The organism is Streptomyces thioluteus (genome assembly GCF_039535865.1).
Genome location: NZ_BAAAXZ010000103.1, coordinates 1 through 45,166, shown reverse-complemented (window position 1 = coordinate 45,166; position 45,166 = coordinate 1). Strand labels below are relative to the sequence as shown.

37 protein-coding genes and 6 pseudogenes are annotated in these 45,166 nt (G+C 70.7%); 21 read left to right on the top strand and 22 right to left on the bottom strand.

What is annotated here, in order from left to right:
* Both ABD794_RS13520 and ABD794_RS13515 read right to left on the bottom strand, forming a co-directional pair.
* On the bottom strand, window positions 1-227 hold a 227-nt coding region (locus ABD794_RS13520; RefSeq protein ID WP_344963371.1), incomplete at its 3' end, for a hypothetical protein.
* A gap of 163 nt (window positions 228-390) precedes the next feature.
* Window positions 391-1,632 carry a helix-turn-helix domain-containing protein gene (locus ABD794_RS13515; RefSeq protein ID WP_344963369.1) on the bottom strand — a complete coding sequence of 414 codons (1,242 nt, stop codon included), beginning with the start codon at window positions 1,630-1,632 and terminating at the stop codon, window positions 391-393.
* Window positions 1,633-2,162: 530 nt separating this feature from the next.
* Between ABD794_RS13515 and uraD the strand changes: the two are divergent.
* The 9 genes and pseudogenes from uraD to ABD794_RS13470 all read left to right on the top strand — a co-directional run.
* A pseudogene (gene uraD / locus ABD794_RS13510) lies at window positions 2,163-2,670 on the top strand (2-oxo-4-hydroxy-4-carboxy-5-ureidoimidazoline decarboxylase); the annotation flags it as partial.
* The gene (gene uraH / locus ABD794_RS13505) at window positions 2,644-3,009 is read left to right on the top strand and encodes a hydroxyisourate hydrolase (protein WP_425586014.1); all 366 of its coding nucleotides are present in this window, start codon (window positions 2,644-2,646) and stop codon (window positions 3,007-3,009) included. The pseudogene uraD and the gene uraH, both read left to right, overlap by 27 nt.
* A 7-nt stretch (window positions 3,010-3,016) precedes the next feature.
* A complete protein-coding gene (gene pucL / locus ABD794_RS13500; protein WP_344963367.1) occupies window positions 3,017-3,919 on the top strand; it encodes a factor-independent urate hydroxylase in 903 nt (300 codons plus the stop codon).
* A 29-nt stretch (window positions 3,920-3,948) separates the two neighbouring features.
* Entirely contained in the window at window positions 3,949-5,328 is a 1,380-nt protein-coding gene (locus ABD794_RS13495; protein ID WP_344963365.1) for an 8-oxoguanine deaminase, read from the top strand.
* Window positions 5,329-5,476: 148 nt separating this feature from the next.
* The gene (locus ABD794_RS13490; protein WP_344963363.1) at window positions 5,477-6,865 is read left to right on the top strand and encodes a nucleobase:cation symporter-2 family protein; all 1,389 of its coding nucleotides are present in this window, start codon (window positions 5,477-5,479) and stop codon (window positions 6,863-6,865) included.
* 50 nt (window positions 6,866-6,915) lie between these two features.
* A complete protein-coding gene (locus ABD794_RS13485) occupies window positions 6,916-8,436 on the top strand; it encodes a YfcC family protein (RefSeq protein WP_344963362.1) in 1,521 nt (506 codons plus the stop codon).
* A gap of 555 nt (window positions 8,437-8,991) precedes the next feature.
* Window positions 8,992-9,648, top strand: a complete 657-nt coding sequence (locus tag ABD794_RS13480; RefSeq protein ID WP_344963361.1) for a sporulation delaying protein family toxin — start codon at window positions 8,992-8,994, stop codon at window positions 9,646-9,648.
* 16 nt (window positions 9,649-9,664) lie between these two features.
* Window positions 9,665-10,354, top strand: coding sequence for an SdpA family antimicrobial peptide system protein (locus tag ABD794_RS13475; RefSeq protein ID WP_344963360.1), 690 nt, complete (start codon window positions 9,665-9,667; stop codon window positions 10,352-10,354).
* Between the two features lie 11 nt (window positions 10,355-10,365).
* Window positions 10,366-11,340, top strand: a complete 975-nt coding sequence (locus ABD794_RS13470) for a sporulation-delaying protein SdpB family protein (protein ID WP_344963359.1) — start codon at window positions 10,366-10,368, stop codon at window positions 11,338-11,340.
* Between the two features lie 63 nt (window positions 11,341-11,403).
* Here ABD794_RS13470 and ABD794_RS13465 read toward each other — a convergent pair whose 3' ends face one another.
* From ABD794_RS13465 to ABD794_RS13455, 3 genes and pseudogenes are all read right to left on the bottom strand, one after another.
* On the bottom strand, window positions 11,404-11,730 hold the full coding sequence (locus tag ABD794_RS13465; protein ID WP_344963357.1) for a hypothetical protein: 327 nt from the start codon (window positions 11,728-11,730) through the stop codon (window positions 11,404-11,406).
* A gap of 38 nt (window positions 11,731-11,768) precedes the next feature.
* A complete protein-coding gene (gene aceB / locus ABD794_RS13460; RefSeq protein WP_344963356.1) occupies window positions 11,769-13,382 on the bottom strand; it encodes a malate synthase A in 1,614 nt (537 codons plus the stop codon).
* Between the two features lie 111 nt (window positions 13,383-13,493).
* A pseudogene (locus ABD794_RS13455) lies at window positions 13,494-14,181 on the bottom strand (nucleotidyltransferase family protein).
* Window positions 14,182-14,358: 177 nt separating this feature from the next.
* On the opposite strand from ABD794_RS13455, the gene ABD794_RS13450 reads away from it, so the two are divergent.
* Entirely contained in the window at window positions 14,359-14,718 is a 360-nt protein-coding gene (locus tag ABD794_RS13450) for a DUF5955 family protein (RefSeq protein ID WP_344963355.1), read from the top strand.
* A 12-nt stretch (window positions 14,719-14,730) separates the two neighbouring features.
* Here the strand turns inward: ABD794_RS13450 and ABD794_RS13445 are convergent.
* Window positions 14,731-15,517 (bottom strand): annotated as a pseudogene (locus ABD794_RS13445) (IclR family transcriptional regulator).
* A 246-nt stretch (window positions 15,518-15,763) separates the two neighbouring features.
* Here ABD794_RS13445 and allB point away from each other — a divergent pair.
* Both allB and alc read left to right on the top strand, forming a co-directional pair.
* Window positions 15,764-17,096, top strand: a pseudogene (gene allB / locus ABD794_RS13440) (allantoinase AllB).
* Window positions 17,093-18,214, top strand: coding sequence for an allantoicase (gene alc, locus ABD794_RS13435; protein ID WP_344963353.1), 1,122 nt, complete (start codon window positions 17,093-17,095; stop codon window positions 18,212-18,214). The pseudogene allB and the gene alc overlap by 4 nt, the downstream one beginning before the upstream one ends.
* A gap of 2 nt (window positions 18,215-18,216) precedes the next feature.
* Here alc and ABD794_RS13430 read toward each other — a convergent pair whose 3' ends face one another.
* From ABD794_RS13430 to ABD794_RS13420, 3 genes are read right to left on the bottom strand one after another with little or no spacing between them, the layout of a single operon-like run.
* Entirely contained in the window at window positions 18,217-18,891 is a 675-nt protein-coding gene (locus ABD794_RS13430; RefSeq protein WP_344963351.1) for a transcriptional regulator, read from the bottom strand.
* 40 nt (window positions 18,892-18,931) lie between these two features.
* Complete coding sequence (locus ABD794_RS13425; protein ID WP_344963349.1) at window positions 18,932-19,111, bottom strand: DUF6126 family protein; 180 nt, start codon at window positions 19,109-19,111, stop codon at window positions 18,932-18,934.
* The gene (locus ABD794_RS13420) at window positions 19,108-19,743 is read right to left on the bottom strand and encodes a helix-turn-helix domain-containing protein (protein WP_344963347.1); all 636 of its coding nucleotides are present in this window, start codon (window positions 19,741-19,743) and stop codon (window positions 19,108-19,110) included. Before ABD794_RS13420 ends, ABD794_RS13425 begins: the two co-directional genes overlap by 4 nt.
* Before the next feature lie 201 nt (window positions 19,744-19,944).
* On the opposite strand from ABD794_RS13420, the gene ABD794_RS13415 reads away from it, so the two are divergent.
* Together ABD794_RS13415 and ABD794_RS13410 are read left to right on the top strand one after the other, a co-directional pair.
* Window positions 19,945-20,358, top strand: coding sequence for a guanyl-specific ribonuclease (locus ABD794_RS13415; protein WP_344963345.1), 414 nt, complete (start codon window positions 19,945-19,947; stop codon window positions 20,356-20,358).
* A gap of 243 nt (window positions 20,359-20,601) precedes the next feature.
* Window positions 20,602-21,231 (top strand): bifunctional 4-hydroxy-2-oxoglutarate aldolase/2-dehydro-3-deoxy-phosphogluconate aldolase, encoded by a 630-nt coding sequence (locus ABD794_RS13410; protein WP_344963343.1) that lies wholly within the window; start codon window positions 20,602-20,604, stop codon window positions 21,229-21,231.
* A 14-nt stretch (window positions 21,232-21,245) separates the two neighbouring features.
* On the opposite strand, the gene ABD794_RS13405 is transcribed toward ABD794_RS13410, so the two are convergent.
* Window positions 21,246-21,872 carry a LysE family translocator gene (locus tag ABD794_RS13405; protein WP_344963341.1) on the bottom strand — a complete coding sequence of 209 codons (627 nt, stop codon included), beginning with the start codon at window positions 21,870-21,872 and terminating at the stop codon, window positions 21,246-21,248.
* Between the two features lie 280 nt (window positions 21,873-22,152).
* On the opposite strand from ABD794_RS13405, the gene ABD794_RS13400 reads away from it, so the two are divergent.
* The 5 genes and pseudogenes from ABD794_RS13400 to ABD794_RS13380 form a co-directional block, all read left to right on the top strand.
* Window positions 22,153-22,872: a GntR family transcriptional regulator gene (locus tag ABD794_RS13400; protein ID WP_344963375.1), complete on the top strand. Its 720-nt coding sequence runs from the start codon at window positions 22,153-22,155 to the stop codon at window positions 22,870-22,872.
* A gap of 168 nt (window positions 22,873-23,040) precedes the next feature.
* Window positions 23,041-24,051 carry a sugar ABC transporter substrate-binding protein gene (locus tag ABD794_RS13395; protein WP_344963339.1) on the top strand — a complete coding sequence of 337 codons (1,011 nt, stop codon included), beginning with the start codon at window positions 23,041-23,043 and terminating at the stop codon, window positions 24,049-24,051.
* Window positions 24,048-25,091 (top strand): ABC transporter permease, encoded by a 1,044-nt coding sequence (locus ABD794_RS13390; protein ID WP_344963337.1) that lies wholly within the window; start codon window positions 24,048-24,050, stop codon window positions 25,089-25,091. Before ABD794_RS13395 ends, ABD794_RS13390 begins: the two co-directional genes overlap by 4 nt.
* Entirely contained in the window at window positions 25,088-25,915 is an 828-nt protein-coding gene (locus ABD794_RS13385; RefSeq protein WP_344963334.1) for an ATP-binding cassette domain-containing protein, read from the top strand. Before ABD794_RS13390 ends, ABD794_RS13385 begins: the two co-directional genes overlap by 4 nt.
* Before the next feature lie 206 nt (window positions 25,916-26,121).
* Window positions 26,122-27,231 (top strand): annotated as a pseudogene (locus ABD794_RS13380) (ROK family glucokinase); the annotation flags it as partial.
* Window positions 27,232-27,476: 245 nt separating this feature from the next.
* Here the strand turns inward: ABD794_RS13380 and ABD794_RS13375 are convergent.
* The 12 genes and pseudogenes from ABD794_RS13375 to ABD794_RS13320 form a co-directional block, all read right to left on the bottom strand.
* Window positions 27,477-27,698: a hypothetical protein gene (locus tag ABD794_RS13375; protein ID WP_344963381.1), complete on the bottom strand. Its 222-nt coding sequence runs from the start codon at window positions 27,696-27,698 to the stop codon at window positions 27,477-27,479.
* A gap of 166 nt (window positions 27,699-27,864) precedes the next feature.
* On the bottom strand, window positions 27,865-28,026 hold the full coding sequence (locus tag ABD794_RS13370) for a hypothetical protein (protein ID WP_344963379.1): 162 nt from the start codon (window positions 28,024-28,026) through the stop codon (window positions 27,865-27,867).
* Entirely contained in the window at window positions 28,026-28,670 is a 645-nt protein-coding gene (locus tag ABD794_RS13365) for a glycine/sarcosine N-methyltransferase (protein WP_344963332.1), read from the bottom strand. The genes ABD794_RS13370 and ABD794_RS13365 overlap by 1 nt, the downstream gene beginning before the upstream one ends.
* Window positions 28,601-29,469: pseudogene (locus tag ABD794_RS18965) on the bottom strand (aldehyde dehydrogenase family protein). Before ABD794_RS18965 ends, ABD794_RS13365 begins: the two are co-directional and overlap by 70 nt.
* Entirely contained in the window at window positions 29,459-29,788 is a 330-nt protein-coding gene (locus tag ABD794_RS13355; protein ID WP_344963329.1) for an aldehyde dehydrogenase family protein, read from the bottom strand. The pseudogene ABD794_RS18965 and the gene ABD794_RS13355 overlap by 11 nt, the downstream one beginning before the upstream one ends.
* Window positions 29,789-29,868: 80 nt before the next feature.
* Window positions 29,869-30,177 (bottom strand): aldehyde dehydrogenase family protein, encoded by a 309-nt coding sequence (locus ABD794_RS13350; RefSeq protein ID WP_344963327.1) that lies wholly within the window; start codon window positions 30,175-30,177, stop codon window positions 29,869-29,871.
* Window positions 30,178-30,302: 125 nt separating this feature from the next.
* Window positions 30,303-30,461, bottom strand: coding sequence for a hypothetical protein (locus ABD794_RS13345; protein ID WP_344963325.1), 159 nt, complete (start codon window positions 30,459-30,461; stop codon window positions 30,303-30,305).
* A 25-nt stretch (window positions 30,462-30,486) separates the two neighbouring features.
* Complete coding sequence (locus tag ABD794_RS13340; RefSeq protein ID WP_344963322.1) at window positions 30,487-30,618, bottom strand: hypothetical protein; 132 nt, start codon at window positions 30,616-30,618, stop codon at window positions 30,487-30,489.
* 84 nt (window positions 30,619-30,702) lie between these two features.
* The gene (locus tag ABD794_RS13335; RefSeq protein WP_344963320.1) at window positions 30,703-31,110 is read right to left on the bottom strand and encodes a hypothetical protein; all 408 of its coding nucleotides are present in this window, start codon (window positions 31,108-31,110) and stop codon (window positions 30,703-30,705) included.
* Window positions 31,035-31,766 carry a hypothetical protein gene (locus ABD794_RS13330; RefSeq protein ID WP_344963316.1) on the bottom strand — a complete coding sequence of 244 codons (732 nt, stop codon included), beginning with the start codon at window positions 31,764-31,766 and terminating at the stop codon, window positions 31,035-31,037. Before ABD794_RS13330 ends, ABD794_RS13335 begins: the two co-directional genes overlap by 76 nt.
* A gap of 153 nt (window positions 31,767-31,919) precedes the next feature.
* A complete protein-coding gene (locus tag ABD794_RS13325; RefSeq protein WP_344963373.1) occupies window positions 31,920-32,573 on the bottom strand; it encodes an FAD-dependent monooxygenase in 654 nt (217 codons plus the stop codon).
* Between the two features lie 3,400 nt (window positions 32,574-35,973).
* A complete protein-coding gene (locus tag ABD794_RS13320) occupies window positions 35,974-36,195 on the bottom strand; it encodes a hypothetical protein (RefSeq protein WP_344963314.1) in 222 nt (73 codons plus the stop codon).
* Between the two features lie 3,371 nt (window positions 36,196-39,566).
* Between ABD794_RS13320 and ABD794_RS13315 the strand changes: the two genes are divergently transcribed.
* Both ABD794_RS13315 and ABD794_RS13310 read left to right on the top strand, forming a co-directional pair.
* Window positions 39,567-39,881, top strand: coding sequence for a hypothetical protein (locus tag ABD794_RS13315; protein WP_344963312.1), 315 nt, complete (start codon window positions 39,567-39,569; stop codon window positions 39,879-39,881).
* Window positions 39,882-43,617: 3,736 nt separating this feature from the next.
* Window positions 43,618-43,845, top strand: coding sequence for a hypothetical protein (locus ABD794_RS13310; protein ID WP_344963310.1), 228 nt, complete (start codon window positions 43,618-43,620; stop codon window positions 43,843-43,845).
* Window positions 43,846-45,166: the final 1,321 nt, after the last annotated feature.

Below are 45,166 nucleotides of genomic sequence, written 5' to 3'. Positions count from 1 at the left end.
GAGTGCCGCTCCGCCCGGGCGCTGGTCAGGCCCGCGATGTCGAAGAAGGCGCTGTGCACGACCCAATCGCGAGCCTCGGCGTGCCGACGCAGGCGGTCCAACACCATGTTGGGGCTACTGCCGCCATCGTGGATCAGGGCGTACAACACGACCTGCATCCGGTCGGGGTACCCGCTGGACGCATTCACGATGTTGCGACGACGAGCCGTGTAGGGCGACTGATTCATACGGCACACCATGCCCCGCCCTGGAGGGAGCTGGAAGAAACCAGGTGTACGACTCGGTGAAGTCGCCATCAGTCAACTCGTATGCTATGGGCGACCGTTGATCAATGAAACAAGCGGACTCGTACGCCGTGTACGAGTCCGCTTGCCGTCGATGACCTGCCCTCTACAGGGCGGTCCTGCTCGTTGCCGGAGCGAAGCCGGAATCCACACCGGGGCGTACACCGATCAGCGCCGACACCCGGCGGACTCTTGCCGTCGAAGCCCGTCCGACTTTTTGGACGATCACACCGGGCAGGGCCTGGTGCCGCGCCCACACCGGGGCCTCCACCAGCGCCTTCTCCAAGGTGTCGAGGGAGGCGTCCCACAGCCGTGCATCGGCCTGGGCCATGGCCTTGTCCATCGCGTAGCGGTTGCGGGCGGCTTCGGTAAGGGCGCTCAACCTATCCTCCGGGATGCCCCTGATCAGGTCCAGGGCCTTCCCCGTCTGTCCAAGGGCCACCGCGATCCCCACGGCCTGGGTGTCCGCTGTCATCGGCCCGAAAAGGGTCCCGCGTGCCCGGTGTTCGCCCCCCATGCGCGCGCCTGTTGCGTTCGACTGCGAGAGGTAGCTCTTGACCAGGTCCTTGTCTCCCCTGCGACTTGCCACGACCGCCGCGAAGTTGATGTGGGACCCGTAGACGGTGAGTTGTTCCATCGTCGCGCGGGAGAACCTCGGCTCGATATCCACTGCGGCCTTCTCCGCCAGCGAGAGGGCGTCGCCCAGTCGGGCGTCGCGGAGGTACACCCATGCCCGCCCGGAGGCGACGAGGGCCGGTTGCAACTCGTCGCCGGACCGGTCCGCCGCGGTTTGAGCGTGGCCGATCGCCGAGTAGGCCAGATCCCGCGCCCCCATGAGATTGGCGACGTACGCCGCCAATCGGTAAGCGTCGGCCATGAGTCCCCAGGCGCAGCTCTGTCCCCCCACGGGTTGCTCGCGCAGGTAGGCGGCGGCCTGCGGAAGGATTGGCACCACCAGCGCACCGGCCTCGGTGTAGTGGCCTTTCCAGTACAGGTTCCAGCACCTGTCGATTCCGTGCCGCACGGCAGCGGCCTCGTCCATGGCGATCGAGTCCGGAAGCAGGCCGGCCGCGGTGTCGTGCACGGTCTGCGAGAGGGTTCGCATCATCGTGCGGTCGGACTGGGCCATTGCCCGGCGGGGAGCCTGCTGGCCGACCATGACGGAGGTGTCCACGCCGAGCGCGTTCGCGATCTTCATCAGGGTGTTGAGGGACAGCTGCTTGTCCTGTTCGGCCTTCTGGATCGTGACGACGGACAGGCCCGTCATCTCCGCCAAGGCGGCCTGAGTGACGTCCTTGCCGCGAAGGATCTTGATGCGCTCGCCGTTGGTGTAGTCGCTCCACTGCATGGCTGATCACTCCGTTCCAGGGACTCTCAACCTCGAACGTACCCGCCACCGGGCATCAGGTCCCAGAGATCTGCCGAGGACCGAACTGTAGGGTCTGGTGTAGGGGTTGACGCCCGAGCCGCTGCGGCTGGTGGAGGACATGAGCGAGGTGCTGGGTTCCCCCGTCCCAATATGCAGGGCTCATGGTCATGGTGACCAACCCCGTGGACCTCATGGCCGCCTGTTCGCCGAGGTCTCCGGCTGCTCCGCGTCCACGGAGTCGGCTCGAACACCGACACCGCCCGCCCGGTCGGTCACAGTCGCCCCGAGCGCACCGAGACTGCCGCGACTTCACGTGCGGCTCGGGCCGCCCGGTCGGAGCCGGAACGGCGCCGGGAGTGGCCGGTGCGTGGGCTCCAACTTCCGGTTGCGCGAACGACAGTTCTGTCTTCGGCAAAGGGTTTTCAACAAACTGTTGACGTCCCGTTCGCGAGGGCGTTAGCTGTCCGCAGCTCGGTCGGAGTGCGGCGAGGAGCGCCACGGAGGTTCCCGTGACTGCGAGTTCGGCACCGGGGCTGGCCCGGTTCAACGCGATGGAGGGCGGCGCGGCCCGCGGCGCGCTGCTGGAGATCTGCGCGAGCACCGCCTGGGCCGGCGCGCTCCTGGCGCACCGCCCGTACCCCGACGTACGGACCCTGCTCGGGGCGTCCGACGCGGCGGTCGCGGCCCTGGACGCGGCGGACCTCGCGGAGGCGATGTCCGCACACCCCCCGATCGGCCGCCCGGCCGCCGGGGACGACCGCTCGGCCCGCGAACAGCGCGGCATGGCGGACGCCCCGGACGACCTGCGGGCCGAGATGCTCGGGCTGAACCTCGCCTACCAGGAGAAGTTCGGGCACGTCTTCCTCGTCTGCGCCGCCGGGCTCACCGCGGCCGAGCTGCGCGACGCCGTCCGACGCCGGATCACCAACCCGCCCGGGAAGGAAGGGGGGGATCGCCCGCGCGGAGCTGGCGAAGATCAACCGGCTGCGGCTGGCCGCCCTCGCCGGGGCGGACGCCGCCACCGTCTCCACCCATGTCCTGGACACCGCCGCCGGCCGGCCCGCCGCCGGAGTCCCCGTCGCGCTCGCCGCCCGTACCGGCTCCGGCCCCTGGCGGGAGGTCGGCAGCGCGGTCACGGACGCCGACGGACGCTGCGTCCGGCTGCCGCCGCTCCCGGCGGACGCCACCCACGCACGGCTGCAGTTCGAGACCGAGCCCCACCTGACCCGTGAACCCGCCGGAGGCGCGGCGTTCTTCCCGGAGGTGACGGCCGTCCTCTCCGTCACCCCCGGCGAACATCACCATCTGCCGCTGCTGCTCAGCCCCTTCGGCTACTCCGTCTACCGAGGGAGCTAGCACGGACATGACCACAGAACCCCGCCGGGCGGTGCTCGGCCAGAACCAGTACGGCAAGGCCGAGACCCGCGTCGTCAGGATCAGCCGGAACGGCACCACTCATCACCTCAAGGACCTCAACGTCTCCGTCTCGCTCTCCGGTGACATGGACGACGTCCATCTCACGGGTTCCAACGCCAACGTCCTGACCACCGACGCCACCAAGAACACGGTCTTCGCCTTCGCCAAGGAGCACGGGATCGCGTCCGCCGAGGAGTTCGGCATGCGGCTCGCCCGCCACTTCGTCTCCAGCCAGGAGTCGATCCGCTCGGCGCGGATCCGTGTCGAGGAGTACGCCTGGGACCGGATCGGGGCACCGGACGCCGACGGGGCCCGGCATTCGTTCGTCCGCGCCGGACGGGAGACCCGCACGGCGGAGATCCACCACGACGGCGAGGGGTGGGAGGTCGTCTCCGGGCTGGAGGGGCTCGTGGTGCTCAACTCCACCGACTCCGAGTTCCACGGCTACGTCAAGGACCGCTACACCACGCTGCCCGAGACGCGCGACCGCGTCCTCGCCACCGAGGTCAACGCCCGCTGGCGGTACGCGGGAACGGGCCTCGACTGGGACGCCTCGTACGCCCGCGCCCGCGAGCACCTGCTGCACGCCTTCGCCGCGACGTACTCGTACTCGCTCCAGCAGACGCTCTACGCGATGGGCGCCCGCGTCGTCGAACACCTCCCGGAGGTCGAGGAGATACGCCTCTCCCTCCCCAACAAGCACCACTTCCTCGTCGATCTGGGGCCGTTCGGCCTCAAGAACGACAACGAGGTCTACTACGCGGCCGACCGGCCCTACGGTCTCATCGAGGCAACCGTGCTGCGCGACGGAGCGGAGCAGCGCATACCGGTGCACCCGGCCCGTCCGTGACCCCCACCGTGCCGCCCGGAGGAACCACCGTGACAGCACCGCCCCCGCGCACCGTCATCGAGAACTGCGCCGTCGCCACCGTCGACGCCCACGACACCGAACACCCCTCGGGGCACATCGTCGTCGCGGGCAACAGGATCGAGGCCGTCGGACCCGGCCCCGCGCCGGAGTCGCCGGACGGCGTCGTCCGGCGCGTCGACGGCACCGGCCACCTCGCCACCCCCGGCCTGGTCAACACCCACCACCACTTCTACCAGTGGCTCACCCGCGGACTCGCCCAGAACTCCGGGCTGTTCGACTGGCTCACCGCCCTCTACCCGGTCTGGGCCCGCATCGACGGGCCGATGGTGTACGAGGCGGCCCGCGCCTCCCTCGCCATGATGGCGCGCGGCGGGGTCACCACGGCCATGGACCACCACTACGTCTTCCCGCGCGGCGCCGGGGACCTGCTCGGCGCCGAGATCCGCGCCGCCCGCGAGCTCGGCGTCCGCTTCCACCCCACCCGGGGGTCGATGGACCTCGGCGCGTCCGCCGGCGGGCTGCCGCCGGACTTCGCCGTCGAGACCACCGACGAGGCGCTCGCCGCCACCGAGGCGGCCATCGACGCCCACCACGACCCGTCCGCCGACTCCATGCTGCGCGTCGGCGTCGCGCCCTGCTCCCCGTTCTCCGTCTCCACCGAACTCCTGCGGGAGGCCGCCGTGCTGGCCCGCCGCAAGGGCGTGCGGCTGCACACCCACGGCTCGGAGACGGTCGAGGAGGAGCGCTTCTGCAAGGAGCGGTTCGGCATGGGCCCGACCGACTACCTCGACTCCACCGGCTGGCTCGGCGACGACGTGTGGATGGCCCACTGCATCCACATGAGCGACGCCGACATCGCCGCCTTCGCCCGCACCGGTACGGGCGTCGCCCACTGCCCCTCCTCCAACGCCCGCATCGCGGCCGGCACCGCTCCCGTCCCCGCCCTGCTCGCCGCGGGCGTCCCCGTCGGCCTGGGGGTGGACGGCACGGCCTCCAACGAGACCGGCGAGCTCCACACCGAACTGCGCAACGCCCTCCTCGTCCACCGACTCGCGGGCGGGTCGGGCGCGTTGACGGTACGGCAGTCACTGCGGCTGGGGACGCACGGCGGCGCGCGGGTCCTCGGCCGGGCGGACGACCTCGGCTCGCTGGAGCCGGGCAAGCTCGCCGACCTGGTGCTGTGGCGGCTCGACGGGCTGGGGCACTCCACCATCGCCGACCCGGTGGCCGCCCTCGTCCTCGGCCCGCCCGCGCCCGTCACCCTCTCCCTCGTCAACGGCCGGACGGTCGTCGAGGACGGCCGGCTCGTCACCGCCGACGAGGACGGCATCGCCCGCCGCGCCCGCGACGAGTCCCGGCGCCTCGCCCGGATCGCCGCCGGGGACTGAAGGGGACCGAAGGGGTGTCCGACGGACCGGCACGGATCCGCCGGACGCCGCAGACCGGCCGAGGGGGACGGCCCTCGGCCACGGCGGGGGCCGGGGCGCGGGCCCCGGTCCCGCACCCGTCGTCCTCACGACAGGAGGAACCCCCCTCGTGGCCACAGCCTCCCGACCCGCCGCCGTCCACCCGGTGGACGAACTGCCCCGCCCGGGCAAGCTCCTGGCGACCGGGCTCCAGCACGTCGCCGCCAGCTACGCGGGCGTCGTCGCCCCGCCGCTGGTCATCGGCTCCTCCATCGGGCTCTCCCCGGTGCAGGTCACCTTCCTCGTCGGCGCAGCCCTCTTCACCGCGGGCATCGCCACCCTCCTCCAGACGATCGGCTTCCGGAAGGTCGGCGCCCGGCTGCCGTTCGTCAACGGCGTCTCCTTCGCGGGCGTCGCCCCCGTCCTCGCCGTCGCCGACCAGCAGGCCGACAAGCGCGACGCGCTGCCCGTCGTCTACGGCGCGGTCATGGTCGCCGGGGTGCTCGGCTTCCTCCTCGCCCCGTACTTCGGGCGGCTCGTCCGCTTCTTCCCGCCCGTCGTCAGCGGCACGGTCATCACCCTCATCGGCCTCAGCCTGCTCCCCGTCGCCTTCGGCTGGATCCAGGGCGGCGACCCGAATCGGTCCGCCTCCGGCACCGCTCTGGGGCTGGCCGGGGCCACCCTGGCGATCGTGCTGCTCCTCCGCCGGCTGCTGCGCGGCTTCCCGCGGCAGATCGCGATCCTGCTCGGCCTCGTGGCCGGCACCCTGCTCGCGGTCCCGGCGGGCGCCGTGCACACCGGCGTCACCCGGCACGCGGCCCTCGTCGGCTTCCCCGAGCCCTTCCACTTCGGGGCGCCGCACCTCCAGCTCGCCGCGGTGGTCAGCATGTGCATCCTCATGCTGGTCTGCATGACCGAGAGCACCGCCGACATGCTGGCGCTCGGCGAGATCGTGGAGCGGCCGGCGGACGAGCGGACCATCGCCGGCGGGCTGCGCGCCGACACCCTCGGCAGCGCGCTGAGCCCGCTCTTCAACGGCTTCGCCAACAGCGCCTTCGCGCAGAACATCGGGCTGGTGGCGCTCACCGGGGTCCGCAGCCGCTTCACCGTCGCCGCCTGCGGGCTGATGTTCACCGTCCTCGGCCTGAGCCCGGCCTTCGCGTCGCTGATCGCGCTGGTTCCGCAGCCGGTGCTGGGCGGGGCGGGCCTCGTGCTCTTCGGGACGGTGGCGGCGAGCGGCATCGGGGTGCTCGTCAAGGCCGGGCTCGACCACGGTGACGACCTGCTGATCGCCGCCGTCTCGCTGGGCATGGGCCTGATCCCGGTGGTCTCCCGGAACTTCTACGGCCCGGCCGTCCCCGAGGCCCTGCGCACCGTCCTGAACTCGGGCGTCAGCGCCGGGTGTCTGACCGCCGTCCTGCTCAACCTGGCCTTCCACCACCTCGGCCGGGGGCGGGGCCGGGCGGCCGGGGAGGTGCCGCCGCCCCGCGTGGCGACCGAGGAGAAGCGGGCGATTTAGCGATAATTCGGGGCATTCTCACCGACCGCCTGTGCGGAGAGGGGCCCATCATGGAGCTGGAGCAGCGATCCGAGGAGGGGCGGAAGGGGGAGGGGCGGAAGTTCGTCTTCCCCAGCGCGCTCACCGTCCTGGCCGTCGTGACGATCGCCGTCTGGGCCCTCGCCTTCGTCATCCCCGCCGGCACCTACCGGCGGACCCCCGCCGGCGACCCGGTCCAGGGCACCTACCACCGCGCCGCCGCCCCGGGCGACTTCGTGCACCGCCTCGGCGAACTCTTCCTCGCCCCGGTCAACGGGCTCTACGGGGTGCGGGACGCCGCGACCGGGCAGGTCGCCCCCGACGCGGCGGGCACGCTCTACGGCAGCGCCGGCGTCTTCCTCTTCGTCCTGGCCATCGGCGCGTTCATCACCGTCGTCTTCGCCACCGGCGCCCTCGACCGCGGGATCGAGCGCCTCGCCCACCGGCTGCGCACCCGCGGCGCGCTGCTCATCGCCGGTGTCATGACCGTCTTCTCGCTGCTCGGCACGGTCGAGGGGTTCGCCGAGGAGACGCTCGGCTTCTACGGTCTGCTCGTGCCGCTGATGCTGGCCCTCGGCTACGACCGGATGGTCGCCACCGGCGCGATCATCCTCGGGGCGGGGGTCGGGGTGCTGGCCTCCACGGTCAACCCCTTCGCCACGGGAGTGGCCTCGTCCGCGGCGGGGGTCTCGCTCGGGGACGGGATCGCGCTGCGGTTCGCGATGTGGCTCGTCCTCACCGCGGTGACCATCGGCTACGTCGTCCGGTACGCGCACCGGGTCCGCACCCGTCCCGAGCGTTCCCTCGTCGGATTCCTGCCCGGCGACCGGGAGTTGGCCGCGGCGGCCGAGGAGCCTCCGTCGCTCACCGGCCTCCAGAGGGCCGTGCTCGTCCTGGTCGCCCTGGTCTTCCTCTTCATGATCTTCTCGGTGATCCCCTGGGCGGGGGCTCTCACCGGGCGGGCGGACGCCGCTCCCTACGGCTGGGAACTCGACTGGTCCTTCGCGCAGTTGGCGGCGCTCTTCCTGGTCGCCGCGGTCCTGGTCGGGCTGGTCGCCCGGCTCGGCGAGCAGCGGCTGAGCTCGCTGGTCGTCCAGGGGGCCGGGGACTTCGTCTCCCCGGCGCTGACGATCGTCCTCGCCCGGGGCATCACCGTCATCATGAACAACGCCCGGATCACGGACACCGTGCTCCACGCGGTCGAGAGCGCGGTCGCCGGCACCGCCGCGGCCGCCTTCGCCGTCATGGTCTTCATCGTCAATCTGCCGCTGGCCTTCCTCATCCCCTCCTCGTCCGGCCACGCGACCCTCGCCATGCCGATCCTGGCCCCTCTCGCGGACTTCGCGGGCGTCTCGCGCTCCGTGGTCGTCACCGCCTGGTCCGCGGCGAGCGGCTGGATGAACCTGTGGGTGCCGACGACGGCGGTGGTGGTGGGCGGGGTTTCGCTGGCGAAGGTGGGATACGACCGGTATCTGCGGTTCGTGTGGCCGCTGTTGGCGGTGCTGGCGGTGGTGATCTGCGCGTTCGTGGCATTCGGGGCGATGGCCACGTGATGTGCTCCGCGTGACGGCCTCCGCGCGATGGCGTGAAATCGCCGGTTTGCGGCTGAAGTTGATCTTAGATCAAGAGCATGTCAAGTCGTGGTGCGAGCTGTTGATCGCGGTGGGCCGTCGTGCCACGATGAATGGGCGACGGTGTGCTCGGGCCGTCGAATCTCAGGGGGGAGATGGATTTCGGTGTCAGGGTATTCGGCTCGTTTGAGGTGGTACCCATGAACTCCCGTCTCCATGCGGGCATTTCCCGCGGTGTCTGCCGTGTTGACACTCCCTTGACGGCCCCGGCCTTTTCCCGGGAATTCCGGTACGGAATTCACCGCGCCGTCTGAGCCACCCGTCGCACTTTTCGGCCGGTGACGGAGAGGATCTCCGCCACCGGTCCGGTACGCCGCCGGCCGCGGGCTCACCGAGCCCATGGCCCCGACCCCGCCGTACGGGACATTCGTGCACCCGACGCTCCGCGTTCCCGCCTGCCAGCGAGCGGAGTGCCGGTCACGCCTGCCCCCGACCGGCGGAGCGCTTTGACAACGACTATGTGAAGGTATCGCACACATGAATCTCAAGAAGACCGGTGCGCTCGTCTGCGCCGCCGCCGTGCTGACCCTCGGCGGCGCCTACGGGGCGCAGGCCGCCTCGTCCTCGTCCGCCCCGGCCAAGGTCGCCTCGGCGCCCGCCCAGCACCACGTCAAGTACTCCGACGAGGACATCGTCGGCCTCCTCGTCTTCGGCAAGGGCAAGGCCGCGGACGAGCACCAGGACCTGGCCAGGATGATCCGTTCGCACCGCGGTGCGGACAACGAGAAGGTGACGCTCGCGCAGATCGCGGACTTCACCAAGGAGCTCCGGAAGTCCGACGCGGACTTCCACGACAAGGTGACCGTCGCGGTCCAGATCAACGACCCGTTCCAGGCCAAGGCCGGCATGGAGCGGCTCGGTGACGACATCAAGGCCGTCATCGCCAAGAGCAGGATCACGGCCAAGAACCCGAGCGTCGCCAACGGCAAGATCTGGCACGACGCGAACTTCCTCATCGAGCTCAACGTCGTCGGCGCCATCAACGCCCTGGCCTACGCCAACGTGGCCGGCGCCACCGAGGTGGCCGTCGCCCTCGTCGTCGTCCCCTCGGCGGTGAGCTACGGCTTCGACCTGCAGAAGTCCAACGGTCTGGACGCCGACGCCATGGTGTCCGCGGTGACCGAGTCCCTGTAGCGGTGACGGTTCCGCCGTGCCGCCCCCTCCGGAGGGGGCGGCACGGCGGGCCCCGCGACCACCCCGACCGACAGCTCCCGCACCGCAGAGGGATCGCGCCGCATGGCCAGCACGTCCACCGACAACCAACCGAGAGCCGGGGGAGCCCGGGAAGGGCTCGGTCCGCCAACTCGCCCTGTTCAGCGTCGCCTGCCTCGCCGTCTTCGGCTATCTGGCCACGGCGCTCTTCTACACGCTGCCGACCAACGCGCTGAGCAGCCGCCACTCCAAGGGCGCGCGGACGGTGCTGAACACCGTGACGCCGGAGAACTGGGCGTTCTTCACCCGCAACCCGCAGAACGGGCAGAGCGGCATCTACGCCTACGGGCGGGACGGGTCCGTCCGCAGCCTGCTCGCCACCCCGCAGGGGGATCCCTCCAACCTCTTCGGGCTCTCGCGCACCCAGCGTGCGCAGGGCCCCGAGCTGGGCTTCCTGAACGCCGCCGCCACCACGCACTGGATCCCGTGCGCCGGGTTCCTGGAGCCCTGCATGAAGGAGGCGGCCGCCCGGCCGGCGCAGAAGGTGACCAACAGCAGCCCCGTGGCCACCGTGTGCGGTGACGCCTTCCTCACCGAGGAGAAGACGGTGCCGTGGAGCTTCCGCAACCAAGTCCCCTACACCAAGCGTGTGGTGCACATCGTTCACCTGGACGTGCGATGCCAGTGATGCCCGCAGTGATGCCCGCCGTACAGTCCCTGGCCGACCGGCTCGCCCGGCGCACCGCCCGGCACGACCTGCGCTCGCGCTGGTTCGGCACGGGCCGTACCGTCATGGCCCTCGCGCAGCTGAGCGTGCTGCTGTTCGCGCCGGTCAAATCGTTGCTCATCCCGGTCATCGGGATGGCGGACTACCCGAGTTGCGACCACGTCCGCGCGGCCTCGGCGCTCTGTCTCGGCGGTGACGCCGTGGGCATGGAGCCCCGCCGGTGGCTGCTGATCGTGATCCTGGCGGTGGTGGCCAGCGGTTACCGCCCGCGCTGGACGGCGATTCCGCACGCGTGGGCCACGTACTCGGTGGCCGTGAGCATCGCCGTGCCCGACGGCGGCGAGTCGGTGGGCATGATCATGGCGCTGCTGATGATCCCCGCCGGGCTGGCCGACGACCGCACCTGGCACTGGCAGCGGCCGGAGCGGGACGCCCGTCCCTCGTGGCGGACCCTGTCGTTCGTCGCCTTCCTGGCCATGCGGGTGCAGATCGCGTACCTCTATCTCGACTCCGCCATCGCCAAGTTCGGCGTGGCCGACTGGGCCAACGGGACGGCCGAGTACTACTTCCTGCGCGACAACATGTTCGGCGTCGCCCGGCCCTGGGACTCCTTCTTCCTGTGGCTGTCCAAAAACGCCGTGATCGTGGTCGCCCTGACCTGGGGCGCGCTCGTCATCGAGATCGCCATCGGGGTGTGCCTGCTGGCCTCGGAGCGCTGGCGCAAGGCGGGCATGGTGATGGACATCGTCCTGCACGGCTCGATCATCCTCACCATGGGGCTGTGGAGCTTCGCCCTGGTGATGATCGGCTCCGCGATCGTCTGCGCCTCGCCGGACCGACGGCGTCCGCCGGAGCGGGACACCGGTGACGCCCAAGGGCCCGTCTCCGAAAGCGGAGTTCACTGCGCGGAGTGCGGTGCGGCGGTACGGGCCGTCGCCACCGTCTGACGGACACGAAATTCTGACGGACACGAAATGAGGAAGGCCCGTCCTCCCGACGGGCCTTCCTCGTCACGCGTGCGCCACCGGATCGCCGATGCGGAACCGGCTGTGGTTGAGCGGACCCAGCCGGGCGGTGATGTGCACCCGCCGCACCCCCTGCTCCGCCGTGAATTCCCGGCTGCTCTCGGCCAGCCGGGCGCGGTGCTGTCCCCGGTAACGGAAGTACACGCTGATGCGGTGCGGGCCGGGGGTGACGGGAATTTCCCTGGTGCCCCAGGCGGATGCGTATTCCCGGCCGTCCACTTCGACGACGGGGTGCGTCAGCAGCCGGTGGAACCAGGCGGCGACGGGCGAGGGGCGGACCTTGACCGCGACAACGGCCGTTGTATCCAGCATGGGGTCATGCTAGCAATTCCCGGCGCCAATTCACGGTGTCAGTCGATCAGTTCGTATGCGGGGAGCGTGAGGAATTCCGCGTAGTTCTCGTCGAGCGCTACCTTGAGCAGCAGATCGTGGGCTTCCTGCCAGCGGCCGGCCGCGTACGCCTGCTCGCCCAGCTCCCGTCGCAATTCGGCCAGTTCGCGTGCGGCGAGCTCGCGGACGAGGGCGGAGGTGGCCTTCTCGCCCCCCTCGAAGACGACCCCCGCGTTGACCCACTGCCAGATCTGCGACCGCGAGATCTCCGCCGTCGCCGCGTCCTCCATGAGGTTGAAGATGGCCACGGCGCCGTGCCCGCGCAGCCATGCCTCGATGTAACGGAGGCCGACGCCCACGGCGTTGAGGAGGCCGTCCAAGGTCGGCCGCGCCTCGGTCCCGCCGATCGCGATCAGCTGCGCGGCGGTCACCCGGACGTCCTCGCGGAGGCGGTCCTTCTGGTGCGGCCGGCTGCCGAGGACGGCGTCGAAGGAGGCGCGGGCGACGGGGACGAGGTCGGGGTGGGCGACCCAGGAGCCGTCGAAGCCGTCCGCCGCCTCGCGGTCCTTGTCGGCCCGGACCTTCGCCAGCGCGGCCTCGTTGACGGCGGGATCCCGCCGGGAGGGGATGAAGGCCGCCATGCCGCCGATCGCGTGGGCACCGCGTTTGTGGCAGGTGCGCACCAGGAGTTCGGTGTAGGCGCGCATGAAGGGCACGGTCATCGTGACCGCGTTGCGGTCGGGGAGGACGAACCGCTCGCCCGCGTCACGGAAGTTCTTGATGAGGGAGAAGAGGTAGTCCCAGCGGCCGGCGTTGAGCCCGGAGGCGTGGTCGCGCAGCTCGTGGAGGATCTCCTCCATCTCGTAGGCGGCGGTGATCGTCTCGATGAGGACGGTGGCGCGGACGGTGCCGTGCGGCAGGCCCAGCCGCTCCTGGGCGAAGACGAACACGTCGTTCCACAGCCGCGCTTCGAGGTGCGACTCGGTCTTCGGCAGGTAGAAGAAGGGGCCCTTGCCGGACGCGGCGAGCCGGCGCGCGTTGTGGAAGAAGTAGAGGCCGAAGTCGACCAGGGCGCCGGGCACGGGGCGCCCGCCGGCGGTGAGGTGGCGCTCGTCGAGATGCCAGCCGCGGGGGCGGACGACGACGGTGGCGAGCTCGTGGTCGGGGCGCAGCGCGTACGTCTTGCCCTCGGGGCTGGTGAAGTCGATGCGCCGGGCGAAGGCGTCGATCAGGTTGAGCTGGCCGAGGACGACGTTCTCCCAGGTGGGGGCGGAGGCGTCCTCGAAGTCGGCGAGCCAGACACGGGCCCCGGAGTTGAGGGCGTTGACGGTCATCTTCCGGTCGGTGGGCCCGGTGATCTCGACGCGGCGGTCCTCCAGGGCGGCCGGCGCGGGAGCCACCCGCCAGTCGGGGTCCTCGCGGACGTGGGCCGTTTCGGCGAGGAAGTCCAGCGTGCCGGTCCGCGCGATCTCCGCGCGCCGCTCGGCCCGGCGGGCCAGCAGCGCGTCGCGGCGCGGGGTGAACCGTTCGTGCAGGGCGGCGACGAACTCCAGGGCCGGTGCGGTCAGTACCTCGTCCTGCCGTGCGACGGGGGCACCGAGGACGGTCAGCGGGGACGGCGCTGCTGCGGGCATGGGCTGGTCACTCCTCGTCGGGGACGACGGCGTGGCACGGGGTGCCACACGCGAATGCTCTGCGGAATATAGATTCCTCATCACGGAACATCAATGGGGCGAGGCGGAACATCAAGGGGCCGGGGGAGGTTTCCGGCCGGGCTGCGGCTGCGGCTGCGGCTTTGGTCGCGAACGCGGGCCGAGGAGCGCGAGGTCCGCGGGGGTGTCGATGTCGTCCGGTGCCCCGACGTCCGCGCACTCCACCAGCGTGAGTTCGTCCGCGTGCGCCGCCAGATAGGCCCGGGCGCCCCGGTCCCCGGTGGCCGCCCCGGCCGCGCCCGCCCAGTGCCGGCGGGCCAGCAGCACCGGGTGCCCGCGCCCGCCCCCGTACGCCGCCGCCACCAGCGACGCGCCCGCGCGGTGCGCGGCCAGCACCCGGGCCACCGCCGGGGCGCCCACCCACGGCTGGTCCACCAGCAGCACCACGACGGCGGAGGCCGCGGTGTCCGCGAGGGAGGCCAGTCCGGCGCGCAGCGAGGAGCCCATGCCCTCCGCCCAGCGGGGGTTGTCCACCACGGTGCACGGCACCCGGCCCAGGCGCGCGCGGACCTCCCGCGCGCCCGCCCCCAGCACCACGTGCAGCGGTCCGCAGCCCGCCTCGGCCAGCGCGGCCAGCGCGCGCCTCCGCCAGCGTGCGTCCGCCCTGCTCCAGGAGCGCCTTGGGCCGGCCGCCGAGGCGCCGGCCGCCGCCGGCCGCCAGCAGCAGCCCGGCGACGGGGAGTTCCGCGTCTGTCGCGTTCGTATCCGTCGTCACGGCCATGCCTCATTGCACCGCACGAGCGGGAGCCGTGTGTGCGGTGTGCGCGCGTTCGTCACCCGACCGTGAGGAGGCGGCCCTGAATTTCGCCTTCCGTGTGGCGCGGCGCACGGAAAGTGGCGTTAACTGATCCGGGCGGGCGCGTGGGGCAGGGCGAGCGCGTGGGGCAGGGGGAGAGTCGTGGCGGAAGGCGCCGTAGTGGTGGAACAGGAGCTGACGGGCCGTCCTGGCGAGCGGGATCCGAGAGCGGTCGAGCTGCGCGCGGCGGTGTCCCGGCTGCGCCGCGCCCTCGCCGCGCACCCCGCCCGGTTACCCGACCGGGACGCCGCCGAGGACGAGCTCGCCGCACTCGACGCGATGGCGGGCGCGGGCGAGCCGGAGCTCTCCCGGCTGCGCCGCTCCCTGCTGCTGGTCGCGGGCGCCGTCGGCTCGGTCAGCGCCCTGGCCCCGGCCCTCGGCGACGTACGGGCGGCGGTGGACCGCTTCGGCGGGGACGCCGAGGGGAAGCCGGACCCCGAAGGGCCCGAAGGGACGGCCTGATGGTCAGTGGGATCAGGCCGACGCCGTCGTCGCGAGCGCGGCCGAGAGCTCGGCGGCGATCTCCTTGAGCAGCGGCACGATCCGCTCCGTCGCCTCCTCCGTGACCCGCCCCGCCGGACCCGAGATGGAGATGGCCGCCGCGGTGGGGGAGTCGGGCACCGGGACCGCGAGGCAGCGGACGCCGATCTCCTGCTCGTTGTCGTCCACCGCGTAGCCGGAGTCGCGGACCCGGGCGAGGGCGTCGACGAAGTCCTCGGGCGTCGTGATCGTCTTCTCGGTCGCGGCCGGCATGCCCGTACGGGACAGGATCGCCCGCACCTCGTCGTCCGGCGCCTGCGCGAGCAGCGCCTTGCCGACGCCGGTGGTGTGCGGCAGTACGCGCCGGCCCACCTCGGTGAACATCCGCACGGAGTGCCGCGAGGGCACCTGTGCGACGTAGACGACCTCGTCGCCGTCGAGCAGCGCCATGTTCGCCGTCTCGCCGGTCTCCTCGACCAGGCGGGCGAGGTACGGCCGGGCCCAGTGGCCCAGCAGCCGGGCGGAGCTCTCGCCGAGCCGGATCAGGCGGGGGGCCGAGCGCGTACCGCCGGTTGGGCTGCTGGCGGACGTAGCCGCTGGCCACCAGGGTGCGCATCAGCCGGTGGATGGTGGGCAGCGGCAGCCCGCTGCTCGTGGCCAGCTCGCTCAGGCCCACCTCGCCGCCGGCGTCGGCCATCCGCTCGAGCAGGTCGAAGGCACGCTCCAGGGACTGGACGCCTCCGGTGGCGGAGGAGGTTCTGGGCTCGGCGGAGGAGGGCACGGCGCGGGTCCTTCCGGGGGTGGGGTGGTAGTGCAGCCTACCGGGCCGTGGCCGGTGGCTCACGCTCGGTTCGTTCGCATGAAACCACTCTCCCGATATCCGGAAAGCGCCGGGTGAGGCGGGTGGTGTCCCGCGAGGGGTTGACGGGTGCGCCCGGGCGGCCGGAGACTGCGGGGCATCGCGCTTCAACAAAACGTTGAATCGCGGCAGTTGGCCCGTCGGGGCCGGACGGCCGAGGGGGCTCCCGTGATCGGCGCGGAACTGGTGGTGCGCTCGACGAGGGTCGTGACGCCGGAGGGGACGCGCCCGGCCTCCGTCGCCGTCGCGGACGGCCGCATCGCCGCCGTCCTGCCGTATGCCGCCGCACCGCCCGGGGTCCCGGTCGAGGACCTGGGGGACGACGTGCTGCTGCCCGGCCTCGTCGACACCCACGTTCACGTCAACGACCCGGGGCGCACCGAGTGGGAGGGCTTCGCCACCGCCACCCGGGCGGCGGCCGCCGGGGGGCGTCACCACCCTCGTCGACATGCCGCTCAACAGCGTCCCGCCCACGACCACCGTGACCGGCCTGCGCGTCAAACGCGCCGCGGCCCGGCCGGCGGTCCACGTCGACGTCGGCTTCTGGGGCGGGGCGCTGCCCGGCAACCGGGCGGAGCTGCGCCCGCTGCACGACGCGGGGGTCTTCGGCTTCAAGGCGTTCCTCTCGCCGTCCGGCGTGGAGGAGTTCCCGCACCTGGGCGCGGACGACCTGGAGGCGGTGGCCCGGGAGGTCGCCGGGTTCGGCGGGCTGCTGATCGTGCACGCCGAGGACGCCGGGCGGCTCGACGCCGCGCCGCCGCCCGGGGGCCCGCGCTACGCGGACTTCCTGGCCTCGCGGCCGCACGCGGCGGAGGACGCGGCCGTGGCGCGGCTGGTCGCGGTGGCCGGACGCCACGGCACGCGGATCCACGTCCTGCACCTGTCGTCCGCCGACGCGCTGGGCACGATCGCCGGTGCCCGGGCCCGGGGGCTGCCGGTCACCGCGGAGACGTGCCCGCACTTCCTGACGCTGACGGCCGAGGAAGTCCCGGACGGGGCAACCGAGTTCAAGTGCTGCCCGCCCATCAGGGAGGCCGCCAACCGGGACGCGCTCTGGGACGCCCTCGCCGCCGGGGTCGTGCAGTGCGTGGTCTCCGACCACTCGCCCTGCACCGCGGACCTCAAGGTCCCCGACTTCGGGCGGGCCTGGGGCGGCGTCTCCTCGCTGCAACTCGGCCTCTCCGCCGTCTGGACCGAGGCGCGGCGGCGCGGGCACGCCCTGGACGACGTGGCCCGCTGGATGGCCACCGCCCCCGCCGCGCTGGCGGGCCTGGCCCGCAAGGGGGCCGTCGAGGCCGGGCGGGACGCGGACTTCGCGGTCCTCGCCCCCGACGAGACCTTCACGGTCGACCCGGCCGCCCTCCACCACCGCAACCCGGTCACCGCCTACGCGGGGCGGACGCTGTACGGCGTCGTGCGGTCCACCTGGCTGCGCGGCCGCAGGATCCACCACCGCGGTGTCCTCGGCGGACCCGCCGGACGACTTCTGGAGCGCGCGTGACCTCTGCCTTCACCGCTGTGACGTCCTTCACCGGAGCCGCGGAGCCGTACCGCGGCGGCGACCCGTACGCCGACCACCGCTCCGCCGCCGTCCCCTTCGCCGGTCTGCCCGACCTGGCCGACCGGCGGCTGGGCGGCGCGGTGGTCGCCGCCAACGACGAGTTCTTCGCCGAACGGGAGAACCTGATCGTCCCCGGGCCGGCCCGCTTCGACCCCGAACGGTTCGGCCACAAGGGCAAGATCATGGACGGCTGGGAGACGCGGCGGCGCCGCGGCGTCTCGGCCGGGACGCCGCACCCGGACGACGGGGACCACGACTGGGCGCTGATACGGCTCGGGGCGCCGGGAGTCGTCCGTGGCGTCGTCGTCGACACCGCGCACTTCCGAGGCAACCACCCGCAGGCGGTCAGCATCGAGGCCGCGACGGTGGACGGTACGCCGTCCGTGGCCGAACTGGCGGACGCCGACTGGGAGTTGCTGATGCCGCCCACCCCCGTCGGCGGCCACGCCGCCAACGCCTTCGCCGTCCATCGCGAACAGCGCTTCACCCACCTGCGGCTCAACCAGCATCCCGACGGGGGAGTCGCCCGGCTGCGGATCCACGGCGAGGCCGTGCCGGACCCGGCCTGGGTCAGGGCGCTGGGCGTCCTCGACGTCGCCGCCCTGGAGAACGGCGGCCTCGTCGAGGACGCCTCCGACCGCTTCTTCTCCGCCCCCCTCGGCACGATCCTCCCCGGACGCCCGCGCCGCATGGACGAGGGCTGGGAGACGCGCCGCCGCCGGGACGGCGGCCACGACTGGGTCCGCTACCGGCTCGCGGGGCGCGCCGGGCTGCGAGCGGTCGAGATCGACACGGGATGCCTGAAGGGCAACTCGGCCGGCTGGGCGCGGATTTCGGTCCGGGACGACGGCGCGGCGGGCGCGTGGTCGGAGATCCTTCCCCGGACGCGCCTGGAGCCGGACGCGGTGCACCGCTTCGCGCTGGGGGGCGGGGTCCTCGCCACGCATCTGCGGCTGGACGTCTATCCGGACGGCGGGATAGGCCGGTTGAAGGTGTACGGGGAGCTGACGGAGGGGGCGTTGCGGGGGCTGGAGGAGCGGTGGGGGCGGGTGGGGTAGCTCTACACGCCGACCCGCACGTCGCTCAACCCGCCCCAGAACATGGCCTCGTACCCCTGCAGCAACCGCCCGTACCGCCGGGCCAGCCGCTCCGTCAGCGCCCCGTCCCGCAGGCCCTCCTCCACGGCCGCCCGGGCCAGTGCCTCGCCCTCCGGGTCGGGCCGGGCGAAGAAGTCGAAGAAGCCGCACGCTTCGTCGGAGAAGCCGTACCGCGAGCGCAACGCCCGCGCCACCGTCCCGCAATAGCCGCCCCACGTGGCGAAGTTGACGCTCAGTGCCACGACCACGTCCACCGGCTCCGCCTGCAGCGCCAGCCAGGCCGTGCAGGCGGGGTACGCCTGGCAGGGGACCGTCGGCTCGTGGGCGCGGACGACAGCCTCGTCCAGGCCACAGGCCGTGGCGAGCGGGCCGAGCAGGGGCAGCGCGACGTCCTCGCCGTCCGCGAGGGCGGTGAAGAAGGCGGCCGCCGCCGGGCCGCGACCGGCCGAACGCGCGGCCAGATGGCGGTAACTGACCCGGTCGGCGGCGATGACGTGATGCTGCTCCAGCGCGAACGCGGCGAGCAGCGAGCGCGGCGCGCCGCCGTCGGCGATCAGGGGGACGACGGGGTTGTCACCGGCTCCGGGAGCGAGCTCCCGTGCCGCGTCCTCAAGGACGTCCTGGGCTGTACGCGCCATCCCGCCAGCATAGCGAGGGCGGCTCGGCGGACGCCCGGGCTCAGCCGCCGCCCAGATAGAAGAGGAGGAAGAAGAAGCCGGCGATGAAGTGGACCGCGACGAGGTAGACGAAGGCGCGGAAGACGATCCCCCGCGGGGTGCGGTCCTCGATGTCCGTCTTCTTGGCCGCCGCCGCGCTCCCGGTGTCGTGAGCGGCGATCGGCTCGACGGTGTCACTCATGAGTGTCCCCTCCGGTTCGTTCCGGCGTCCCCCAGGCACAGCCCGGCGGCGCCGCTCTGCATCAGCGTGTGCATGAACAGCAGGTCCGCCCCGCCCTCCGAGACGGCGGAGATGCGGTGCGGGGTGAGCGAGTCGAAGTGGGCCGCGTCGCCGGGCGCGAGCACGTGCGCCGTCCCGCCGAGGACCAGCCGGAGCCGGCCCCCGGTGACGTAGAGCCACTCCTCGCCGGGGTGCACCCGTACCAGGTCCCCCTGGCCTCCGGGGCCGTGCGGCACGTGCAGCCGCAGGGCCTGCATGGCCCGGCCCGCCCCGCCGGCCCGCCAGTACGTCCAGCCGCCGGCCCGCTGGGCCTCCATGCGGCCGGCGCGCACGATCGGGTCGGCGGCCTGCGGCACCTCGCCGAGGAGGTCGGATACCGTCGTCTCGTACGTCCGTGCGAGGGTGAGCAGCATCGGCAGCGACGGCGTGCGGCGCCCGGTCTCCAGCCGGGACAGATGGGCGGGCGACAGTCCGGCGCGCGCCGCGGCGGCCTCCAGGGTCAGCCCGCTGCGCATCCGCAGGGCGCGCAACTGCGGGGCGACGGCGGGCAGCTCGTCGGCCGTGGGTTCGGTGGGTCCGGGCTCCGGGCTCATGTCTCCGGTATAGCCCCGGCGTGCCTCCGGGGCAAAGTTCTTTGCCTCCGAGGCAAAGGCCCTGCGGGAGGCCCCGGCGGTCGCGGGGGAGACCTCGAAGTCGCGCGGAAGGCCACGGAAGATCAGGTTCCGGTGAACGATGCGGAAACTTCGGCTTTTTGGCATTGACATGACAGGTCGCCGCCCCGTCATCCTGGGCGCATGAACATCCCCCACCGCATCGCGAAGGCCGGCGTCCTCGCCGCCCTGGCCTCCTCCCTCCTCCTCGGCGGCACCGCCCTCGCCGCCCCCGCCCCCTCCGCCCCGCTCTCCGGAGCGACCCTGAAGGCCGTCGGCCACGTCTGTTACTCGGCGCTGCCGTCGCAGGCCCACGACACCCTCGACCTGATCGACGAGGGCGGCCCCTACCCGTACCCCAAGGACGGGACGGTCTTCAGCAACCGGGAGGGCCAGCTGCCCCAGCAGCGCACCGGCTACTACCACGAGTTCACCGTGGTCACCCCGGGTTCGCCGGACCGGGGCGCGCGCCGGATCATCACCGGTGCGCAGGCGCAGGAGGACTACTACACCGCGGATCACTACCGGTCGTTCTCCCGCGTCGACTTCGCCTGCTGAGCGCCGGCCGGCTCCTTGTGCCGGGTCCGGCCGCCGTTCCCGTCGGGAGCGGCGGCCGGGCCATTGGGCGCGCCTGACGGAGCGTCATCCCGCCTGCGCCACAGGGCCGGAGCCTTCACGCCCCCCGCGCGCGCCTTCGCGCGAAGGGCGCCCGTGAGCCGGGGCCGGATGTCAGTGCCTGCCGTTACCGTTTTTCTCGTCCCGCAACACGATCCGCGCGCACGAGAAAGGCGGCGAACTGCCGTGTACCGCTGGGAGATCACCCGGGCCGCGCTGGCCCAGCGCGTCATCGCCACGGTGCGGAGCGACAGCTACGACCGGGCGGCCGAGACCGCGGGGACGCTGCTCTCCGCCGGTTTCACCAGCCTGGAGATATCGCTCGCCACGCCGTTCGGGCTGGAAGCGGTCGCCACCCTCGTCCGGGAGGCCGGGGACGAGGCGGTCATCGGCGCGGGCACGGTGCTCGACGCGGCCTCCGCCCGGCTGGCCGTCGAGGCGGGCGCCCGCTTCCTGGCCTCACCGGTGCTCGACGCCGAGGTCGTGCGCACCGGCCACCGCTACGGCGTCCCCGTCCTCCCCGGCGTCGCCACGCCGGCCGAGATCGTCCGCGCGCTGGAACTGGGCGCCGACGCGCTCAAGTTCTTCCCCGCCACGGGCCACCGCCCCGGCGTGCTGCGGGACATCCGGGCCGAGCTGCCCCAGGCGGCCCTGGTGCCCTGCGGGGACCTGGACGTCGACGCCGTCCCCGAGTGGATCGCCGCGGGGGCCGTCGCCTGCGCCCCGGGCCCCGCCCTGGCGGAGGGCGACCGGGACGCGGTGGCCAAGCGGGCCGAGGAGCTCTTCGCCCGGCTCGCGGAAGGTGACGAGTGCTGACGGCCGCGCGGCGGTCACGCCGCCAGCTCCCGGCCGAACTCGGTCAGCAGCATCGCCGAGGCCCCCAGCAGCAGCACCGCCGCCCCGGCGAGCAGCAGCCGGTAGGCCCGGGCCGTCATCCGGTGCCGGGTGCGGGCCACGACCACCGCGAAGAGCGCCTTGCTGCCCACCAGCAGGGCGTAGAAGCCGAGGACGAAGCCGCCCGCGCCGCCCGGCCCGTCCCGCCAGGCGTCCACCAGCAGCGGCGCCCCGGTCGTCAGCCAGAAGAGCCAGGGGTGCGGGCTCAGCAGATTGACGAGCGCCGCCTGCCGGAGCGTCCGGCGGCCCTGGGCGTGCGCCTCGGCCGTGCCGGTGCGCGGCATCTCGGCGGTCCGGGCCTCCCGGAGCGTGGAGAGGGCCAGCCACAGCAGGAAGAGCCCGCCCGCCACCCCGCCGGCGGCGACGGCCCGGTCCGGCAGCGCGGAGAGCGCCGTCACGGACAGCAGGACCACCGGCAGGTCGGTGAGCAGCGGCACCGCGGCCACCCGCAGCCCCGTCGCCAGCCCGCCGCGCAGGGTGCCGGAGAGGACCAGGGCGAGGAGGGGGCCGGGGGTGATCCCCGCGCTGAAGCCCAGTGCCACTCCGAGAGCCGTGATCCTCACCGCGCCCGTCCCTCCCGTCGCGTACCGGCCGTTCCGGAGCCGTCCCGTCCGGAGCCGTCCCGCCTGTCGTCCCGTGCCGGGCCCGATCCTGCCCCGGCCGCGTACCGGGCACCTCCGGAGTGCGCGCATATGCCGTACGCGTCGTACGCACCGTGCGCACCCCCGGCGGTCCCCGGTTCCGAACCGGCCTTGTCCGTACATCCGGACCTCAGGACTTCCCGTCAACCGGCCCCGGGGCTACCCTCCCTGGGTGGCGAAGCACCGACCCCTCCAGTTCAGCGTGGACCGCAGCAGCCCCGTCCCCCTCTACTACCAGCTGGCACAGCAGCTCGAGGCGGCCATCGAGCAGGGCGGGCTCGCGCCCGGCAGCCTGCTGGGCAACGAGATCGAGCTCGCCGCCCGGCTGGGCCTGTCCCGGCCCACCGTCCGCCAGGCCATCCAGTCGCTCGTCGACAAGGGGCTGCTGGTGCGCCGCCGCGGGGTCGGCACGCAGGTGGTGCACAGCCAGGTCAGGCGCCCGCTGGAGCTGAGCAGCCTCTACGACGACCTGGAGACGGCGGGCCAGCGCCCGGCGACCCGGCTGCTCTCCCACGCCGTCGAGCCGGCGACGGCCGAGGTCGCGGCGGCCCTCGGGGTCCCCGAGGGGGCCGAGGTCGTCCACATCGAGCGGCTGCGTCTCGCGCACGGCGAGCCCGTGGCGCACCTGCGCAACCACCTCCCGGCCGGGCTCCTCGACCTCGACGGCGACGTCCTGGCGGAGACCGGCCTGTACCGGCTGATGCGTACCGCCGGTATCACCCTGCACAGCGCCCGGCAGACCATCGGGGCGCGCGCCGCCACGCCCGAGGAGGCGGAGCTGCTCGGCGAGCCGGCGGGCGCGCCGTTGCTGACGATGGAGCGGACGACCTTCGACGACACGGGCCGGGCGGTGGAGTTCGGCTCCCACCTGTACCGGGCGTCGCGCTACTCCTTCGACTTCCAGCTGCTCGCCCGGGGATGAGGACGCCGTAAGGATGTTCTGACAAAGTATTGACGCGGTGTGGCGTGCGCCACTAGAACTCAGTGACCCGGCCGACGGCCGTGACGGATGGTGACGGATACTGGGGCGTCGGTTCCGCGGAAGCGGGACCCGGCCGCACCGTGACAGACAGTGGAAGGGCAAGTCCTCGTGGCAAGGGTTCGGACAGGCGTACGTGCGGTGAGCGCCGTGCTTGCGGTGGCGCTGGCCACCGCGCTGGCGGGGTGCAGCAGCACGGGCGGCAAGCGTGCGGAGGAGCGGGCCGCCAAGGCCGCCCAGGGGCGCGCCGCGGTCGACACCCCGCGGTGGACCTTCGCGATGGTCACCCATTCGGGCGATGGCGACACCTTCTGGGACATCGTGCAGAACGGCGCCAAGCAGGCGGCGGTGAAGGACAACATCAAGTTCCTCTACGCCCATGACGTCGAGGGCAACAAGCAGGCCCAGAGCGTCCAGGCCATGATCGACCAGAAGGTCGACGGACTGATCGTCACCCTCGCCAAGCCGGATGCCATGAAGGACGTGGTGGCGAAGGCGAAGAAGGCCGGCATCCCGGTCATCACCGTGAACTCGGGCTCGGAGGAGTCCAGGAAGTTCGGCGCCCTCACCCACATCGGCCAGGACGAGACCATCGCCGGCGAGGCCGTCGGCGACGAGCTCAACCAGCGCGGGAAGAAGAAGGCCGTCTGCGTCCTGCACGAGCAGGGCAACGTCGGCCACGAACAGCGCTGCGCCGGGGTGAAGAAGACCTTCAAGGGCGACCTGGAGAACCTCTACGTCGAGGGCACCAACATGCCCGGCGTCCAGTCGTCCCTGGAGGCCAAGCTCCAGTCGGACAAGGACATCGACGCGGTCGTCACCCTCGGTGCCCCCTTCGCGCCGACCGCCGTCAAGGCCGCCGAACAGGCGGGCAGCAGGGCCGAGATCGACACCTTCGACCTCAACGAGAAGGTCGCCGCCGCCCTCCAGGACGGCTCGCTCGGCTTCGCGGTGGACCAGCAGCCCTACCTCCAGGGCTACGAGGCCGTCGACCTGCTGTGGCTGTACAAGTACAACGCCGACGTCCTCGGCGGCGGCCGCCCGGTCCTCACCGGCCCCCAGATCATCACCAAGGACGACGCCAAGGCCCTGGCCGACTACGCGAAGCGGGGCACGCGATGAGCGCCCCCGCAACCGCCGAGGCCGAGGTGAGCCCGGCGCCGGCCCGTTCGTACGCGCGCCGCCTCCTGGGCCGTCCCGAGCTGGGCGCGGTCGTCGGCGCCGCCGCCGTCTTCCTCTTCTTCTCGTTCGTCGCCGAAAGCTTCCTGCGCGCCTCCAGCCTCTCCACCGTGCTGTACGCGTCGTCGACGATCGGCATCATGGCCGTCCCGGTGGCGCTGCTGATGATCGGCGGCGAGTTCGACCTGTCCGCCGGCGTCATGGTGACCAGCTCCGCGCTGGTCTCCTCGATGTTCAGCTACCAGATGACCGCCAACGTCTGGGTGGGTGTGGGCGTTTCGCTGCTCGTCACCCTGGCGATCGGCTTCTTCAACGGCTTCGTGCTCACCCGCACCAAGCTGCCGAGCTTCATCATCACGCTCGGCACGTTCCTGATGCTGACCGGCCTCAACCTCGGCTTCACCAAGCTCATCAGCGGCACCGTCTCCACCAAGACCATCGGGGACATGGAGGGCTTCGACTCCGCCCGCGCGGTGTTCGCCTCGCACTTCACGATCGGCGGCGTCGACCTCCAGGTCACCGTCCTGTGGTGGCTCGGCCTGGTCGCGCTGGCCACCTGGGTGCTGCTGCGCACCCGCGCCGGCAACTGGGTCTTCGCCGTCGGCGGCGGACCGGACGCCGCCCGCGCGGTCGGCGTCCCCGTCGCGCGCACCAAGATCGGCCTCTACATGGCGGTCGCCTTCAGCGCCTGGATCTCCGGGCAGCACCTGCTGATGTCCTACGACGTGGTGCAGTCGGGCGAGGGCGTCGGCAACGAACTGCTCTACATCATCGCCGCGGTGATCGGCGGCTGCCTGATGACCGGCGGCTACGGCTCGGCCATCGGGTCCGCGGTCGGCGCCTTCATCTTCGGCATGACGAGCAAGGGCATCGTGTACGCGCAGTGGAACCCGGACTGGTTCAAGTTCTTCCTCGGCGCGATGCTGCTGCTGGCGACCCTGCTGAACGCCTGGGTCCGGAAGCGCGCGGAGGCCAGTAAATGAGTGCCCTGGTGAAGCTGGCCGACGTCAGCAAGTACTACGGCAACATCCGCGCCCTCGAAGGGGTCTCCCTGGAGGTCCACGCGGGCGAGATCACCTGTGTGCTGGGCGACAACGGCGCCGGCAAGTCCACCCTCATCAAGATCATCGCGGGGCTGCACCGGCACGATGCCGGCACCTTCGAGATCGAGGGCGAGGAGGTCCGCCTCGGCTCGCCCCGCGAGGCCCTGGACCGCGGCATCGCCACGGTCTACCAGGACCTCGCCGTGGTGCCGCTGATGCCGGTGTGGCGCAACTTCTTCCTCGGCTCGGAGCCGACGAAGGGGGCGGGCCCCTTCAGGCGGCTCGACGTGCAGCAGATGCGCGAGACCACCCGCACCGAGCTGCACCGCATGGGCATCGACCTGCACGACGTCGACCAGCCCATCGGCACCCTCTCCGGCGGCCAGCGCCAGTGCGTGGCCATCGCCCGCGCCGTGCACTTCGGCGCCAAGGTGCTGGTGCTGGACGAGCCGACGGCCGCGCTCGGCGTCAAGCAGTCGGGCGTCGTCCTCAAGTACGTCGCCGCCGCCCGCGACGCGGGCCTGGGCGTGGTGCTGATCACCCACAACCCGCACCACGCGTACCTGGTCGGCGACCGCTTCGTCCTGCTCAAGCGGGGCGCGATGGCCGGCAGCCACGCCAAGTCGGAGATCGCCCTCGACGAGCTCACCCGCCAGATGGCGGGCGGCAGCGAGCTGGAGCAGCTCAGCCACGAGCTGGAGCGGGCCCCGGTGCCGGACGTCATCGGGGGCAAGCACATCGAGACACCCGAAGAGAACGCCTGACCACCCGCGGGGCCTGTCACCGACAGGCCCCGCCGCCCGTTGTGCGGCGCACGCCCCCGGTGAGGCACAATCGGCGACGCGGGCCGTGCCCGCGCCGACCGCATCCGCGAGGCCCCGGCCTCCCGAGACCACCGCAGGGACGACGACCTCGTGCGAGCACGCCCCCGATCATCCGCCGCAGCCCGTCCCGTGACGGAGGTGTCGCGATGAGCATCTACCGCGAGCGGGTGTACCGGGGCACGGCCAGAGCGACCGTCCTGCGCACCGCGGGCACCCGGGAGCGCCGCTCCCACCTCACGGCGCCGCGCGTGCCCACCGTCGGCATCGACATCGGCGGCACCAAGGTGATGGCCGGGTCGTCGACGCCGACGGCGCCATCCTGGAGAAGGTCCGCACCGAGACCCCCGACAAGTCCAAGAGCCCCCAAGGTCGTCGAGGACACCATCGTCGAGCTGGTCCTGGACCTCTCCGACCGGCACGACGTGCCACGCCGTGGGCATCGGCGCCGCCGGCTGGGTGGACGCCGACCGCAACCGCGTCCTGTTCGCCCCCCACCTGTCCTGGCGGAACGAGCCGCTGCGCGACCGCCTCGCCAGCCGCCTGTCCGTAACGGTCCTCGTGGACAACGACGCCAACACCGCCGCCTGGGCCGAGTGGCGCTTCGGCGCCGGCCGGGGCGAGGACCACCTGGTGATGATCACGCTGGGTACCGCATCGGCGGTGCCATCCTGGAGGACGGCCAGGTCAAGCGGGGCAAGTACGGGGTCGCCGGCGAGTTCGGCCACATGCAGGTCGTCCCCGGCGGGCACCGCTGGCCGTGCGGCAACCGCGGCTGCTGGGAGCAGTACAGCTCCGGCAACGCGCTGGTGCGCGAGGCCCGGCGAGCTGGCCGCCGCCGAGTCCCCGGTCGCCTACGGGATCATCGACCGCGTCGGCGGCAAACATCCCCGAGATCACCGGCCCGCTCATCACCGAGCTGGCCCCGCGGCGGGCGACGCCATGTGCGTCGAGCTCCTCCAGGACATCGGCCAGTGGCTGGGCGTCGGCATCGCCAACCTCGCCGCCCGCCCTCGACCCGTCCTGCTTCGTCATCGGCGGGGCGTCAGCGCCGCCGACGACCTGCTGATCGGCCCCGCCCGGGACGCCTTCCGCCGCCATCTGACCGGCCGCGGCTACCGGCCCGAGCCGCATCGTGCAAGGCCCAGCTCGGCCCCGAGGCGGCATGGTCGGGCGCCGCGGACCTGGCCCGCCTGGTCGCCCGCCGCTTCCGCCGCGCCAACCGGCGGCGCGTCGAGCGCTACGAGCGTACGCGCAGGCCGGCCGCGGGTGATCACCATGGAGCACACCGAGCGCGAGACGGAACGACCCCGGGAGCCGGCCGGCGGAGCCCCGGCGGCACCGCTGGCTCAAGCCGTGTGATCGTCTTCCTGCTCATCGCGATCCCCGCCGGCTACCTCTACATCTCCGCCATGCAGAGCCGCGGCGGCAGCGGCACCAAGCAGGAACAGGCCGCCGCCACCGGCCTGGAGGAGGGCTGGCCCTCCCGGCTCCAGCGGCGCATCTACGAGGTGACCGTCGCACCGGACGCGAGGAGCGTGGCCCACTTCGAGACCAACTCCTGGAAGTCCAGCTCGCGCTGTACCTGCAGTTCACGACCACGCGTGAACGGCTCGGCCCGTGGCTGGACGAGCACGGCCTCTCGAAGTCCGACTTCGAGGACGACGACATCACCATCGACGAGGACGAGACCGCCCGCGTCGGCTGGAAGTTCGGCGAGGGCCACCACTGGACGGGCGCGGTCCGCGAGGAGGACAAGCCCAAGCCCAGCCTGGAGGTCGTCGTCAACCTCGACGACCGAACCGTCCGCGCGTGTTCGTCGTGTCGACGACTACGCCCTGAACCGACACAGCGGCACGTGGCGCCCGGCGCGGGCATCGGCGTCGGGCGAGTCAGTAGCCGCGGGTGGCGCTTACAGTGCCCGTGCACTGCCCCTCGCCCTCCGTCCGGTATTCCTTCTCCGCCACATGTACGAAGAAGTCCGGCTGTTCTCCCCGGTGGGTGTGCTGGAAGTCGCCATAGGTCTCGATGCGCTGGAAACCTACGTCGGACATCAGTCGCCGGGTGTAATCCTTCCGCAGCGGGAACATGTTGAGGTGGTACGTGAGTCGTCCGGGAAGCTGTACCGCATGCGGCACAGGCCCTCGTCGACGTGGTCCGGCTCTACAACGACGTCCTCACCGCAGTAGTAGTACCTCTGCTTGCTGGTGTACCTGTCGTCCAGCATCGCGTCGTAATTGCGCTGGTCGAGTACGAGGATTCCGTCGTGCTTGAGCATGGCGTAGAACTCGGCCAGGGCCTTGCGGCGGTCACGCTCCGAGAAGAGGTGTGTGAAGGAGTTGCCGAGGCAGACGATGGCGTCGTACTCCCCGTGGACGTCTCTGCTGAGCCACCGCCAGTCCGCCCGCACGACTCGCAGGATGTGCCCTCCGTACTGTGCGCCGTTCTTGAAGGCCCTCTCCAGCATGTCTGCGCTGCCGTCGGCGCTCACGGTCTCGAATCCGGCATCCAACAGTCGTACGGAGTGAAAGCCTGTGCCCGTCGCGACGTCGAGCACACTCCGCACCCCCCACATGCGCAGCAGGTCGATGAAGAAATTTCCTTCGCTCTCCGTCCTCTTCTCCCAATCTATGAGCGAGTCCCACTTCTCGACAAAGCTGGGGATGTATTCCTCCGTGTAGTGCCCGGTTTCGCGCACTTCGACAGGGTTGTCGCCGAACTCCTGGCCGGTTGCACCATGATGGGGAACCTTTCAGTCGTAAGGAATCTGTCCCGGCGCGGCACCCCGGGTGGTGGAGGGCGCGTCCGGTCGCTCCCGTCACTTGAGGTGGCGGATGCTGTGGTCTTCGACGTAGGCCGCCAGGCCACTGATGCCGAACTCCCGCCCGATCCGCTCTGTTTGATGCCACCGAAAGGCATGCGCAGGTCGAGGGATTCAGAGGCGTGGGTATTGATGAACGTGCAGCCGGCCTCGACGCGGCGGGCCAGCGCGATCCGCGGTCGGGGTTGCTGGTCCACACCGACGAACCCAGCCCGTACTCGCTGTCGTTGGCCCACTCCAGAGCCCCGACGTTCGTCGTCGTAGGCGATGAGGGGCACGACGGGCCGAACTGTTCCTGGCGGGAGACCGGGGCGGTGTGCTCAGCGTCCCGCACGACGTGCGGCAGGACGTAGTAGCCGTTGTCCCAGCCTTCCGGGTCGAGCTTGCGGCCGAGCCGGACCAGGTTCGCCGCGGAGTTGCGGGTGTGCTCCAGCAGGTTGAGGACCTTCTTGTACTGCGCTTCGTTTGTTCAGCGGCCCGAACGCGGCGTCCGGGTCGAGGCCGTGGCCGACCGCGTACTCGTCAACCCGCTCGCAGAAGGCGTCGGCGAAGCGCCGGTAGATACCACGCGGCAACATAGATGCGTTTGACCGCGAGAGCAGATCTGGCCGCTGCGTGTGTAGACACCCTTGAGCATCCGGTCGAGTGCGGCGTCGATGTCGACATCATCGAGCACGATCGCGGGTCGTTGCCGGCCGAGTTCGAGAGTGACGTTCTTGATGGTCCCCGCCGGCGGCGCCTAGGACCTTCCGCCCGGTCTCGGTCCCACCGGTGAAGCCGATCTTGCGCACCAGCGGATGGGGAGCACAGGGCGGCGCCGGTGTCGCCCCGCCCTGCACCACGTTAAGCACCCCGGGGGGCAGGAGCGCGGCCATCCGGCCCAGCGCGAGGGCGAGTGCCGCCGGGGCGGAAGGCGACGGTTTGAGCACCAGGGTGTTGCCGGTGGCTAGTGCCGGGGCCAGCTTCATCATGGCCAGTACGATCGCAGGTTCCACGGCACGATCGCCGCCGCCACGCCGCGCGGGACCTTCTCGAGGCTGATGAAAACTCTCCTCGTCGTCGAACTGGACGGGCCTCAGGAACTCCTCGGCCAGCGACCGCGGTGTGCCGCACGAATCCGGCGGCGAGCGCGAAGTCCATCTGCGCCTCCCGTACGACGCCCCCGTGCTCGCGGACGAGTTGCGGGGCCAGTTCGTCGGCTGATGCCGCTGAGGACGTCGGCTGCTGCCAGTAATTTCCGCGCCCGTTCGATCGCCGGGACGTCCCGCCAGGTGAGGAACGCCTCGTGCGCGCTGCGCACGGCGTGGTCCACATCGTCGGCTGTGCCGACCGTGACCTCGGCGACGACCTCGTCGAGCCGTCCGGGGTCGTGTACGGCCCTCATGTTCCCGGGCGTGTGTCATCTTGCCGCCACGATGAGATGGCCGACGCGCGGGATCGTCGTTGCCATGGTGAACTCCTCTGTTCGCGTAGCACGCCGGAATTCGCCGTGCCCGGCATCCCCGTGTGTCAGAAGGCCGTCAGGTAGTGATCGATTTCCCAGTTGCCGACCCCGGTGTGCCAGTCGAAGAACTCCTCGCGTTTGAGCGCGGCGAAATACTCGCTCACCCCGGCCCCGGCGGCGTCCAGCGCACCCGTGACAACCGGGTCCGCGCACATCGCGTCCACCGCGTGGAGCAGCGTCGGCGGCAGCTCAGGAGGTCTGTCCGGGCGGAGCCCCGCGTACGCCCGGCGCGCCCGGGTCGAGTTCGCGGTCCAGGCCGTCGAGTCCGGCGGCCAGCGACGCCGCCAGCGCCAGGTACGGGTTGGCCGCAACCGTCCGCACCGCGCAGCTCGATCCGGTCGGCCGTCGGGCACGCGGATGTAGTGGGTGCGGTCGTTGCCGCCATAAGTCGCCCGCCGCGGCGCCCTAGGTGGCTCCGACCGTGTGGAAGTCGCGCTCGTGCGCTTGTAGGAGTTGACGGTGGGCGCGCAGCACTGCTTGCAGCCCCGGGGGCGTGGGTGAGCACCCCGGCCAGGAAGCGGTAGGCCATGCTGGAGAGCCCAAGACCGTGCGCGTCGGAGCTGTCGCTGTCGGCCGGGAACAGCGGGACGATCGCCGTGTCCAAAGCGAAAGGTGCAGGTGCATCCCGGAGCCGGTGCGGTCGGCGAAGGGCTTGGGCATGAAAGTGGCGGTCATTCCACGGGCCTCGGCCAGTGTCGAGATCAGGTATCGGGCTGTGATGACCCGGTCGGCCGTGGTCAGCGCGTCGGCGAAGGCGAAGTTCTGCTCGAACTGCCCGTTGGCGTCCTCGTGGTCGTTGGCGTAGTTTGCCACCAGCCCAGTACGTTCATCGCCGCCGAGACCTCGGTGAGATGGTCGTACATTCGGGTCAGGCCGCGGGCGTCGTAGCAGGGGCGTAGGGCATCATCGCGGACGTCGGCGACGCGCAGTTGCCCACCGGTCTCCCTGGTGACCAAGAAGTATTCGATCTCAGCACCGGCCCGCAGTTCCAGCGAGTGCGAGGCGGCCCGGGCCAGCAGGGTCCGGAGCACGACCCGTGGGCGTACGGCCAGGGCCTTCCCTCCACCTGCGGGTCGCAGTGCACCAGCGCCAGTCCTTTGCGCACCGATGGCAACGGTGTGTACGAAGCCGGGGTCGGGCAGTACGATCACGTCCGGATCATGCGGCTGCTGCCCCAGCGCGCCTGCCGCATAGCCGGCGAAACCCACGCCATTGCGCTCGAATTCCTCGCACGCGGAGATCGGCACCAGCTTCGCGCACGGCTTGCCGGTGAGGTCGACGAACAGTGCCAGCAGGAATTCGACCCGTCGGCGCGCGCCCGTTCGGTCAGGGGCGATGCCGGTGCGGACTGCCGCGCCGGCAGAACGTCGAGCAACATGCGGTACCTCCTGGGCCCCTCCGGTGTCGCTGCCGGAGGGATCGAGTGGATGCGGAAACAGGTGCCACGTCTGCGACAAGGTCAGCCCCACGGGCACTGGCCGTTTTGTGACACGATATTCACACCCGGTGCGCTTGTCGTCGCCACACGAGTCCGGCACCGTGCTTCTCGACGAATTCGGCGATGATGGTGTCCTGTTCCTTTCTCAGGTCTCGGCCCCGGCACAATGAGTCGAGCGCCGAACTCAACCTGCGGTGCGTTTGCTGTGCGACGTCATAAGGCGTGCTGGTGAATGCCACCAACTGGTACAATGGGGTGTACAATCCGGATATTGCTCATGCAACCGCCGCTCCAGTGCGCGGCGTTCGTGAAATGACGGACTGGTGACGTGCGCGGAGAGTTCCTGAAGGTTTCGCAAGGACAGTTCCGCCAACGCGTGCCCCGCCGCAACCCGCGTTCCGCTGTATTTCTCCACGATGTTCTCCATCACGGCGCCGTCGCGTAACGGGCCCCCGATCGGGCGCTCTCCAGTAGCCCGGACAGCGGTGGCCGCGTCCTCGAAGCTGCAGTTGATGCCCTGCCCGAAGAACGGTACGACGGCGTGCGCGGCGTCCCCCACACAGCACCGTGCGCCCGTGATGGTAGGGGGCGCAACTGATGATGCGGAGCCTGCTGGGCGTGCGTGACATCGAGCTCCTGGCCGACCTCGGGCATCGGTCGAACACGTCGGGGAACTCGCTGGCGCAGTAGGCGTGGACCGCTTCGGGTGAGGACAGGCCCGAGAAACTGCCGCCGTGGAGCGCCGCGTTCCATCGGTTTGAACAGACTCGTGGTGAACGTCTGGTCCCGGTTCGGCTGGGCCTGGAGGAAAACGAGTCACCCGCAGGCCAAGGTGCATGCCGCGGTGGGGTCGGCGGTAGGCCGGTAACTCCATATCGTCGATCTCGGTATTACCCGTGGTCCCCCCCCCCCCCCCCGATGGTGTCGCGGGGGAAAAGTGAACCCACCATGTACATGCGGCTCGTCCTAATTGCAAACCGCCACAAGAGTACAGCAATCCGCAGAAGGGACACACCGCGCGGTCATTACCTCCCCAAGTACTGTGAAAGAGAACAGTTTGACGGAAATAACAACATACCGAGGGTCAGGCATACGCAGGGGAAGGTAGTTTGTTCACCGATAATCTATACAGCCGGAACCACTGAACAGGGATTAGAATAAGCGATGTGACCAGCCAGGGGCGCGAGCACCGGACGGTGCCAGGTTTGAGCGGGGCTCGTCCACACGAATTGATCATCGCAGACATTCTGGTCGAATCCCACATTGCGTGTACAGGATCCCAGAAGTAGGAAATGGCGTCAAAGGTACCACGCTAAACTGCCTACCCTGTCAGGGTCACACCTCTACGGCCCCGCTCTGACATAGCCACCCTGAAGGCGACAAAAATTCGGACAACAGCCTCCCCCCCCCGATAGGTATCGGGTCGTCTGTCGGGACCCCTGCTAGACCCACCGTTTTCCAGTCTCCCCGCCGCCGACCCGCCCTCCCAGAAAGCCCCTTGCTCGCCCACTGGGCCCCGCTTCACCGAGAGTCCCCCCCAGGTCATGATCCTGGCATCGTTCCACCATCCCCCATATACGCCACACCCCCAACCTGACGCCGGTCCGCGCTGCCACGCCCATCGCACCCCCCACTCGGCTCTCGAATCTCCTCCTTTTTTTCTCAACCACACACACCTACCGTACCCTCGATTTCGCCCCACGCTCCCCCTTTCTGCCCCCCCCCTTCTCTCCAGATCACGATTACCTAGGCCCCCCTGCCCCTCCCTGGTGCTTTTCACCTTAATCAGTCTCAAGTGTGCCCCCGGCACTCTGCCGTGCTTGTAGTCTGACCCCACCCCCGTCTTACGTGGTGTCCCCCGGCACAACTTTTTTCCGTCGGTCCCGCCGCTACCCTGTACTCTTCGGATCCACCACCCCCCCGCCTACTGGTCTATTTCCCTTGCCATTCGATAGCTACTCCGGCTTCTTCCACCCCGACAGTGCGCCCCCCTGGTACATTCGACAGCAGCCCCGACCCCCCTTTCGCTGTGCTACGGTATCCGGGACTCGGGAGTGGCGCTGCCCGTGTTACCTCCCTCGCGGACTCGTTCCTCCCCTTCCTCGACCATCGTTTTTTCCTCTTCTGCTCTCTTTCTTCTTTTCTTTTTCCTCCTTCCCCCCTTCCTGAGCCCAGCACCCGAGCTTCGCCTCCGTCACACCTCGTACGCCCCCGACACCCCGCCGGACGACGCCCTGCCGGCCCTGCCACCTTTTCTTTTTGACTACCGGCGGACGGCCTGCGCCGGCGACCTGGTCCGCTCACTGGCGGACCGGAGTGCTCGCGGGTCCTGGAAGCACTGGTCACCGACTCGGACCCCGTCCCCCGTGGCCCCACCTGGGACACCCTCGACCGCGCCGTACGGCGAGCGGGTCCTGGGGAGTGGAACGGGGCCCCGAAGAGCTTCCCGCGGACGCCGCTGCACGAACTAATCAGTGGGACAGGCCCGCTGACGCCGACGCCGTGTGCGGTGTGTGTGCGACGGCACTCATGACCTATCGCCGCGCTGACGGGCGCGCAACCCACTCGCCCGGCAACCTGCTCGAAGCAGGGTGCTCGGTGAGAGGACTTCGTCGCGATCGCGCTGACAAGTCGCTGGACGCGGTGATCAGCATCTGGCCGTGTCAAGCCTGCGCGGCCCTTACTCCTGCCCATTCGACCCGGGACTACCCGCCGAACGCATAACCTACATGCCTCGACGAACCGCCCGACCGCCCTGCACCCTGACCGAGACGGTACCCGTGGAGAGGTACACGGGGCACTCCGTCACGCAGTCACGGATGAGGAGCTCCGTAGCCCTGGTCGGCACGCCATGCCGCTAATGATCTACACCTCCGGCCGACCGGCCGCCCCCAAGGGCGTCGTATCGAGCACCACGCCTGGCACTACCCATCCACCGCGGCCCGCAACACGCTTCCGCATGACCGGCAGGACCGTTCCTGCACCCCGCTGGCCTTCGACCTCACCATCACCGCCCTGTGGGACCGCCATTGACAAGCGGCCGGCACGTCCACCTGACCAGCCCTGGAGGAGCTGCGGTCCAGCCAGGCCTGATCAAGGCCAAACCCGGCCACTCCCCTGCTCACCACACTCCCGAGACGGGCGTCCCCGTCCCACACCCTCATCTCGGCGGCGAAGCCCTCCACACCGACCACCTCGCCACCTGGAGGACCAGCTACCCGGCGTTAGATCATCAACGCCTACGGCCCCCGAATCCACCGTCAACATCCACCGTACCAACACGTAAGCGAAGACACCCGACGGTCCCGTCCCCATCGACGGAGCCCTTCGCCAACACCACAGGTCTACGTCTCGAACCTCGGCCCTGCGGCCCGTCGCCCCGCACCCCCCACCGGAGAGCTGTACCTCGCCGGAGAAGACAACTCGACCGCGCTACCTCGGCCGCCCGCCCTCACCCGCGAACGCTTCACCGCCAATCCCCACAGCAGCCACCCCGGCGCCCGCAGTACCGCACGGCGACCTCGCCCATGGAAAACCCACGACGGCCACCCTCACCTAGACGGACGCGCCGACCACCAGATCAAACTCCGCGGCCAGCCGCATCGAACCCGCGAAATCGAAACCACCCTCACCGCACAGACCGGCATCACCACAAGCCACCGTGTACAAAATCCGTGAGGACCAGCCGGCGACCAGCGCCTCGTCGCCTACTCTTCCGTCAACGACTCACCGGATACACGAGAAAACCGTGCGCGACGCCATCACGAGCGCACTGCCCGACTACATGGTCCCCAAGCGCACTCGTCACCTCGACGCCCTCCCCCTCAACCCCAACGGCAAACTCGACCGCACCGCCTCCCGCCCCGCCTATCGGCATCCACGCCGGACGAGCACCTCGCACCCCCCGCGGAAGAGTCTCTGCACACTCTTCGCCGAAGTCCTCCGGCGCGACTCGTCCCATCGACGACAACTTCTTCCGACCTCGCGGACACTCCCTCCTTCGCACCCGCCTCGTCTCCCGCCACCCGACACCGCCACTCGGCGTCAATGTCCACCGGCAGCTCTCGGAGACGCCGGACCGTGCGGGTCTCGCGAGGCCCTCGACGCGTCGGGCACCGTCCGGCCACCGCGCTCACCGCGAGGCCGCGCCCCGAGCGCATTCCCGCACTCTCCTACGCCCAGCAACGCCTCTGTTCCTACACCAGTCGAAGGACCATCGGCGACTACAAACACCGTGCTCACGCTGCGGGTTCGGCGGCGCGCTCGACGTGGACGCCCTGCGCGCGGCGACGGTGACGTCGGTCGCCCGGCACGAGAGGCCTGCTGCGGTCTTCACCGAAGGACGAGCAAGGCGCGTACCAGATCGTGCTGCCCGTGGAGGCGGCCTCGACGCCTTCACCGTCGTCGACTGGCCCGAGGGAGGGGAGATCGGCGACCAGCTCGACGAAGCCGTCGGCCACTGCTTAACCTCGCCCAGCGAACTCCCGCGCGCACCTCCTGTTCCGGGTGTCGGAGCGGGAGCACGTTACTGCTGCTCCTCATCCACCACATCGCCAGTGGACGCCTGGTCCGCGCCCCACTGGCCCAGACCTCACCGCCGCCTACGCGGCTCCGCGTCCCGCAAGCGAGGCGCCATGTGGGGCCCCGCTCACCGTCCTAGTACGCCGGACTACGCGCTTTCTGGCAGAGGAGATTCCTCGGCGACGACACCGATGCCGACAGCCTCGCGGGCGCCAGCTCGCTACTGGAAAGCCAGCTCGCCGGCCTGCCGAACAGCTCGACCTCCCCAACCGACCGGCCCCGACCGGCGGTCGCGGGGTACTAGGGGGGAAGCTGTTCCCGTTCACCGTGCCGACGGGAGACTGCCCACAACCGCGGCTGACGGAGCTGGCCCCCGAAGCGACCAAACACCAGGTGCCTTCATGGTGAACCAGGCTGCGGCGCCGTCCTGCCTCACCCGTCTGGGGCGCCGGTGAGGACATTCGATCGGCACCACCCGTCCCGGACGCACGGACGACGCCGCCCGACGACCTGACGGGCTCTTCATTCAACCACGCTGGCCTCCGCACCGCACACGTCCGGTGACCCCGACCTTCCGCCGGCTCCTCGACCGCGTGCGGGACACCGACCTGGCCGCCTACGGCACCAGGATCGTCCCCTTCGAGCGGCTGCGTCGAGCGCTGAAACGGCACGCACGCTGTCCCCTATCACCCGCTCTTCCAGGTCCTGCTGACGTTCAAACAAAACGGACCACGAAGGCGCGACTGAAGGAATCTCCGAGCTTAGCGGGGCTCACCGTCGCACTTGGGAAGTCCAGCGGACATCGTCGAAGTGCGACCTCTCCTTCGGCGTTCGCGGAGTCCTCGGACACGTCTTCGTGCAAACCAACGGCATCGACAGACGGCGAATGGACTCAGTACGAATCCTCGACCGCGGTCCGCCCAGACGCGCGACGCGGACCTGGTTCGCTGCGGGTTGCTCGGAAGACGTTCACCACAGCCGGACCGCGGCCGATCGGCGCCGTCGAGTGATGGACGCAGGCCCAGTAGCGGGAGCGGTTTGATTAGCTCTAGGTGGAGTGGAACGGGGCCCCGACCGAGCTTCGGGACACCGCTGAACTGAAATGATAAAGCGAAGCGGAGGCCCGGGTGACGCCGGACGCCGTGCGCGTGATGCTTCTGCACGGCACCACCTGACCTACGCCGAGCTGGACCGGCCCAGCACCCGCCCAACAGCTCGCGGCACATGCCGGGAGAAGGCTCGGTGCCGGAGGATTCGTCGCGATCGCCCTGGCCAATCGTTGGACGCGGTGCAGTCTATGTCATGTCTGGCCGTGATCAAGGACCGGCGCGGCACTCCCGTGCTCAAACTCGACCGGACTGAACCCCGCCGAACCGCATCACAGTACACTGCTCGATATATTCCCGGACGCCAGCGGCCCTGACCCTCACCGCGACCCCATACCGACCGCTTAGTAGACAAGCCGGTCCCACCACACAGGGCGAGACCCTCCCTCACCCGCATGTCGTTCAGATAAGCCGGCCAGCCCTACCGCCCCACTGCGTAACGGCAGCCATGCACGCCGCTACCTATGATCTACACACCTCCGGCTCGACCGGCCGCTCCCAAGGGCGTCGTCATCGAGCAACACGCCCTGGCCACCTACCTCCACCGCGCCCGCAACACTACACCGCCATGACCGCCGTGACCGTCTGCACTCACCCCTGGCCTTGACCTCACCATCACCGCCCTGTAGGACGCCTCTCCACCACCCCCCCCCCGCCGGCGGCACGTCCACCTGACCAGCCTGGAGGAGGCTGAGGTCAGCCCAGCCTGATTCAAGGCCACACCAGCCACCTCCCCCTGCCACCCACACTCCCCGAGGAACGGGTCCCCGTCCCACACCCTACATCCTCGCGGCGAAGCCTCCACAACGACCACCTCGGCCACCTGGGGCGGACCCAGACACCCCGGGTTCAGATCCAATCAACGCCTCAGGGGCCCACCGAATCACCACCCGTCAAACATCACCGACCACCACTTAAGCGCAAGCACCCCTGGACGGTCCCGTCACCATCCGGACGGCCCTTCGCCAACACCCAGGTTAGTCCTGGACTCGGCCCTGCGCCCCGGTCGCCACCGGCGTCCAACGGACGACGCACCCTCGTTGACCTCAGCCGGTGAAGAGCGCCCGCGGACTACCTCCGGACCGCCCCGCGCTGACCGCACGAACGCTTCACCGCCAACCCTCCAGCCGCGTTCCCGGCGCCCGCATGTACCGCACCGGCGACCTCGCCCACTGGTAACACCACGGCCACCTCACCTACGACGGACGCGCGACCACCAGATCAGCTGCGTGGGACACACCGCATCGACCTACACACGAGATGAGAGCATCACCGGTGAAGCCACACACACCCCCCACCACACTCTGCCACAGAGCCCTATCTCACACAGACGGCAATGCACGCCCCCACACGCACCATACACGGTGAACACCTTAACAACACGCGCACGAAAGACCAACCGCGGCGGACAACGCCCACTCGTCAGCCCCTATAGTCCCTAGGTTCGTCCAACGACTCCACCGAACTACGGCGAGCCACCCTTCGGGAACGCCCATGGCCTAGCGCACTCCCCGACAATGACTCCATGCTGCCCCTCCCTCTCGCCTACCGTCACCCTCGACGCACCTCAACCCCCAATCACCCCCAACGGCCAAGCTCGACCGCACCTCCCTACTCCCGCCACCGCCTACGTCGGCATCACAACCCAAAACATCCAAGACCTAGAAGGGACGCCAACCGAACCCCCCACCCCGCTTACCCACCCGCGACAGATGAGCTCCCGTATCACTGCACCCACCTCTCTTCGCGAAGTCCTCGGCGCCGACCCATCCGGCACCCCACCGACGACAACCATTCTTCGACCATCGGCGGACCACATCGCGATATCTCGCAACCGACTCGTCAGTCCGCGCCCGCCCACCGGCCACTCGGCGCCTACGTTGACACTGTCCGTGCGGCAGTTCTTCGAGACGCGACGATCCGCAGGGATCTCGGGGGCGTTTTTTCGACCGGGCCGGCCGTGCGCGTGGCGCGCTCACGGCAAGGCCGCGCCCGAGCGCCACCGATCCTCCTACCACGCCCAGCAGCGCCTCTGGTTCCTCCACCAGCTCGAGGACCATCGGCGGGACCTTACAAACATCCCCACACCCTCCGCCTCACCGGACCCCCGAACCGGCGCCCTGCACGGCCGCGCTCAACAGACCTCCTCGCTCGCCCGAAGCCTGCGCACACACCTTACACCGAGGACGACGAGGCCCCGTCAGGTGATCCACGCCTGGGAGCCGGAATGCTGCCGCTCGGCGTGGCGCACGACACCGGGGAGGCGAGCTGGACGCGATCGCCCTCACCGGGGGCTGCAATACACGCTGTGGAACCTCACGGACGGGCATCCCGGTGCGGGCCACGCTGTTACGGATCTCGGAGCAGGAGCACGTACTGCTGCTCCTCATCCACCACTCGCCACCGACGCCTGGTCCCGCACCCCGCTGGCTCACGACCTCGCCGCCGCCTTACCTTCGGGAGCGCTGGCGGCGACGCGCGGCGCCTGGGAGCCGCTGCCCGTGCAGTACGCCGACTAGCGCAGCTGGCCTCCACACCCCCCCCACACCCATACGGGAGGTTTCGGCGACCGAGGGCGACGCCGAGGACCCCCGCGTGGCAGGCAAAAGCCTACTGGACACGGCAGCTCGCCGACCTGCCCGAGCAGCTCACATCCCCACCGACCGGCCCGGGGGCCCCGGGGGGGGGGGGCCGTGGCGAGCAGGACGGGACCGCGTCGCCTTCTCGCTCGACGCGGACCTGTACGGCGGCTACCCGAGATTGGCCAGGGCACCCACTCGAGTACGTTCATGGTGGTGCAGGGCGGCGCTTCGCCGTACTGCTATCCCGCGGGCGCGGGGAGGACATCCGATCGGCACCCCGGTCGCCGGACGCACCGACGACCGCACGGAGGAACCTGGTCGGCTTCTCGTGAACACGCCTTCTGTCATGCGCAACGACACCATCGGACCAACCCCACCTTCCGGGCACTGCTGTCAGGTTGGTGGGGAAGGGAACGCGCCCGTACCGACCTGGCCGCCTACGCGCACCAGGAACACACCCTTCCCACACCTGAGAGGCGGCGGTGGAGCCGCCCGCTGAACCCGGCCCGTACTCTGGCGCACCATACGCTCTTCCAGGTGATGTGATCCTGAGCACGGCGGAAGACGGACCGGACGCCTCGTGGCGCTGCAGGGGCTGGGGTCGGCGCGGAGCGCAGCCGGCTAGGCGGCCAAGGTCGGACTTGCGTCGCGCTCGCCGAGGTCCGGCGGACGGTGAGGGCGGAGCACGGGTGACGGCGCGCTGGACTTCCGGACCGACCGTCGGACAGTTCCACGGCCCGGTCCATGGGTCGGACACGGTTCGTGGCGGACGCACTCTGCAGGAACAAGAGTAACCGATAGTCACAGCCAGATCCCCGAGTGTGCGGCCCTTGCGTCCCGGGTGCCGGTGCTGACGGGCTCGTAACGGCTGCTCGATGCATCGAACCGGGGGGAACGGCCCCTAGCTGGAGGGGCGGACGCCCCCCGACGCTGCCGGAACTGTTCCGCGGACAGCCAGGCGCTCGGAGACTGCCACAGGCGGTCACCGGCCGCTGGTGCCGGGGGCGGGACGACGGTGTCGTACGCCGAATCGTACCGCGCTAGCCAATGTCACGGCTGGCCCGGCTGCTGCGGCAGCAGCACCCGCGGGTGCGGCCGGGCACGCCGTAGTGAGTCCATGCTGTATGGAGCAACGGTCACGCCCGCCCAGTCGTGGCACCAGAACCATGCTAGGCCCCCATCACACACACGCCAAGGCGGCAGGTACGAGGCGCCTCAAACGGTGAAACCTGCAACGACACGTATCACCTCGGACCGGATTGCGGCAACTGGTAGTATGGTGGCAGCGACACACGCGCGTACGCCTGAAGGCCTCACCGACCGGGCCGAGGCGGCGCGCGCCGGGCAGCTGGGCGCCGCGGGGTGATGGTGGTTCGACGACGTTCGGCCGGCCGCTCCCCGTCCGGCTCGGAGGCCCGAGCCGGCCCCTGCACCGCACCAGCACCAGCACCAGCACCAGCACCAGCTCCAGCACAGATCTCCATCCGGATCCGGATCCGGATCCCGGCTCGCGCTACGGGTACGTCGACGATGGATCCGGAGGTGGGACTGCGCCAGCAGGATCTCGCGTACGTGATGTACCACTCCGGGTCCCCAACCCCCCCACACCGCTGGGGTTCGTGGACCTGGTCGCGAACACACAACGTAGCTGGCGGCCCACGGGCCCGAGTCTACAGCGAGCGGGAATGTTAAACGAACGCTGCCTGCACGCCCCGCACGCGTATGCGACGTGTCCTGCATTACGAGAGTGGCGTTGCCCCTGGTCTCGGCAGGACACGGTCGTCAGGCACCTCCCGCGAAACTGGACCCGGGCCGCGATCACCGACCTGATCACCGCTCACGACATCACGCGATTCCACCTCCACCGGACGGTCTTCCGGGTCGCGCGGAGGAGGCACCGGAGTGCTTCGCCGGTGTGCGGGAGGTGCCTGACCCCTTCCCCCCCTGGCGGATCGTGGTTCTCGCCCGCGCGGTGGCCGGGTCCTCGCCCACCACCCTGCGGATCGTGACTGACGTCACCTGTAGGTGCCGACCGAGACGACGCCTTGTCGCGTGACGCAGCACGAGGTAACCGCGCCGACGAGTCCCGCGGCAGCCTGCGGTCCAGGGGCGGGCGGACGAGGGAACACCCGGGCCCTACGTGCTCGACTCCACGCGTACCTCCAGCGGCTGCGGCCGGACTGCCGGCGAAGCATGCTTCACATCTCCGGCTCCGTCAATGAGGCGCGAGGCTATACGTATGGACCACGTCCCCAGATCTGACCTGTGAGCGGCGATTACGTCGGCCGATCCCCTCGGCGATGTACCGGCGAGCGGACTCTGACTACACGATCAACTGGCGAACCTGGTCCCGCCTACAACGCGGCGGCTGAACTGGAAGTACATGAGCCCGCGGCCCGAGACCAGGTCAAGTATCCGCGGCTTCCGGGTGGAAACTGGCGAGATCGAGGCGGTCATGGCCACGCAGCCCGGACCGGGGGCAACTATGGCACCGCCGTCGTCGTGCGCGGCACGAGGCACGGCACCGACCCCGCGCGCCTAGTCGGCTACGCTAGGTCCGGCCGCAGGCGGGCCGGGACGGGCGAGTCGACCCGGACGCGCTGAATCCGCCTTTCCTCCCGCCAGGCGCATAGGCCGGGGACACCTACATGGTGGTCGCCGTCGGCGTTCGTGGTCCTCGCATCCCTGCCGCTGACCGCCAACGCAAACTGGACCGCAAGGCGCTGTCAAACGCGACACAAGACTACGGGTGCGCGTCCACCGGGAGCGGCCGGGGCCGCCCGACCCAACCCTGCGACGGACGCGCTGTGCACGCTTCGCCGAGGTGCTCGGCACACGCCTAAGCGTCCGCGGTGGGCGTCGACCGACGCGGTTCTTCGATCTGGCGCGGACGGACCACACGCATCCTTCCATCAGCTCAGTCAGCCGGGGCCCGCACGCCGCCGTGTCGACTCGCCACACTCGCACGTCGCGTAAAACGGACGTCTTCGAGCACCAGTCGGACGGCCCGGCTGGCCGCCGTGCTGACGGACCGGGACGACGCGGCACTCCGTCCGGAGGCCGAAGCGGTGCCGCCGTACGGTCCCGCCCCGTGACCCCGTGATGGCCCGCATCGCGAACTGGGGACGGGCGGCGACGACTTCAACCCGTCAGGTCGTGGTGTCCCTGCGCCCGCTGGTGGACCGGCGACACGCCGTCTCCGGCCTGCAACGGTAGTGCTCGACCACCATGACGCGCTGCGACACCTGCGCGTACCTGGCCCGACGGGAGGCACGGAGGTACCGCGCCCCGGGACAAGTGTGCGGCCGCGGAACGTCTGAGCGTCGTCTAAACGCGGGCCCCCGGACAGCCCACCGGACGCACACACGGCAGAGCTGCGACGTCAAGCCCTACGTGGAGGGACTGGCCCGCGCCGCCGCACGGGACGGCTCGCAACGCCAGCCGCAGGGCCGCCATGCTCCAGGCGGTCCTGGCGACGGCACCGGACGACACGGGACGGCACGAGGCGGGACCGCCGGCGGCGGAACGGCGTGCTGATACTTGGTCGCCACCACACTGGTGGTCGGACTCGGTGACGGGAGCAATCGTGTAACGGAACCTGCCCGCGGCCTACCGGGCGAGGAGCCCGCCCCGGTGCGCACCTCGTGGCGGCAGTGGGCCACGTCCCTGCAGGATGGCCACCGACCCCCGCGTCGAGGCGGAGAGCCCGACACTCACTGGGGAGCACACGATCACCGGGGCGGGCACCCTGCGGCGGAAACACGTCGCACGACACGACTCCAGGGAGAAGCCGGAGCAGCAATCGGCCTCGATCCTGGCCCCGCACACGACCGAGGACCCTGCTCACGCGACCTGCCGGGGGCCGTCACAAACGGCGAGCGTGCACGACGTCCTGCCCTGACCCGCCTTCACGCGTTCGCCGTCGCCGCGGGTGGCGGCGCGGACGCGGCGGAGGACCGACGAGCCCGTCGTACTCGACCTGCGAGAGCCCAACACGGCCAGGCACGAGGAGGCACCGTGCGGGCGCAGAGGTGAAAGTTACTCCGGCAGCCAGCATAAACAGGCTTGCTGGTCACTAAACACGGCCATCCACCCGGTGCGGCTGGCTCCGGACGTCACTTACTGGCGCGGCTGCACACCAGGACGGCGACGCGCTCCGGGGACGGCTCAAGCACGGTGAAAGGAAGCAGTGCGGGCCGTACCGGGCGACGCCTCGGCTACGCCTGCTGCGCCACCTCAACCCCACCCGCGGGCCCCGCCTAGCCGCACGCCTTCCGAGCCCGACTCGCTTCAACTACCTGGGCCGCAGGGGTTACACCCCGCACCGGCACCCCGGAACGTGGACCGTCACGCGGCGGCGGCCTCGCCGCTCGCGGCCACAGCGCCGATGGCCCACGCGGTGGACTGAGCGCCGGTCGTCACGAGGGGCGGACGGCACCCACGACTGCGCTCGAGTGGACCTACGCCGCCGCTGGTCCGCGATCACGACGCCCGCCGCCTGGCGAGCAATGGTTCCGGCGCGCTGGAAGCCCTGTGGAGCAGGCCGACGAGGCGGCACCCGGTCGCGCTGCACACCCGTTCCGACGTGACCACTCGGCTCGCTCAGCCAGTCCGAGATCGAGGAATTCGAGTCCGACCTTTGAGTCCGAGTGGAGATCTGAGCAGGAGCCAGCAACCGACACCGTGGCGCGCTGAAGATCCCCTTTGAGGGGAAATCCTTCCGCTCTCCCACGCTGCAAGACGGGCTTCGGTTCCTCGGGTTGCTGGCACACCGAGGGGCCCGATCTAATCGGCCCAGGTCGCGCCTTAGACCTGGAGGGCCACTTCGACGGCGGCCCGGACGCGCGAGGCGGCCGGCCCCCCGCTCGCGCCGGCGCCGGCACGCGAACCAGACGCCGGGCGCGCGTTCCGGCACGCGCAGAGCAGACGCGGGCCTGGCCCAACTGGTCACTGCAGCGAGGTGCGACTGCAGTGGCAGGACCGACCTGAGCACGCCCCTTGTCCGAGAGGAGCGGCCGGCGGAGGCCGATCCGGCTCGCGGCCGCACGACCGTGACGCACCCCGTTTTCGACCCTGGGCCGGCCCCCGCTGCTGCGTCTTCACCGCCATCCGGCTGTCCCGCCGACCGCGTGACGCCTGGTGTATGCACACAACCACCACATCGTGCCTGGACGGGCGGGTCAAATGCCGGTCTGCTGCGCAAATAATGGCGAGAGAAAAAA

What these genes read in the sequence shown, in the direction of transcription:
- ABD794_RS13515 (WP_344963369.1), bottom strand. Translation starts at nt 1,632, where the DNA reads ATGCAGTGGAGCGACTACACCAACGGCGAGCGCATCAAGATCCTTCGC.
- pucL (WP_344963367.1), top strand. Translation starts at nt 3,017, where the DNA reads ATGACCACAGAACCCCGCCGGGCGGTGCTCGGCCAGAACCAGTACGGC.
- ABD794_RS13485 (WP_344963362.1), top strand. Translation starts at nt 6,916, where the DNA reads ATGGAGCTGGAGCAGCGATCCGAGGAGGGGCGGAAGGGGGAGGGGCGG.
- ABD794_RS13480 (WP_344963361.1), top strand. Translation starts at nt 8,992, where the DNA reads ATGAATCTCAAGAAGACCGGTGCGCTCGTCTGCGCCGCCGCCGTGCTG.
- ABD794_RS13470 (WP_344963359.1), top strand. Translation starts at nt 10,366, where the DNA reads ATGCCCGCCGTACAGTCCCTGGCCGACCGGCTCGCCCGGCGCACCGCC.
- ABD794_RS13465 (WP_344963357.1), bottom strand. Translation starts at nt 11,730, where the DNA reads ATGCTGGATACAACGGCCGTTGTCGCGGTCAAGGTCCGCCCCTCGCCC.
- aceB (WP_344963356.1), bottom strand. Translation starts at nt 13,382, where the DNA reads ATGCCCGCAGCAGCGCCGTCCCCGCTGACCGTCCTCGGTGCCCCCGTC.
- ABD794_RS13430 (WP_344963351.1), bottom strand. Translation starts at nt 18,891, where the DNA reads ATGGCGCGTACAGCCCAGGACGTCCTTGAGGACGCGGCACGGGAGCTC.
- ABD794_RS13425 (WP_344963349.1), bottom strand. Translation starts at nt 19,111, where the DNA reads ATGAGTGACACCGTCGAGCCGATCGCCGCTCACGACACCGGGAGCGCG.
- ABD794_RS13420 (WP_344963347.1), bottom strand. Translation starts at nt 19,743, where the DNA reads ATGAGCCCGGAGCCCGGACCCACCGAACCCACGGCCGACGAGCTGCCC.
- ABD794_RS13415 (WP_344963345.1), top strand. Translation starts at nt 19,945, where the DNA reads ATGAACATCCCCCACCGCATCGCGAAGGCCGGCGTCCTCGCCGCCCTG.
- ABD794_RS13390 (WP_344963337.1), top strand. Translation starts at nt 24,048, where the DNA reads ATGAGCGCCCCCGCAACCGCCGAGGCCGAGGTGAGCCCGGCGCCGGCC.
- ABD794_RS13385 (WP_344963334.1), top strand. Translation starts at nt 25,088, where the DNA reads ATGAGTGCCCTGGTGAAGCTGGCCGACGTCAGCAAGTACTACGGCAAC.
- ABD794_RS13370 (WP_344963379.1), bottom strand. Translation starts at nt 28,026, where the DNA reads ATGTCCGACGTAGGTTTCCAGCGCATCGAGACCTATGGCGACTTCCAG.
- ABD794_RS13350 (WP_344963327.1), bottom strand. Translation starts at nt 30,177, where the DNA reads ATGAGGGCCGTACACGACCCCGGACGGCTCGACGAGGTCGTCGCCGAG.
- ABD794_RS13325 (WP_344963373.1), bottom strand. Translation starts at nt 32,573, where the DNA reads ATGCACCTTGGCCTGCGGGTGACTCGTTTTCCTCCAGGCCCAGCCGAA.
- ABD794_RS13310 (WP_344963310.1), top strand. Translation starts at nt 43,618, where the DNA reads ATGGCCACCGACCCCCGCGTCGAGGCGGAGAGCCCGACACTCACTGGG.